At 53.6% G+C, this 55,389-nt stretch carries 60 protein-coding genes and 1 tRNA gene; 53 read left to right on the forward strand and 8 right to left on the reverse strand.

Annotation, left to right across the window (positions count from 1 at the left end; genetic code table 11):
- The coding region (gene dinB / locus JIN87_RS13195) for a DNA polymerase IV (RefSeq protein ID WP_200356041.1) at positions 1-1,063 on the reverse strand (1,063 nt) is incomplete at its 3' end.
- A gap of 246 nt (positions 1,064-1,309) precedes the next feature.
- Here dinB and JIN87_RS13200 point away from each other — a divergent pair.
- Positions 1,310-2,107: a TrmH family RNA methyltransferase gene (locus tag JIN87_RS13200; protein WP_378924011.1), complete on the forward strand. Its 798-nt coding sequence runs from the start codon at positions 1,310-1,312 to the stop codon at positions 2,105-2,107.
- Positions 2,108-2,146: 39 nt separating this feature from the next.
- Positions 2,147-2,515, forward strand: coding sequence for a thioredoxin fold domain-containing protein (locus JIN87_RS13205; RefSeq protein ID WP_200356043.1), 369 nt, complete (start codon positions 2,147-2,149; stop codon positions 2,513-2,515).
- Positions 2,516-2,669: 154 nt separating this feature from the next.
- Here the strand turns inward: JIN87_RS13205 and JIN87_RS13210 are convergent, their stop codons facing one another.
- The gene (locus JIN87_RS13210; protein ID WP_200356044.1) at positions 2,670-4,574 is read right to left on the reverse strand and encodes an HDOD domain-containing protein; all 1,905 of its coding nucleotides are present in this window, start codon (positions 4,572-4,574) and stop codon (positions 2,670-2,672) included.
- A gap of 179 nt (positions 4,575-4,753) precedes the next feature.
- On the opposite strand from JIN87_RS13210, the gene JIN87_RS13215 reads away from it, so the two are divergent.
- Positions 4,754-5,551, forward strand: a complete 798-nt coding sequence (locus JIN87_RS13215; RefSeq protein WP_200356045.1) for a class I SAM-dependent methyltransferase — start codon at positions 4,754-4,756, stop codon at positions 5,549-5,551.
- Positions 5,552-5,777: 226 nt separating this feature from the next.
- Here JIN87_RS13215 and JIN87_RS28795 read toward each other — a convergent pair whose 3' ends face one another.
- The gene (locus tag JIN87_RS28795) at positions 5,778-6,182 is read right to left on the reverse strand and encodes a prepilin-type N-terminal cleavage/methylation domain-containing protein (protein WP_200356046.1); all 405 of its coding nucleotides are present in this window, start codon (positions 6,180-6,182) and stop codon (positions 5,778-5,780) included.
- A 206-nt stretch (positions 6,183-6,388) separates the two neighbouring features.
- On the opposite strand from JIN87_RS28795, the gene JIN87_RS13225 reads away from it, so the two are divergent.
- Positions 6,389-7,546 carry a DUF481 domain-containing protein gene (locus JIN87_RS13225; protein ID WP_200356047.1) on the forward strand — a complete coding sequence of 386 codons (1,158 nt, stop codon included), beginning with the start codon at positions 6,389-6,391 and terminating at the stop codon, positions 7,544-7,546.
- A 46-nt stretch (positions 7,547-7,592) separates the two neighbouring features.
- Here JIN87_RS13225 and rsfS read toward each other — a convergent pair whose 3' ends face one another.
- From rsfS to JIN87_RS13240, 3 genes are read right to left on the reverse strand one after another with little or no spacing between them, the layout of a single operon-like run.
- A complete protein-coding gene (gene rsfS / locus JIN87_RS13230; protein WP_200356048.1) occupies positions 7,593-7,973 on the reverse strand; it encodes a ribosome silencing factor in 381 nt (126 codons plus the stop codon).
- Positions 7,974-7,985: 12 nt separating this feature from the next.
- Positions 7,986-8,573, reverse strand: a complete 588-nt coding sequence (gene nadD, locus JIN87_RS13235) for a nicotinate-nucleotide adenylyltransferase (RefSeq protein WP_200356049.1) — start codon at positions 8,571-8,573, stop codon at positions 7,986-7,988.
- Positions 8,574-8,631: 58 nt separating this feature from the next.
- Positions 8,632-9,669 carry a sigma-70 family RNA polymerase sigma factor gene (locus JIN87_RS13240; RefSeq protein WP_200356050.1) on the reverse strand — a complete coding sequence of 346 codons (1,038 nt, stop codon included), beginning with the start codon at positions 9,667-9,669 and terminating at the stop codon, positions 8,632-8,634.
- Between the two features lie 146 nt (positions 9,670-9,815).
- On the opposite strand from JIN87_RS13240, the gene JIN87_RS13245 reads away from it, so the two are divergent.
- From JIN87_RS13245 to JIN87_RS13470, 46 genes are all read left to right on the forward strand, one after another.
- Positions 9,816-9,902: transfer RNA gene (locus tag JIN87_RS13245), tRNA-Leu, on the forward strand.
- Between the two features lie 282 nt (positions 9,903-10,184).
- Positions 10,185-11,033: an ABC transporter ATP-binding protein gene (locus JIN87_RS13250; RefSeq protein WP_200356051.1), complete on the forward strand. Its 849-nt coding sequence runs from the start codon at positions 10,185-10,187 to the stop codon at positions 11,031-11,033.
- On the forward strand, positions 11,030-11,845 hold the full coding sequence (locus JIN87_RS13255) for an ATP-binding cassette domain-containing protein (protein WP_200356052.1): 816 nt from the start codon (positions 11,030-11,032) through the stop codon (positions 11,843-11,845). Before JIN87_RS13250 ends, JIN87_RS13255 begins: the two co-directional genes overlap by 4 nt.
- Positions 11,846-11,908: 63 nt before the next feature.
- Positions 11,909-15,379 carry a PPi-type phosphoenolpyruvate carboxykinase family protein gene (locus tag JIN87_RS13260; protein ID WP_200356053.1) on the forward strand — a complete coding sequence of 1,157 codons (3,471 nt, stop codon included), beginning with the start codon at positions 11,909-11,911 and terminating at the stop codon, positions 15,377-15,379.
- A gap of 439 nt (positions 15,380-15,818) precedes the next feature.
- Entirely contained in the window at positions 15,819-16,433 is a 615-nt protein-coding gene (locus JIN87_RS13265; RefSeq protein ID WP_200356054.1) for a DUF2760 domain-containing protein, read from the forward strand.
- A 72-nt stretch (positions 16,434-16,505) separates the two neighbouring features.
- Complete coding sequence (locus JIN87_RS13270) at positions 16,506-18,344, forward strand: Hsp70 family protein (RefSeq protein WP_200356055.1); 1,839 nt, start codon at positions 16,506-16,508, stop codon at positions 18,342-18,344.
- Positions 18,345-18,440: 96 nt separating this feature from the next.
- On the forward strand, positions 18,441-21,089 hold the full coding sequence (locus JIN87_RS13275) for a hsp70 family protein (RefSeq protein WP_200356056.1): 2,649 nt from the start codon (positions 18,441-18,443) through the stop codon (positions 21,087-21,089).
- Positions 21,090-21,387: 298 nt separating this feature from the next.
- Positions 21,388-21,762, forward strand: coding sequence for a 30S ribosomal protein S12 (gene rpsL, locus JIN87_RS13280; RefSeq protein WP_200356057.1), 375 nt, complete (start codon positions 21,388-21,390; stop codon positions 21,760-21,762).
- 19 nt (positions 21,763-21,781) lie between these two features.
- Positions 21,782-22,255, forward strand: a complete 474-nt coding sequence (gene rpsG / locus JIN87_RS13285; RefSeq protein ID WP_200356058.1) for a 30S ribosomal protein S7 — start codon at positions 21,782-21,784, stop codon at positions 22,253-22,255.
- Positions 22,256-22,296: 41 nt separating this feature from the next.
- Positions 22,297-24,438 carry an elongation factor G gene (gene fusA, locus JIN87_RS13290; protein ID WP_234033408.1) on the forward strand — a complete coding sequence of 714 codons (2,142 nt, stop codon included), beginning with the start codon at positions 22,297-22,299 and terminating at the stop codon, positions 24,436-24,438.
- Between the two features lie 30 nt (positions 24,439-24,468).
- Entirely contained in the window at positions 24,469-24,777 is a 309-nt protein-coding gene (gene rpsJ, locus JIN87_RS13295; RefSeq protein WP_040898353.1) for a 30S ribosomal protein S10, read from the forward strand.
- A gap of 107 nt (positions 24,778-24,884) precedes the next feature.
- Positions 24,885-25,523: a 50S ribosomal protein L3 gene (gene rplC / locus JIN87_RS13300; RefSeq protein WP_200356059.1), complete on the forward strand. Its 639-nt coding sequence runs from the start codon at positions 24,885-24,887 to the stop codon at positions 25,521-25,523.
- A gap of 18 nt (positions 25,524-25,541) precedes the next feature.
- Positions 25,542-26,177 (forward strand): 50S ribosomal protein L4, encoded by a 636-nt coding sequence (rplD, locus tag JIN87_RS13305; protein ID WP_200356060.1) that lies wholly within the window; start codon positions 25,542-25,544, stop codon positions 26,175-26,177.
- Positions 26,174-26,464: a 50S ribosomal protein L23 gene (gene rplW, locus JIN87_RS13310; RefSeq protein ID WP_200356061.1), complete on the forward strand. Its 291-nt coding sequence runs from the start codon at positions 26,174-26,176 to the stop codon at positions 26,462-26,464. Before rplD ends, rplW begins: the two co-directional genes overlap by 4 nt.
- Before the next feature lie 20 nt (positions 26,465-26,484).
- Positions 26,485-27,342, forward strand: a complete 858-nt coding sequence (gene rplB, locus JIN87_RS13315; protein WP_200356062.1) for a 50S ribosomal protein L2 — start codon at positions 26,485-26,487, stop codon at positions 27,340-27,342.
- A gap of 17 nt (positions 27,343-27,359) precedes the next feature.
- Positions 27,360-27,626 (forward strand): 30S ribosomal protein S19, encoded by a 267-nt coding sequence (rpsS, locus tag JIN87_RS13320; protein WP_200356063.1) that lies wholly within the window; start codon positions 27,360-27,362, stop codon positions 27,624-27,626.
- A 20-nt stretch (positions 27,627-27,646) separates the two neighbouring features.
- The gene (gene rplV / locus JIN87_RS13325) at positions 27,647-27,982 is read left to right on the forward strand and encodes a 50S ribosomal protein L22 (RefSeq protein ID WP_200356064.1); all 336 of its coding nucleotides are present in this window, start codon (positions 27,647-27,649) and stop codon (positions 27,980-27,982) included.
- Positions 27,983-27,996: 14 nt separating this feature from the next.
- Complete coding sequence (gene rpsC, locus JIN87_RS13330) at positions 27,997-28,620, forward strand: 30S ribosomal protein S3 (protein ID WP_200356065.1); 624 nt, start codon at positions 27,997-27,999, stop codon at positions 28,618-28,620.
- A gap of 19 nt (positions 28,621-28,639) precedes the next feature.
- Positions 28,640-29,059: a 50S ribosomal protein L16 gene (gene rplP / locus JIN87_RS13335; protein ID WP_200356066.1), complete on the forward strand. Its 420-nt coding sequence runs from the start codon at positions 28,640-28,642 to the stop codon at positions 29,057-29,059.
- Positions 29,060-29,080: 21 nt separating this feature from the next.
- The gene (gene rpmC / locus JIN87_RS13340) at positions 29,081-29,287 is read left to right on the forward strand and encodes a 50S ribosomal protein L29 (RefSeq protein ID WP_200356067.1); all 207 of its coding nucleotides are present in this window, start codon (positions 29,081-29,083) and stop codon (positions 29,285-29,287) included.
- Between the two features lie 19 nt (positions 29,288-29,306).
- Positions 29,307-29,630, forward strand: a complete 324-nt coding sequence (gene rpsQ / locus JIN87_RS13345; RefSeq protein ID WP_200356068.1) for a 30S ribosomal protein S17 — start codon at positions 29,307-29,309, stop codon at positions 29,628-29,630.
- 21 nt (positions 29,631-29,651) lie between these two features.
- On the forward strand, positions 29,652-30,017 hold the full coding sequence (rplN, locus tag JIN87_RS13350; protein ID WP_200356069.1) for a 50S ribosomal protein L14: 366 nt from the start codon (positions 29,652-29,654) through the stop codon (positions 30,015-30,017).
- A gap of 1 nt (position 30,018) precedes the next feature.
- On the forward strand, positions 30,019-30,267 hold the full coding sequence (gene rplX, locus JIN87_RS13355; protein ID WP_200356070.1) for a 50S ribosomal protein L24: 249 nt from the start codon (positions 30,019-30,021) through the stop codon (positions 30,265-30,267).
- Positions 30,268-30,345: 78 nt separating this feature from the next.
- Positions 30,346-30,924, forward strand: coding sequence for a 50S ribosomal protein L5 (gene rplE, locus JIN87_RS13360; RefSeq protein ID WP_200356071.1), 579 nt, complete (start codon positions 30,346-30,348; stop codon positions 30,922-30,924).
- Between the two features lie 13 nt (positions 30,925-30,937).
- Positions 30,938-31,243 carry a 30S ribosomal protein S14 gene (rpsN, locus tag JIN87_RS13365; protein WP_200356072.1) on the forward strand — a complete coding sequence of 102 codons (306 nt, stop codon included), beginning with the start codon at positions 30,938-30,940 and terminating at the stop codon, positions 31,241-31,243.
- A 116-nt stretch (positions 31,244-31,359) separates the two neighbouring features.
- On the forward strand, positions 31,360-31,755 hold the full coding sequence (gene rpsH / locus JIN87_RS13370; RefSeq protein WP_200356073.1) for a 30S ribosomal protein S8: 396 nt from the start codon (positions 31,360-31,362) through the stop codon (positions 31,753-31,755).
- Between the two features lie 15 nt (positions 31,756-31,770).
- On the forward strand, positions 31,771-32,304 hold the full coding sequence (gene rplF / locus JIN87_RS13375) for a 50S ribosomal protein L6 (RefSeq protein ID WP_200356074.1): 534 nt from the start codon (positions 31,771-31,773) through the stop codon (positions 32,302-32,304).
- A gap of 48 nt (positions 32,305-32,352) precedes the next feature.
- Positions 32,353-32,715 carry a 50S ribosomal protein L18 gene (rplR, locus tag JIN87_RS13380; RefSeq protein ID WP_200356075.1) on the forward strand — a complete coding sequence of 121 codons (363 nt, stop codon included), beginning with the start codon at positions 32,353-32,355 and terminating at the stop codon, positions 32,713-32,715.
- A 178-nt stretch (positions 32,716-32,893) separates the two neighbouring features.
- A complete protein-coding gene (rpsE, locus tag JIN87_RS13385; protein WP_325176386.1) occupies positions 32,894-33,340 on the forward strand; it encodes a 30S ribosomal protein S5 in 447 nt (148 codons plus the stop codon).
- Positions 33,341-33,368: 28 nt separating this feature from the next.
- The gene (gene rplO / locus JIN87_RS13390) at positions 33,369-33,821 is read left to right on the forward strand and encodes a 50S ribosomal protein L15 (protein ID WP_200356076.1); all 453 of its coding nucleotides are present in this window, start codon (positions 33,369-33,371) and stop codon (positions 33,819-33,821) included.
- A 34-nt stretch (positions 33,822-33,855) separates the two neighbouring features.
- Positions 33,856-35,358 carry a preprotein translocase subunit SecY gene (gene secY, locus JIN87_RS13395; RefSeq protein ID WP_200356077.1) on the forward strand — a complete coding sequence of 501 codons (1,503 nt, stop codon included), beginning with the start codon at positions 33,856-33,858 and terminating at the stop codon, positions 35,356-35,358.
- 172 nt (positions 35,359-35,530) lie between these two features.
- The gene (gene rpsM / locus JIN87_RS13400) at positions 35,531-35,902 is read left to right on the forward strand and encodes a 30S ribosomal protein S13 (protein WP_200356078.1); all 372 of its coding nucleotides are present in this window, start codon (positions 35,531-35,533) and stop codon (positions 35,900-35,902) included.
- A gap of 18 nt (positions 35,903-35,920) precedes the next feature.
- Entirely contained in the window at positions 35,921-36,457 is a 537-nt protein-coding gene (rpsK, locus tag JIN87_RS13405) for a 30S ribosomal protein S11 (RefSeq protein WP_200356079.1), read from the forward strand.
- Between the two features lie 42 nt (positions 36,458-36,499).
- Positions 36,500-37,111, forward strand: a complete 612-nt coding sequence (gene rpsD / locus JIN87_RS13410; RefSeq protein ID WP_200356080.1) for a 30S ribosomal protein S4 — start codon at positions 36,500-36,502, stop codon at positions 37,109-37,111.
- A gap of 74 nt (positions 37,112-37,185) precedes the next feature.
- Positions 37,186-38,187, forward strand: a complete 1,002-nt coding sequence (locus tag JIN87_RS13415; protein ID WP_200356081.1) for a DNA-directed RNA polymerase subunit alpha — start codon at positions 37,186-37,188, stop codon at positions 38,185-38,187.
- 26 nt (positions 38,188-38,213) lie between these two features.
- A complete protein-coding gene (gene rplQ / locus JIN87_RS13420; RefSeq protein ID WP_200356082.1) occupies positions 38,214-38,726 on the forward strand; it encodes a 50S ribosomal protein L17 in 513 nt (170 codons plus the stop codon).
- A 92-nt stretch (positions 38,727-38,818) separates the two neighbouring features.
- The gene (locus JIN87_RS13425; RefSeq protein ID WP_200356083.1) at positions 38,819-39,052 is read left to right on the forward strand and encodes a hypothetical protein; all 234 of its coding nucleotides are present in this window, start codon (positions 38,819-38,821) and stop codon (positions 39,050-39,052) included.
- Between the two features lie 67 nt (positions 39,053-39,119).
- A complete protein-coding gene (gene guaA / locus JIN87_RS13430) occupies positions 39,120-40,661 on the forward strand; it encodes a glutamine-hydrolyzing GMP synthase (RefSeq protein WP_200356084.1) in 1,542 nt (513 codons plus the stop codon).
- 85 nt (positions 40,662-40,746) lie between these two features.
- The gene (locus JIN87_RS13435) at positions 40,747-41,526 is read left to right on the forward strand and encodes a hypothetical protein (protein WP_200356085.1); all 780 of its coding nucleotides are present in this window, start codon (positions 40,747-40,749) and stop codon (positions 41,524-41,526) included.
- Between the two features lie 93 nt (positions 41,527-41,619).
- Positions 41,620-42,915: a histidinol dehydrogenase gene (gene hisD / locus JIN87_RS13440; RefSeq protein ID WP_200356086.1), complete on the forward strand. Its 1,296-nt coding sequence runs from the start codon at positions 41,620-41,622 to the stop codon at positions 42,913-42,915.
- A 5-nt stretch (positions 42,916-42,920) separates the two neighbouring features.
- The gene (gene hisC / locus JIN87_RS13445; protein WP_200356087.1) at positions 42,921-44,006 is read left to right on the forward strand and encodes a histidinol-phosphate transaminase; all 1,086 of its coding nucleotides are present in this window, start codon (positions 42,921-42,923) and stop codon (positions 44,004-44,006) included.
- The gene (gene hisB, locus JIN87_RS13450; RefSeq protein WP_200356088.1) at positions 43,988-44,584 is read left to right on the forward strand and encodes an imidazoleglycerol-phosphate dehydratase HisB; all 597 of its coding nucleotides are present in this window, start codon (positions 43,988-43,990) and stop codon (positions 44,582-44,584) included. Before hisC ends, hisB begins: the two co-directional genes overlap by 19 nt.
- A 30-nt stretch (positions 44,585-44,614) precedes the next feature.
- Complete coding sequence (gene hisH / locus JIN87_RS13455; RefSeq protein ID WP_200356089.1) at positions 44,615-45,235, forward strand: imidazole glycerol phosphate synthase subunit HisH; 621 nt, start codon at positions 44,615-44,617, stop codon at positions 45,233-45,235.
- 167 nt (positions 45,236-45,402) lie between these two features.
- Positions 45,403-46,701 (forward strand): citrate synthase, encoded by a 1,299-nt coding sequence (locus tag JIN87_RS13460; RefSeq protein ID WP_200356090.1) that lies wholly within the window; start codon positions 45,403-45,405, stop codon positions 46,699-46,701.
- 427 nt (positions 46,702-47,128) lie between these two features.
- Complete coding sequence (locus JIN87_RS13465; RefSeq protein WP_200356091.1) at positions 47,129-49,042, forward strand: DUF4914 family protein; 1,914 nt, start codon at positions 47,129-47,131, stop codon at positions 49,040-49,042.
- A 370-nt stretch (positions 49,043-49,412) separates the two neighbouring features.
- Positions 49,413-50,090: a hypothetical protein gene (locus tag JIN87_RS13470; protein ID WP_200356092.1), complete on the forward strand. Its 678-nt coding sequence runs from the start codon at positions 49,413-49,415 to the stop codon at positions 50,088-50,090.
- A gap of 48 nt (positions 50,091-50,138) precedes the next feature.
- On the opposite strand, the gene JIN87_RS13475 is transcribed toward JIN87_RS13470, so the two are convergent.
- The gene (locus JIN87_RS13475; RefSeq protein WP_200356093.1) at positions 50,139-50,864 is read right to left on the reverse strand and encodes a VC0807 family protein; all 726 of its coding nucleotides are present in this window, start codon (positions 50,862-50,864) and stop codon (positions 50,139-50,141) included.
- 61 nt (positions 50,865-50,925) lie between these two features.
- On the opposite strand from JIN87_RS13475, the gene JIN87_RS13480 reads away from it, so the two are divergent.
- From JIN87_RS13480 to JIN87_RS13490, 3 genes are all read left to right on the forward strand, one after another.
- Positions 50,926-51,687 carry a pyridoxine 5'-phosphate synthase gene (locus JIN87_RS13480; protein WP_200356094.1) on the forward strand — a complete coding sequence of 254 codons (762 nt, stop codon included), beginning with the start codon at positions 50,926-50,928 and terminating at the stop codon, positions 51,685-51,687.
- 12 nt (positions 51,688-51,699) lie between these two features.
- Positions 51,700-52,107, forward strand: a complete 408-nt coding sequence (gene acpS / locus JIN87_RS13485) for a holo-ACP synthase (RefSeq protein ID WP_200356095.1) — start codon at positions 51,700-51,702, stop codon at positions 52,105-52,107.
- A gap of 116 nt (positions 52,108-52,223) precedes the next feature.
- Entirely contained in the window at positions 52,224-53,747 is a 1,524-nt protein-coding gene (locus JIN87_RS13490) for an NAD(P)H-hydrate dehydratase (protein ID WP_200356096.1), read from the forward strand.
- A gap of 19 nt (positions 53,748-53,766) precedes the next feature.
- On the opposite strand, the gene JIN87_RS13495 is transcribed toward JIN87_RS13490, so the two are convergent.
- Complete coding sequence (locus JIN87_RS13495) at positions 53,767-55,317, reverse strand: hypothetical protein (protein WP_200356097.1); 1,551 nt, start codon at positions 55,315-55,317, stop codon at positions 53,767-53,769.
- Positions 55,318-55,389 lie beyond the last annotated feature (72 nt).

A 55,389-nucleotide genomic window follows, 5' to 3' on the forward strand; every position in this document is an offset into this window, starting at 1 on the left:
GGGGCCAGTCGAATTCGAGTTGCTGGAGGTTGCGGGTTTGGGCTTCGGGATCGAGGAAGCGGACGCCTAGTCCGAGGAGGCGGATGGGGTCTGAGCGGCGTTGGTAGGACTCGGCGAGCAGGTCTTGGAAACTATCGAGCTTGAAGGGGAGGCCGCTGCGTTCGATGGAGCTGCGGGTGAAGTCGGAGTACTTGCATTTGACGAAGAGCTTGCTGATGGGGCGGTCGCTTTTGAAACGGGCGAGGTCTCCGGTGAGTTCGTGGAAGATCTCGGCTGCGTGCTCTTGGCGCTCTTCGATTGAAGTGAGGTCGGTGGCGTAGGTGCGTTCGCAGCTCATCGACTTTCGTATTCGGTTCGATACTACTGGACGAAAATCGATGCCGCGGCTGAGCTCGTAGAGTTCGGTGCCGAATTTTCCGAAATGTTGTTGTAGCTCCAGCTTTTGTTTTGCCTGGATGTCGCCGCAGGTGTGGATGTCGAAGGATGCAAGGCGGGCGGCGGATTTTTTGCCGACTCCCCAGATCTTGGATACGGGGAGATCTTTCATGAAGTCGTTGATCTGGTCCGGCTTTACTTCGAACTGGCCATTTGGTTTGCGCCAGTCGCTGGCTATCTTGGCGAGCATCTTGTTGGGGGCGATGCCTGCGGATGCGGTGAGCCCGGTGGTGTGGCGGATGCGACGGCGGATTTCTTTGGCGATGGCTGACGCGGGGCGGTTGTGGTGGCTGACGTCGAGGTAGGCTTCGTCGAGGGAAAGGGGTTCGATGAGGTCGGTGTAGTCGTTGAAGATTTCGCGGATTCGCTGGCTCTCGTGTTTGTAGACCGCGGAGCGTACGGGCATGACGATGAGGTGGGGGCAGCGTTGCTTGGCCTGGAAGGTGGGCATGGCGGAGTGGATGCCGAACTCGCGTGCCTTGTAGTTGCAGGTGGTGAGCACTCCGCGTCGACTGCTGCGACCGCCGACTGCGACGGGTTCGCCTCGGAGCTCGGGGTGGTCGCGCACCTCGATGGCTGCGTAGAAGCAGTCCATGTCGATGTGGATAATTTTTCGAGACGGACTCATGAATCGATGCCTTCAGGTACTCGCTGCATTTCGGCTGAAAATTCGTTTGCCCGCTTTACCGTACCTTCCCAAGCGCAGCTCAAGTCGCAGCCCGAATTTTGAGCTCGAAGTTAAGCTGCGTCTTTTTCGACCGCGATTCATGAGACCGACTCTGTTTGGATGGTGGGTTATAGGGGAAGTTATGAAGTATTTGGAAGGAAGTGCGAAAGGTTGCCCTTTGTGAAATTTATGGCTCTTAGTTTGGGAATGTCGCTGGCTTTATCGAAGACGAAACTCTCTTACTTTCGAAAATTTCTGCAGAAAAAAATGCGGGAACAGGAGGGGCTATTTTTTATCGAGGGTTGGCATCTTCTGGATGAAGCGATGAAGAGCGGGCGTCGACTGCAGGCGTTGATCTTTGATCCGGAGGCTCGTCGAGAGGCGTCGGAGGCGGCTGTCTTGGAGGAGGCTTCTCGGCTGGCTGATGAGGTCTTTGAAGGGACAGGGGGGCAGCTTGCTCAGCTGTCGGACACGAAGGCGTCCCAAGGGGTGATGGCTTTGGTCGAGCGAGCGAGTTGCGGACTCGATGATTTGCTGGAGAAGCTTCCTTTGTCCGGGGAGGTGCGGCTTGTTTTGTTGGACGAGCTGGGAGATCCGGGGAATTGCGGGGCGATTGTGCGAGCGTGCGACTGGTTTGGGTTGGATGGGGTTGTCTTTGGGAAAGGCTGCGCGGAGCTGGAGAACGGCAAGACGGTTCGTTCGACGATGGGGGGGCTTTTTCATTTGCCGGTGGCGGTTGGCGCGGATTTGTCCGATACGGTGGGGCGACTGCGGGAGTTGGGAGTTGGGGTGTTTACGACGGAGTTGGATGAGACGGCTCGGTCGTTGAGCGAATTCGAGTTTCCGGAGCGTTGCGCGATCGTGATCGGGAACGAGGCGCGTGGGGTGTCGGAGGAGGTTTCCCGGATGGCGGATGGGAAGTTGTTTGCTCCTCGGTTTGGCAAGGGCGAGTCGCTGAATGCTGCGTCTGCGGCATCGGTGTTTTTGGCGAAGTGGCGGATTTAGGATTGTTGTTTTCTAGGTGGCGCTTTGGATGGGCCGCTTATGGAATGGATTTCTGATATTGATGAGGCTTTGGCGAAACGTGGCGCTGAAGGAAAGCGACTTCTTGCAATCTTCAAAGGCAATGGCGACTGGTGCAAATGGTGCAACGCGTTGGACGAAGTTCTCAAGGAGAGTGACGCCTTGGAAAAGTATTTGGAATCTGAGGACATTCTTGGAGCGAAGATTTTGATCGCTCGCAAGTCGGAGGATGAGACTGGAGTGCGTGAGCGTTTTGGCATCACGGGAATTCCGTTTCTGGTTTTCTACTCCGCGGAAGGCGATGTGGAGGGTACGACTGAGTTCATCGACGACGGCGATGCTTCGAGCTACGTGAAGTGGATCGAGAGTGTCGATTCGAGCGCGTTTTAGTTGCCCCGCTAGCTAGAGAATTTGAAAAGCCCGGACCTTTGAGAGGTTCGGGCTTTGTTTTTGTTTTTATGCGTGGCGCTTCGAGCTAGCGACCTTAGATGGATGGATGATCCTGCAATGGTGACGCGGGCTATAGCACGGCGCTACGGTAGAGCTAGTTGAGCTTGATGGATCGGATGGTCTTCTCGTGTTGGACGACGATGTGGCTTTTTTCGATGCGGATGATTCTTGCTCCGCTGACGGTGTCGCCGACTTTTCGAATTTTTCCGTTGATGCTGGCGAGGGGGCGATCGGCGTTGTAGAAAATGCCAGCGAGCTCGATGTTCGGGAAGGCGTCTTTGGTATCGGGAAGCTTTGGTTTGGGGAGTGGTTTGGGAGCGGCGGGCTCGGGTAGCTCCTCGGTTGGCTCAGGCGTTTTGACTTCTGCTGTCGTGACAGGCGGCTCTTCTTTCGTTTCGGGTTCCGGTGGGCTTGGTTGCTCTTGGGAGGCGAAGATTTCGTTTAGGGCGTCTTCGGTGCGGTTCATCCCGGAGAGCTCCTTTGCCTTCTCGATGCTTGCTGCTAGGTTCGACTCTTGTGGTGACGGTTCGTCGTTGATGATTTCTTGTTCCGCTTGAGGTTCGATCGTATTCAAGGCGTAGATACCGAAGCCAGCGAGGGCGATGCATGCCGCGAGCGCGACGAGAGGCGTTTTGCTCTTGGGTCTCTCGGGAGCCTTGTAGGGTGTTTCGGTGGCGTTGCTGGATGCAGCCTTTGCTGGAGCGGCCTCTGCTTCTTTGGCTTCTGTTGACTCCGCGGCAGGGGCGTTTTCGGTATTAGGCGAGGGTTCGTTGGATTTAAGGCTGAGTCCGGATTTGCTTTTGGAGGTGGGCTTTTTGCCCGAGGAAACTGCGAGCCATGTGTCCCAGGAGTCGGCCTTTCCGAGGTCGGCGAGGAACTCTTCGTTTGCGGTTGCTCCTGGATGCTCCGGATTTTGGCGCTGGTGGACGATGGCGTTTGCGATGTGTACCGCGGCGAGGGCGGAGAAGCTTTTGCCAAAAGAGTTGATGGGCTCGTGGTGGAGGGCGACGGCCTCGGTGAGGTTGGCTGGCATGCCCCAACGGGCGAGCAGGTAAGCTCCTGTTTCGGCGTGGTTGCAGCCGATGATTTGGTCTTCGGCTTCACGGAGGGAAATTGACTGGTCGCTGGCGAGCTTGCGGGCTTCCTCGAATTGTTCGGGGACGGAGTTGAGCAGCACGAGTTTTCCGATGTCGTGCATGAGGCCGGCGGAGTAGGCTTCTTCGGCCGCTTTGTTGCTGCTGTTTTCGTGAGCTGAAATGCGGCGGGCTGCAACTGCCACGGACATGCTGTGGTGCCAAAGCTGGTCGGTAATGGCTCTGTGCTCAGGGGAGGTCCCCATTTTGTTGAAAACCTGGATCGCGAGGACGAGGTTTTTGACGCAGTTGGTGCCTAGGATGTTAACGGCTTGGGAGATGTCGGAAATCTTCTCGTCGTAGCCGTAGTAGGAAGAGTTTACGGTTTGGAGAATTTTTGCGGATATGGCTAGATCGCCTGCTATGGCGTTTGCGATATCTTCGGCGGAGGACTCTTTGGAGTTTAGGACGTTGACGACCTTCAGGTAAATGGAAGGCACGCTGGGGAATTCGCCCATTTTAGCGACGATCTCTTTTATGCGATCGTTGCCGAGCCAGCTGTCGATGGCGACGCAGCGTTGGATTTCGCTGATGAGTCGGTTGGCAGGGCAGGGGCTTGGGAGGTATTGGAAGGAGGATCCGAAGGTGCTCTCGAGCTTGGGCTTATCTGCTTCGGTGGCGGTGATGAAGAGCTGGGCGTCGGGGGCGATGTCCTCGAAGTTGGTGAGGATCTCTGCTCCGTGGCCGTCGTTTGCGGAGAGGGCGGCGATCACGACGTCGGGTTTGTGCTCGCGTGCGGCGGCGAGTCCTTGGTCGGCGGACTGGATACAGTCGAGGGTCCAGGTCGAGGACTTGGGGGCGAGGGCTTCTTGGTAGGCGGCGAGGGCCTTAGGGTCTTCGTCGATGATGAGGATTCGAGTCGTCATGGGGAAGAATCTGGTGGAGTTGCTTGAGCAAGAGTTGGTTGAGCCAGGAGCGGCTTGTTCTGGTTTTGAACGGTTTGATTTCAGCGAGCTTGAGAAAGGGGCTTCTATTTGGCTTTGACTGGAGTCTAGTACTCAGGCGTGAGGGGTGATTTTCGAAAAATGGGTTTGGAATTGGTGAGTTGGCTTCCAGCGTGTTCGTGATGTCGGGCGTTTATCAGTACGAAGGGTTAGAGGCGGAGCTTTATGACAGCTTGGACGAGCTGAGCGATTTTGAGGACTTGGATTTTTTCAAGTGGTTTGTGGATGCGGTTCCTGGACCTGTGCTGGACTTGGGGTGTGGCACGGGGCGTTTGTTGTTTCCGCTTGTTGAAAGTGGATACGAGGTGACGGGGCTTGATGGCTCTCAGGCGATGTTGGATCTTTGCGCTCGTCGTTTAGAGGGCGAGGGGCTTGAGGCGGAACTCGTGAAGGGGGACATGCGGGCCTTTGATTTGGGGGAGGGCAGGTTTGGCTCTATCTTGATTCCAGGATTTAGCATCCAGATGCTGCTGGAGGATGACGAACTTTCCGACTGCTTGGCTTGTTGCAGAAAGCATCTCGCGGAAGGCGGGCAATTGATCGTGCCGACTCACATGCCTTGGGAAATGATTTGGGATGGGCGAAGCGAGAGCCCGCTTGAGGAGCGCAAGTCGGTTGAGTTGAAAGGGGGCGCTATTCGTTTGGTGGCGTATCAGGGGTGGCAGCTTGATGCGACGGCGCAGCGCTTGAGGCTTTTCAATCGGTACGAGAGGAGGGATCGCTCCGGAGCGTTGCTAGCCAGTGAGGAAAAGGAGATGACGATCCGCTGGCACTTGCCGCATGACATGATGCAGTTGCTCGGGGAGGCGGGATTCGGGGATGTGTCGGTGTACGGGGATTTTTGTTTCGAGCCTCCGGAGGCGGAGAGTGATTCGATCGTGTATTTGGCGAGGTGTTAGGGGCTGTATTTGCTCCGTTGATACTGATCGGGATGAAAAGAATGCGGCGTGCCGGGGTGCTCTGCGGCTTCGGCTCTTGCGATGCGGCGTTGACGGCGTTGACGGCGAGCGTCGACCCTACAAATAATTTCAAACAGCATCTTCGCCGCTATTTAGCGATAAACAAAAAAAAGGCCATGCTGGAAACCAGCACGACCTTGCGGAAATTTAACTAACTCGGTTAAGCTTAGGTAGATGGAGCTGCCTTAGACTCGAACTGACCTTCAGCTGTGAACGTGTAAACGTCGTCGAGCTGTGGGTGAGTCATGGTGAAGTCACCATTGATAGTGAGGTTAGCATTGCCGATCGTGTAGCCCTTGCCGATTTGGCGAACGTACTCTTCGAGCTCTGTGCCGAGTGTACCGTCAGAAGTGTCGTAACCGTGAGCGATTGTTGTCACGTTGTTCTCGAGCATGTACTGCTGTGCTGCAGAAGCGAGCTGACGAGCGTCATTGTAGAGAGCAGATTGACGAGAGTCAGTACGAACCTTCTGGAAGGCTGGGATAGCCATCGCAGCCAAGAGGCCGATGATGACAACAACGATCATGATTTCGACGAGTGTAAAACCCTTCTTTGATGTGTTCTTACGCATAATGTATTTTTCCTAAGTTTGATGTTCTATGATGAATATGGATACGAACACATTGGAAAACGGCCGGTCTGAAAGGGCTCTTTAACACTTTGGCTTCCTTTGGAGTGAAATTTTGGAACAAGTTCTGTGTTTACGTTTTTTTTAGAAATAACCCGTTGTGTTTTTGTGTAAGTCACGCTCCCAATAGAGCCTACAGCCTATTTCTCATGAGTAAGTTTTTCGTATCCATTTTCCTAATTCACTTATCGCTCGCTTTAGCGTGGGCGGAAGGGGAGGAAATCCAGGTGATTCTCGACAATGGAGATCGGCTAACGGGGGAACTTATTTCTCAGAACGAGAGCGAGATTCGCATGAGGGTCGGGTACTTGGGGGAGGTGACTTTGCCTCGTGCTCGCGTGGAAACGTTGGAGCGACTCGGGGGCGTTGTAGCGAAGAACGATGCGGAGCCAAAGCCAGAAGCCTCTCCTAATATTAAAGAAGGGGAGGACGAGAAGAAGGCGGTGGTAGCCGAAGGCGGCGCTCAAAAGACGGAAAAGCAGGCGCCGGCCAAGCCGGCACCTCAGAAGGTGGCTCCGGAGAAGGTGCTTGCGGCCAAGGGAAAGCAGGCTGTCGAAAAGGGGGAGCCGAAGAAAGGCGAGGCGGCGGAGCAAGCTCCTGAGGAGAAGAAGCGAAAGGGTGTCGCTGGCTGGCTAGCGAAGTTGGAGGACGGGCTCGACGTGATGCCGAAGTGGAAGAAGAACATGCAGTTTGGGTACAACTCGGCGAGTGGGCGGAAGGACTTTTCCACGCTGAACTATCGCTTGGACATGTCGCGTAAGTACGAGAAGAGCCGGTTGAACTTTAATGCCGACTACGCCTACGGGGATTCCGATGGTTCGACGAATCTGGACAAGTATTCGGTCAAGTTTCGTTGGCGGAAGGACATTTCGCCGGGAGCGTTCTATGAGTCGCAGTCGATTTATTCCGCGGACCAGATCAAATCGATCTTCTCGAATTTCGAGCAGAAGCTGGGTTTGGGAACGCGTTTTCTGGATTCGAAGACGACGGTGTTGTCTGCCGGTTTGGGCGCGAGCGGTCGTTGGCGTGAGCTGAAAAAGGGCCGGGATAGCGATTCGCTGGTGAGCGTTTTCCAGGATTGGGACTACAAGCTTTCCGAGAAGGTGAGACTGAAGCAGGACTTCAAGTTCGCGATGCCGCTGGATGACACGGAGGAGTACGAAATCGACTTTGCCGCGTCGTTGCGGACCGACGTGACGGACGCGATCAATTTGTCGCTACGCTTCCAGTTTGGATATGACAATTCTCTGCCGGAAGATAGCAAGGAAGACCGCCGCTTGATTAGCGCGCTCGGCTATAAGTTCTAATTGGGAGCTGTTGCGATCGGCAAGTGGGCTTGATCGCTGGAAAGCGTTAGCTTCCGAGCAGCTTTTCGACGTCGACAGGTATGGCGTCCTTCCAGAGCGCTTCGAGCTTGTAGGTTTCGCGTGTCTCTTCTGAGAAGAGGTGGATCATGATATCGAACGCGTCTACGACGGCCCATCCGCTGAAGTCGCCTTCGTCCACGCCGATTATTTTTACGTTGTGGTCCTTGAGCGCTTTATCGAGTTCGCGGCGTAGGGCCTTGAGGTGAGGCTCGGCGAGTCCGGATGCCAGCACGAGGTAGTTCGTGATGGTGGAGGTTTCGCGCACGTCGAGGGCGACCAGATTCTCCGCCTTGGCGTCGTCCAAGGTCTTGCAGCAAAGGGCGAGTAGCTCTTCGCCTTTCAGTTCTTCTTTTGATTCGGTGCTCATGCGTGTGGTCCTCTAAAGGTAGAGATTTTCGGCCTTGATGTAAGCAAAGACATTCGCTGGCAAGAAGTACTTGGCGGATTGTCCGCTTTTGAGGCGCTCTCGGATTTCGGTGGAGCTGATGTCGAGCTGGCGAAGTTTTCCTCTTTTTATGCGAGTATGGGATGGGAGTTCGGGGGAGGCGGTGCTCTTGAAGCCGGGGCGTTCGAAGGCGATGAAGGTGACTTGCTCGGAGAGTTTTTCGATGTCTCTCCATAGGTGTAGTTGAGCTATTTGGTCTGCGCCTAAGATCCAATGGAGGTCTGCGTCGGGGAAGTCTTGCTTGAGTGTCGCGGCGGTGCGGACGGAATAGCTGGTTGACTCGAAGCGGTAGTCTGCGTCTGAAGCCAGAAAGCGAGGTTCCTCCTCAGTTGCCTTTTCTACCATCTGCATGCGTTGAGCAGGGGAGGCGTCGGGCGACTTGGACTTGAGTGGGGCTTGGAAGGCGGGAACGAAGAGGACGCGATCGAGGCTGAACTGCTCGCAAGCGTCGAGGGCGATGATTAGGTGCCCGTTGTGGATCGGGTCGAAACTCCCGCCGATGATACCGATCTTTTGACTCACGGTGGGAAGGAGGTTGGGGTGGGCAGGACTTGTCAATAGCAGGTTGAGGGGGAGGGGGCTAGGCCTTCTCAAGTCCGATTGGCGCGAGCAACTCTCTTAATCTCTGCAGGGCTCGTTTCTCTCGCTGGAAAACTTGTTGGCGGGAGATTCCGGTTTGTTGGGCGACTTGAGCGAGGGAAAGCGGGGCGGAGCTGTCGCCTAGTCCGAAGCGGTGTTGGATTACCTCGCGTTGTTTCTCGGTGAGTTCGGAAAGAGCGCTCGTGATGGCGTCGCATTCGTCGCTGATTGTGGCGAGGTGGTTGGGGTGGCTTGCGGAACGGGTGTGGGGTTCTGGACTGGCGTCCGCTGGTGGTGAGGGTTGATCCAGCCGGATCGTCTTGGACTGGGTTGCGTGTGTGAGGTTCGGGTTTGGGGTGTCGGAACGAAGCGTTTTTGAAATTTCGTTGATGGGGGCCGTCACTGGGAACTGTTCCCGCATGAGGAAGTTTTTGACTCGCCGCTCGACCCAATGGCGAGCGTAAGAAGCGAAGTTTTCCTCGGGGTCGATCCTGTCGATCGCGTCTAGGAGGGCCAGTCGAGCTTCTTGGAGAGCATCTTCCTGCAGGCTGGATTGGCTGCAGATCCGGGCGACGCATCGGGCGGGTAAGCTGTAGTGGTGGGCGAAAAGCTCGTTTTGCGAAGACTTGTACTGCTCGTAGCGAGCGCTTAGTCGGAGGCGTACAGAGGAGCAGAACTGCTCCCATCGCTTGTCGCCAAGTCGGTTCAGAGAGGGATTGGGCGAGTGGGAGGTGTAGCCGCAGAGGCGAGCGAGGCGATTGGTTTCTGCGTAGCCGAGGGTGGGAGGTGAACTTGCGATTAGGTGGCGGATGACTTGGTATTTCCGCTCGATCGGGAGGCTTCTGAGGGCTGTGGCCTGAGAAACGCCTTGCCTGCCTGCTGCGATGTCGAAATGGGCGAGAGAGTGGACGATGGCTGTTTGCCAGGTGGGTAGAGCCAGAGTCCAGTCGAGGGCGGAGCGAAAGCGAGCGATACTCAATGCGTCTTTGACTGAGGCAGTATCTTGCTGACGGACGGTGTCTGGGATTGATTCTTTCACTCGGGGGAGAAGGGGCTGAGGTAAGGTCGCGCGGTTCGGGGCTTCAATCAAGGGCTCTCTCCCCGAAGAGGTCGTGAAAAATAGCTCAGCCTAAGCTTGTTTTCCTGCGGCAAGTCTGCTGCATTTCCGAACTTTCCCTTTCGCATGCCCTGGTGGCGGAATTGGTAGACGCAGCGGACTTAAAATCCGCTGTCCGCAAGGACGTGTGGGTTCGAGTCCCACCCTGGGCACCACTCTTTGAATTGAGAGATAGGAATGCAGAATGGTGAAGTTTGCGAAAGCGGGGTTCGATGGAGCGAAGGGGAGATGGGACGCCGCGGACTGTTTTAGCGAGCGAAAGTTGGAGCGGGGGCGCAGAGGCCGTCTGTTTGGCGGAATTATTGTAAAAACGGTCCTCGGATCAGGCGATTTGTAACGCAGATATTGCTATGAATCTATTAAATACAAAGTTGTATGTAATTTTTGCTCTTTTCCACTTGTTGTCTGTTCCTCCCTTTGCAGGATGAGCGGCGACAATGCTGCTTGAAGTAAAAGATCTGAAAATCCGCTTCAATAGCCGCCACTCTAAAGTGCAGGCGGTTAAGGGGATTTCCTTTTCTTTGGATCGCGGAAAGACTTTGGCAATCGTGGGGGAAAGTGGAAGTGGCAAGAGCGTCACTTCGATGTCGCTTTCTCGTCTTTTGCCGCCGCCTCCCAAGTGTGAAGTGGAAGGCGCTGCTTATCTTGACGGCGTCGATTTGTTTGGATTGAGCGAACGGGAGCTGCGCAAGGTGCGGGGCAAGCGAATCGCCTATGTTTTTCAGGAGCCTTCTACCTCGCTGAATCCGTATTTCACGGTTGGGGCTCAGATAGAAGAGGCTCTTAAGTTTCACCGCGATGACGTTTCCGACCTGAAAGCTGAAACGGTGGAGCTGTTGAAGAAGGTTGGAATTCGGGATGCGGAAAAGCGTTACGGCGATTATCCGCACCAGATGAGCGGAGGCATGAAGCAGCGTGTGGTGATCGCCATGGCTTTGGCTTGCCAGCCGGACATTCTCGTGGCGGACGAACCGACTACCGCTTTGGATGTGACGATCGAGGCTCAAATTATGGAGCTGCTGCAGGAGTTGCGAGAGCGCGAGGGGATGGCGATCATTTTGATTACCCATAATTTCGGGATCGTGGATGGTTTCGCGGATGAGGTGGCGGTTATGTATCGGGGCAACATCGTGGAGCATGGCGAGACGGAGAAAGTGCTTTCCGCGCCGCAGCATGAATACACGAAGGCGTTGATCCGTTGCATTCCGTTGCTGGGGATGAAGAGGGAGCGTTTGCCGGTGGTGGATTATGCCGCGATAGCGGAAGAAGAGGAGGCGGCTTCGTGAGTGGAGAGTCTCCATTGCTCCGTGTTTCCAACCTGGACGTGAGCTACCCGACGAGCTCTGGTGGAATCTTCAAGGGTCCTGGTAAGTTTCGGGCGGTGAAAGGGGCTAGCTTTTCTGTGAAAAGAGGGCAGACTGTCGGTCTCGTGGGCGAAAGCGGTAGCGGTAAGAGCACTATCGGAAAGGCGATTCTGAAGCTGATCCCATCCGAGTCCGGAAAGATTGAATACGACGGGACGGAGATTACTTCTCTAAGCGAAGGTGAGTTTCTTCCGTTTCGGAAGCGTATTCAGACCATTTTTCAAGACCCTTACGCTTCGCTCAATCCACGCCTCACGGTGGGGGCGATCGTAGCGGAGCCGTTGGTTGTTCATGAGCCCTCTTTGAGCAGGGGGGACCGGGATGCCCGGGTGGCTGAGCTGCTTGAGAAGGTCGGTTTGCCGAGCGATGCGATGCGGCGTTATCCGCACCAGTTTAGCGGAGGGCAACGTCAGCGGATTGGCATTGCTCGAGCTTTGAGTTCTCGTCCGGAGTTTATCATTTGCGACGAATGCGTGAGCGCCCTCGATGTGAGTGTGCAGGCCCAGATCGTGAACCTTCTGCAAGACCTGCAGGACGAGTATGGAATTACCTATCTTTTTATCGCCCACGATCTAGCGGTCGTTGAGCATATGAGCCACGAGGTCGTGGTCATGCAAAATGGCGAAATAGTGGAGCAGGGGACTGCTGAAGAAATTTATCGTGACCCAAAAACTGAATACGCCCGAAGGCTCTTAGCTGCCGTTCCGACGATGCCTAGCATTCAGACGGTTTAGGAGTTTAGAGTGTAAGCTTGGAGAAAGCACTGACAGGCCGAAATAAAGCGAAAGTATAAGAAAATGGATACGCAAAGTACCGACCTAAAGACCCAAATCGGATTCGACCCGGAGACGGGTAAGAATTGTTACGACGAGAGCTCGCTTACCGAGTATCTTAACATAAAGCTGCGCTCGCGAGGGTTGCCGATTTATGGAGATGAAAGTGAGTTTCCGTTCCTCAAAATGGGGAATTCTCTCCTCAAGAGCGTGCAGGAAAAGAACCGGCTTCTAAAGCAGCATCTTTGCCCTGCGGACCAACGTATCCAGAAATACCTCGAGGATTTGTTCGAGCCTCTCGGCGCGGAGGAGCGACTCTGGTTGCCGTCTGAGACATTGATCATCGAACGCCATGGCATGGCGCGTGCCTTGTCGATCCCACCGAATGTAGACAAGTTCGAGTCGGACATCGTTAGCTCGTTCCGCACGAAGCAAGGTATCCTCAACAACCCGAAGAGCGACCGACGTACGACGAAGGGCGTTTTCCACGTCGCAGAAGGTGGTCTGCCGATCGCTGCCGATAAGAAGCAGGTGCCGCTTGTTGCGTTCAAGGGCTTGCTTGCGAAGGCGTTGACGCCGCCAGACAGCCTGCTCGAGCTGCCGTTTACCGCGGCTCAAGAGGAGAAGGCGCGTACGTTCGTTTCGCTTCTGCTACGTCCGCTTGTGCAGCCTGCGGTTGCGGGGGTGACTGAAGAGAAGCGTATGGAAGTTCGCTTTTTTGCTCCTGGCAACATGACCAGTAACCTCGACTTCGTTGAGTCGATCTTCGGCAATGCCGGTGATCCGTTCTTGGCGGAAAACGATGCTGGTTTGGATGTGAAAAACTGGTCGGGCCACACCGGCTGCGTTATTCTTGCTCCACACCTGATTTACACGAAGAAGAAGGACCTCGGCCTTCCACACATTTCTGAAGCGACCGAGCGTCAGAAGCGTGATGGCATGTGTTGGGAGAAGGACGATGAGCTCTACAACGATGGGGGTGCGTTCAAGATCACTTCTCGTGATTCTCGTGGTGTCGTCGTTACGCTGATCGCTGACAACTACTACGGTTACTGCAAGAAGGAGGTTAAGACTCAGATCTCTTACGCTTCCAATCTCTACGGTAACGTTGAGGAAGAGCACGCTGGTGGCGCGCTCGCGTTTGCGAGTTACGATCTGGGTGAGGACTTCCATCTCAGCAAGTACACGCTCACAGTCGATCACACTTATGACGAGGCGGTTAAGGCGCTTGGTGAGTCTGTAGATTTCAAGCCGGAAGGTTACGCAATCGATAAGAAGTATTCAGATATCTTCTACGTTCCGGAAGGTTCTCGCTTCACGCTAACTGATCAGAAGATTTCTTGGGTTCTTGCGGGAGTCGAGCACGAGCTCAAGATCCAGCCGGACAACACTTACATTCTCCCGTCTGGTTATAAGGTGGAAATGACGCAGCCGATGGCGGGGCGTCGTTGGAGACTGCTCGGGACAAGCGCTGTCGGCACCTATTGCCACAAGCCTTGTACGGTATCAGGTGGCGGTAAGTCTGAAATTTCGAAGTCGCTGACTGATGCGATCGTAGCAGGTCCAGTATTCACTGCGGATCTCAAGAAGGATTTCGATATTGTAGAGGAGATTGTCAGCAAGAACTACGGGGCTCGCTACAAGGATGCGTCATTGAACCGCAAGGACACGCGTCCGCTCCTCAGCACTGACCGTTCTCTTGGTTCTGTAATCAAGTTGCTCTCGCCATCTCCTGCTTACACGGACGAGTACAACGAGTGGCTCGACAGTATTCCTGGATACGTCATCGACATCGTTCTCGTTGTTAAGCGTTTCTATAAGGATGACTGGGGCACGGGTTGGCGTGACCGCTTTAGCGTGGATATCGTGAATGGCCGCCCAGGTAACGAGCTCAAGTATCGCGATCAGAAGCTGATTTCTCAGTACCTCCGTGTTGGATTTGCGGAAGATGGTTCATGGCGCGTGTTCAGCCTTCGTAAGGACTTCTATCCTGCGTCCAAGATTCAGACTGAAGATGACATCTCTTCTGCTGTGGTTGTGCCGGCTGAGCATTTGGACGGTCTCGATCGTGGCGCGAAAGGCTATCGCTCGCTCAAGTTCATCCAGAACTGTGAGTACCGTCTCTTCCAGCGTCCGGACGAAGCGATCCACCGTGGTTACGATAAGACTACGGAAAAGGATTTTTCCGGGAACGGTTTGTTCTTCTCGAACTATGAGCCGCTCACTCGCGACTATTCGAATGAGATGGTTAAGGACGCGATTCGTTTCGGTCAGTTCACGCAGGGCATGCAGGACTGTATCCTCGACTTCAATGCTGCGGGGAAGCCGGACTACGTGATCTCTTCTTCCAATCCGCGTTTGGTTGATGGAGTTCCGACTAAGAATCCACGTTACCTGCAAAACCGCCTCGATCTCGAAGACGAGCGCAGCGTTTACGTGGCGAATGTGGGAGCGGCTCTTTACCGTCGTCTCGCTCCTGGCACGAAGCCTCACTTCCCGGTTAACTGTGTTCTTCCTGGCCGCCGTAACAACGGTCCGTCGGAAGGTATCCGCGCGTTGGCTCCGTTTGGACCTGTTCACTACCAAGAGCTGCCAGAGGCCTTTATGGACTTCATCGCTAGCTTGACTGGTAAGTCTCCATCCACAACCGGAGCAGGTTCGGAGGGAGCTCTGACAAAGGGCCCATTCAATGCTCTGCTTCCTATCGTGGACATGAATCAGGCTCTGGTTTCGTATATCGTTACTGGATACGAGTGCTTCATTTCTTCTGCAGGTTGCGTTGGTCCGAACTTCCGTTGCGACCACGACATCAGCTTGCTGATTCCTGAGATCTGGTGTCGTATGAAGCCGGACGAGCGTCGTGCAGCGTACATGATTGAAAAGGGGTACCTTGAGCCGTGTAAGGATTTTGAATACGAAGGCGAAACCATCGAGGCGTCTCGTCTTGGCTACCGTATCACCAGCGAGTTTGTTCAAGCGTTTGGTGGTCGTGTATTCTCGAACCCGCGCTCCGTGTTCCCGGAAGACATCCTTCGTCCGGAACAGCAGGACATGGCGATCTACGTTGACGCCATTAAGAACATCGTTGAGACGCAGCGTCGTATCGCGCTCAACTACTTCGATGATGGTTCGATCGATGATGCGTGTCCTCCGCTCAAGGCGCTTCTCCACATCATGGCGCACGGCGAGTACGAAGGCATGACTTATCACGATCCGGAATTTCGTAAGCTTTTCTCTTATGAAGAGATGGTTAAGAGCGACTGGTACAAGGCGCGTCTCGATGCGAAGCAGAAGGTCGACGTTTCTCTCTGGGAACGCCACCAAGCTTACCTTGACAGCTATCTCTCTCAAGAGCTCAACGAGGGCATGGGCGATCGAATCGAGGAGGAACGTCTGCGTGGTGCGATCGCGCGTCGTCTCGAGACTTTCCGCTCAGAAGAGTACCGCAAGAATCTCGACGGCTGTATTGGCGTCGATCCGAGCGTGTATAAATAAGAGCTAGCTACTTCTGTCTTTTTCTCTTTCGAGCGTCAGATCTGCGGATCTGGCGCTTTTTTGTTGCTGAAGGAGGGTTGGCATGAGGTTGGCGCTGCCCATGCTAATTGGGAGTTGGTTTTGACAACTCTAAACCCACGAATCCGATGAATGAAATTGTGCAATGGCTCGTTGGTAATCCATCGCTTGCCTTGGTCTCTTCCTATGCCTGTTGCGGAATGGCTGTTCTCCTTGGTTCATCAAGGAAGCGTAAGCTGCGACGCTCTGGATGAGGTCGATCAGACTGAAACCGAAAACGACGCCAGGCCTTCGGGCCTGGTGTTTTGGTCTGAGGGGCTTGCTTTTCAGTTGGACACTGGGCTTGATCGTCCTCAATAGCGGTTTCGGTTTTAGAGTGGTGCTTTGGCCGCTCTACTGGGAATTTCAAAAGGACTTTATTATGAAAACGAAGGCTCTAGTCGCCGGAATTCTGATCGCGATCCTCAACGGACTGATGTTCGTGGAGTCGCTCTCCGTGTTTAACGTTTACTTCGTCTCTGGGGCGATTGCGCTTGCTCTGTGGTTAGTGCTCAAGGCAGTGACTGCGGGAGAGGTCCCGAAGGCTGAAGAGGAGGCTGTTGTTCCTCCGACTCCGGAGCCGATCGCTCCACCGCCTGCCCCCAAGAATGCCGCCGAGGCTGAGGTGGTTGCTGTCTTGGCGTCTTTACAAAACAAGGGCCGCTTGGTCGATTTCTTGATGGATGACATCAGCAAGTACAGCGATGCCCAGGTGGGAGGTGCGGCCCGTGTCGTGCACCAAGGCTGCAAGGCTGCATTCTCAGAAATGTTCACAGTTGAGCCTGTCGCGACTGAAGCCGAGGGGGCTAAGGTAACTGTGCCGGTTGATGCAGGAGAAATGTACCGTTTGTCCGGTTCGATCAAAGACGATGGACCGCATAGTGGCACGCTCGTCCATAAGGGCTGGAAGGCGAGCAAGGTGAACTTGCCGCGCGTGATCAAGAATGAGGACGGGCAACTGCCTGCAATTGCTCCGGCTCAGGTGGAAGTGAAGTAGGGAATTGGGATACGGTATCCTGTTAATCGCGTGACAAGCACGCTCCCACATAGGGGGAAATGTCTTTGGGAAATGGAAAAGAAATTTGTACTGGGGATCGATCTCGGGACGAGCAATAGTGCGGTGACGCTGTGCAATCTCGAGAGTGGTGAGAGTCGAACCGTTGATGTGACGCAGATATTAGCTCCGAATCAGATTGGAGAACGGAGCTCTTTGCCGTCGGCATTGTATCTACCAAATGGGGACGAGTTTTCTGTAGAGGCGATCAAGTTGCCTTGGGATGAAGGAGGTTCTCGTGTTGTCGGTATTTTTGCTCGAGAGCATGGTGCTCAGGTTCCGGATCGTTTGGTGACTTCGGCGAAGTCGTGGCTTTCGAATCCGCACGTGGACCCACAGTCTGCAGTTCTTCCGTGGAACTCGGAAATTGAGAGCGGTAAATTGTCGGCGGTTGAAGCGTCGCGACTCTACCTTGAGCACATCAAGCAAGGCGTCTTGTATGCCGCGCGAATGGAAGGGCGTGAATGGAATCTCGACGAAGCCCAGATCGTGCTCACTGTGCCGGCTTCCTTTGATGAGGTAGCTCGCAAGCTGACTTCAGATGCTGCCTTGGCAGCTGGATTGCCTGAGCCCGTCTTGCTTGAGGAGCCGCAAGCCGCGTTCTATGCGTGGACAGATCGAGTCGGCTCGGAGTGGCGTAAGCAGGTGCAGGCGGGCGATGTGATTCTCGTTTGTGATGTCGGCGGCGGTACAGCTGATTTCAGCCTGATCGCGGTCAGTGAGCAGGACGGGAATTTGGCGGTGGAGCGTATCAGCGTGGGTGAGCACATCTTGCTGGGGGGTGATAACATGGACCTTGCTCTCGCTTACACTCTGCAAGCTCAGCTTGAAGACGAGGGAACCGAGATCGACGACTGGCAGTTTCTCGCATTGATTCATACAGCAAGTCAGGCGAAGGCGAAGCTCTTTGAGGATGCGGGTTTGAGTGAGTTGCCGATTGCGATCCCGTCACGCGGATCGAGTTTGTTCGCGGGAACGGTATCCACTGTTCTGGCACGCGAGACTTTAGAAGGTGTGGTTATTGACGGTTTCTTCGCTTTGACGGGAGCGGACGAGATGCCGGAAGAGGAGGGCGGTGCGGCCCTGCAGGAGTTTGGTTTGCCGTACGCTTCCGATGCTGTGGTAAGTAAGCACTTGGCGCGTTTCCTCGCTCGTAGTTTGCAGAACGTTAAGACGAGCGAGTCTTTGTCAGCTCTGATTGGCGATCAGGCGAGTGCTTTGGAGGGCAGTTTGCTCAAACCGACTGCGGTGCTTTTCAATGGAGGTGTCTTCAAAGCGGATGCTATTCGAGCACGCGTGCTAGAGTTGCTAGCGTCTTGGTGTGGAGATGCTCCTCGAGAGTTGGAAGGTTTTCAGCCAGACTTGGCCGTTTCTAAAGGGGCGGCAAGTTATGGTCGCAATCGTGTTACAGGGCAGGGGATCCGAATTCGTGCGGGTTCGGCTCGATCTTACTACCTTGGTCTAGAATCTTCGCGTCCAGCAGTGCCTGGTTTTAAGCCACCGATCAAAGCTGTTTGTGTGGTGCCCCAGGGAATGGAAGAGGGGAGCTCGCATCTGTTGGAAGGTCGTTCTTTTGGTTTGGTGACAGGCAAGCGGGCGGTGTTCCGTTTCTTCGCATCGGAGATCCGGAGCGGCGACAAACCGGGCGACTTGGTGAACAAGGCCGACAAGGTTTTGGAAGAGACCAGCAAGTTGGAAATCACTTTGCCTCCGATGGATGAATTCCCGGAAGGGCAGCCAATTCCCGTTGTATTGAATTCCGTCGTAACCGAGTTGGGGAATTTGGAGCTTTGGATGCAGCACGTTGATTCCGAGCAGAAGTGGAAGGTCGAGTTCCAGGTGAGAATGGAATGATTTTCTGCCCACTAAGGACACGAAGGATCACTAAGTTTTTGAGTTCTAAACTCTTCGTGTAACTTCGTGATCTTCGTGGGCGAATAAAAGTTCTAGATGAACCCTAGGTATAGTATTGGTATTGATCTTGGCACTACGAATTGTGCTTTGTCGTTTCTCGAGCTTGGGAAGGATGATGCTCAGTCGCAGGTTTTGCCGATTCCGCAGCTTGAGGAAAAGATCACTCAGGTTGAACGTGATGTGCTGCCATCGTTTCTTGCTTGGAATGGTGTAGGGGATTGGACTGCGGGGCTCTTTGCTCGAAATCGATCGAGAGAAACGCCGGATGCAGTGATTCATTCTGCAAAGTCTTGGCTTTGTCATCACTCTGTGAGCCCGGAGGCGTCGATCCTGCCTTGGAAGTCGAAGCTCGTTCCGGATGCGGAAAAACTGTCACCGATTGAAGTATCGGCTCGCCTGCTCGATTTTCTGAAGCGTGTTTGGGATCAGCGTTTTTCGGAGGAGGCTCCGTTTGTTGATCAAGTGGTGACGATTACTGTGCCGGCCTCGTTTGACGCTGCGGCTCAAGCGGCAACCTTGGAGGCCGCGAAGCAGGCGGACTATCCGACTGAAGTTCGGCTTTTGGAGGAACCGCAGGCTGCGTTTTACCGTTGGCTAGATGGAGCTGATTCAAAGAGGGACGGTCTGAAGAAAGGTGAGCGTATCCTTGTTGTGGATATCGGAGGCGGCACTTCGGATTTCAGTTTGTTTCAGGTTGGAGATGTTGAGGATGACCGCCCTCGGATTGAGCGGGTCGCCGTCAGCGATCATTTGCTTCTCGGCGGCGACAACATCGATCTAGCTCTCGCGCATGCGTTGGAATCTGAGCTTTCGCCCAATGGCGAGGAGTTGAGTGTTGATCAGTGGGGGCATTTGATAAGCCGTGCTCGAGAGCTAAAGGAAGCGTGTTTGAGCGAGGGGGCTGGGGATGATAATCAGCTCTCGGTTTCCCTTCCCAGTCGCGGCTCGGGCTTGCTTGCGGGAACGCTATCGACCGAAGTTTCCTCTCAACTCGTTAAGGCAATGATTCTCGAGGGATTCTTTCCGGAGTGTTCGGCAGGCAGCAAAGCTGAGAAAGCGGAGGGTGGTCTCCTTGAGTGGGGCTTGCCGTACGCTGTCGATTGTGCGGTGACTCGGCATTTAGCCGAGTTCCTTGGAGCGGATGCTCGTGTCGATCGTGTACTCTTCAATGGGGGAAGCTTGTCGGCTCCGCTGATTCGAGAGCGATTATTGGAGCAACTTGCGGCATGGCAGGGGGATGAAGCCCCGGCGGTTTTAGAGAATGAGGAAACCTATTTGGCTGTTGCTCGTGGAGCTGCTCGTTTCGGCGAGATTTCGCAACGGGGTAAACGGCAGATTGATGCCGGAGCTGCCCGGGCAATCTTTTTGGAAGTCGAAGGTTCTGCATCGGGAGATGCTCGAGCTGTTTGTGTCCTGCCAAAGGGAGCCCAGCCGGGGGAACGATTTGATGTTGGGATCGAAGGATTGAGTTTGCGGGTTAATCAGCGGGTGGCGTTCAACGCGTTTCATGCTGAGGATTCGAACGAGTCACCAGCGGGATCGTTCTGCAGTTCGATGGGGAAGCGTGTTCTTCCTGCTTTGGAGGCGACGATCGAGTCGGAAGGTCGAGACTCTGTACCAGTTCGTCTCGTAGCAGGCGTGAACGAAGTCGGGCTATTGTCGGTGGCCTGTGAGGCGTTGGAAAGCGACGAAAGCTGGCCGCTGGAATTTAGTCTTCGAGCTGAGTCGACGGAAGCGAACGCGGGTGTGGCTGAAGTGCTGGAGGTGGATTCGGTTAAACTGGCTAAGGTAGCAAGAGCCTTGAAAGGAGGACTTTCGGTGCGTGATCCAAAAGCCTCTCGTGTCTTCTCCGATATGGAGCGAGCGGCTGGGGCTAAGAAGCACGAATGGGAAATCGCTTTTTGCCGTGCTTTGACTGCTGAACTGCTGGAGTTGGAGAGTGTCTCCTCGAGAGGTGACTCTGTTGCGGAGGGATGGCTGCAGCTCGCTGGTTATTTGATGCGTCCTGGTTTTGGAGTCGCTGGCGACGAGGATCTTCGAGCTCGCTTATTTCGAGTGGTCGAAAACCTCGAGTCCCGCCCTGCAAAAGTGGAGGTGCAGCGTTTGATCTTTTTGCGTCGCGTCGTGGCTGGTTGTTCTGAGGGGGAGCAGAGTCGGATTTTTGATGAGGAATTCGAGGTCCTTGCGAAGACCAAGCGGGGGAGGTCAGAGAGAATCCGATTGTTAGGGATGCTGGAGAAGGTCGATCTGGAGAGAAAGAACCTGCTCTTTGAGGAATTGATGAGTCGATTGGATTCGGCCCTCGGTGGCGAAGGTGATGTCGGCGCGGTGCTAGCTGGTTTGGCAGGCCTATTGAATCGAGTTCCCTTTAATGCAGGCGAAGACCGAGTGATGTCTCCTGATTGTGTTGCGTCTCTATATAATAGAGTAGCCAAGTTGGATTGGAAAGAGAGTCGCTACGCGGAACTGGTTTCCTTGTTCCTGAGAGCGGCGAGGGTGGTGGACGATCGATCTCTGAATGTGCCCTCGCGACTTGGGCGTAAGATCGTTGGTAAGCTAGAAAAGTCGGGGGTCGCTTCAACGCGCTTGTTGCCCTTGCAAGATTTCGTTCCGGTAAGCCGCGAAGAGAAGGCGAAGAGTTTTGGTGAAGCTTTGCCGCCGGGCTTGTTGATCGAGGGGGCTTGAGACGCGATTTTCTAGGGAGTTCACCTGTCTTGTTACGCTTGAGCGTCATTTTTCTGCTTTCAGGCGACTATTGTGCTTGATGAGCGGCCAGTGGCGCCCCAAACCGGTCGTCCTTCAAAATTTCCCGCTACATAGGGAGGCCCCTCACGAGCGTCCCGCCCAGTATAATTCGCAGGAAAAAAGCAGATTCAGCCGGTGAACGGGCTGCGTCTGCTTTTTGATCTATTTTCGGTGAGAAAAAACTTGCCGAAGTACCTTCAAACGATACGTTCACGCTCTTTTCTCAAAATTTCACACCATGCCTACAATTAACCAGTTAGTCCGATTGGGCCGTAAAGTGATCAAGGCGAAGTCCAAGTCACGTGCCCTCGAAGCAAACCCATTCCGTCGCGGTGTGTGCGTACAAGTCATGACGCGTACGCCTAAAAAGCCGAACTCCGCTATCCGTAAGGTAGCAAAGGTGCGTTTGACCAATGGTTACGAAGTGATCGCTTACATTCCTGACGAAGGGCACAACCTCCAGGAGCACAGCATCGTTCTCGTGCGTGGTGGTCGTGTTAAGGACCTTCCAGGTGTTCGTTACCACATCGTCCGTGGTACTCTCGATGCTCAAGGCGTTGAAAAGCGTCGTCGCAGCCGTTCCAAGTACGGTGTGAAGCGTCCTAAGAAGTAATCTCTAATTTTATAAGACAATGTCACGTCGCAGAAGAGCTACTAAAAGACCAGCAAAGCCAGACGCACGCTACGGCAGCGTTCTCGTAGGTCGCCTCGTTAATACCGTCATGCGTGATGGTAAGAAGACCGTTGCTGAGCGCATCGTCTACTCCGCTTTCGAAAAGGTTGCCGAAAAGCTCGGCAAGGGTGATCCAATTGATCTCCTTCTTGGTGCACTCGAAAACGCACGTCCTCGCCTTGAGGTGAAGAGCCGTCGTGTTGGTGGTGCAACTTACCAAGTGCCAGTCGAGATTTCTTACGACCGCCAGGAGTCACTCGCTTTCCGCTGGATCGTTAATGCAGCTGCTGCACGTCGTGGTCTTCCAATGAAGGAAGCTCTCGCAGCTGAGATCGTTGACGCGTACAACAACACTGGTACTTGCGTTAAGAAGAAGGAAGATACTCACAAGATGGCTCAGTCTAACCGAGCCTTTGCTCACCTCCGCTGGTAGTTTAACCGGCCCCGCAGCTTTGCCTGTTTTGTTCTTTGTAAATGTCAGTTTCTCTCACAGCCCATTCGCCAAAAAACGGCGCCGACAGACCGGTGCCGATGGAATGGACGCGTAATATCGGCATCGCTGCCCATATCGACGCGGGGAAGACGACAACTACAGAGCGCATTCTTTATTATACAGGCGTAGTTCACAAGGTAGGCGAAGTTCATGACGGAAACGCCGTCACGGACTTCATGGAACAGGAGCGCGAGCGAGGTATTACAATTACCTCGGCCGCGATTTCTTGTAATTGGAAGGCGAGTTTTGGGCCTTTCGAAGGAGTGGACCATTTGGTCAACATCATCGACACTCCGGGTCACGTTGACTTTACTGCGGAAGTGGAGCGTTCCCTTCGCGTTCTCGATGGGGCAGTTGCCGTTTTCTGTGCAGTTGCTGGCGTACAGCCTCAGTCTGAAACTGTCTGGCGTCAGGCTGACAAGTACAACGTTCCTCGCATTGCGTTCATTAATAAAATGGACCGCGTGGGAGCTGACTTCCAAGCCGCTGTGGCGGACATGCGTGAGAAGTTGGGTGCCAACGCCCATCCGCTGTTCCTCAACATTGGCGCTGAAGAAGACTTCAAGGGAATGGTCGATCTCGTGCAGAACAAAGCGTTCTTGTTCGACGAGTCTGACGTGATGGGAGTCAAAACCATCCCGACCGAAATTCCAGCCGACATCGCGGACGAGGCAGCTAGCCTTCGCGAATCCCTGATCGAGGCAGTCGCTGATTTCGATGATGAGCTCGCAGAAGCTTACCTTAGCGGAGAGGAAATTTCCGCAAGCCAGCTCATCATCGCAATCCGACAAGCCACTATCGCCCTCAAGTTCGTTGGTGTGATCCCAGGATCCGCTTTCAAGAACAAGGGGGTTCAAAGTGTGCTCGATGCGGTTGTTAACTACCTCCCAAGTCCGCTCGACCTTCCAGCGACAGAAGCTCACGCTTCTGACGAATCGGAAGTCGCAATCGAAGCGGACGACGCTGCTAAGTCAGCAGCTCTCGCGTTCAAGCTCTGGAGCGACCCATATGTTGGTAAGCTCGTCTTTGTTCGCGTTTATGCGGGTACGATCAAGAAGGGTGATATGCTCTTCAATACACGTACTGGTAAAGGTGAGCGCGTTAGCCGTATTCTTCAGATGAAGGCAGATAGCCGTGAGGATCTCGAAGAGGTTCGCTCTGGCGATATCTGTGCTCTCGTCGGTATTAAGAATGTGGCGACAGGCGATACGCTCGTGCCAAAGGGCTACGACGTTTCTCTCATTCCTCCAAGTTTCCCAGAGCCGGTCATCTCTATGACCATCGAGCCGAAGACTTCTGCCGACCAAGAAAAGTTGGCTTCCGGTCTCGCTCGTCTCTCTGAAGAAGATCCTACGTTCGTTGTTAGCTCCAATCCTGAGACGGGGCAGACCATCATCTCTGGAATGGGTGAGCTTCACCTCGAGATCATTCGCGACCGTTTGTTTCGTGAATTCAAGGTCAGCGCTCGTTCTGGTGAGCCGCAAATCGCTTACCGTGAAACCATCACTGCTTCTGCTCGTGCGGAAGGTAAGTTCGTTCGCCAAACTGGCGGCAAGGGTCAGTACGGTCACGCGGTTATCGAAATCGAGCCACAAGAACTGGGGAAGGGGATCGAGATCATCGACGAAACAGTTGGCGGTTCTATTCCCAAGGAGTTCATCAAGCCAACTATGGACGGTATCCGCGAAGCGACTCTCAATGGTGTCGTCGCGAGTTACCCAGTTATCGATATCAAGGTTCGCATCGTCGATGGTTCGTTCCACGAAGTCGATTCCTCCGAAACCTCTTTTAAGATGGCTGGCATCTTCGCTCTTAAGGAAGCGATGAAGGAAGCCTCTCCTGTACTCCTCGAGCCAGTAATGAAGGTCGAGGTGGTTACACCAAACGAATTCCAAGGCGATGTGGTCGGAGACCTCAATCGTCGCCGCGGCCAGATCCAAAATTTGGAGACAAAGGGTGATCTGGGTTACATCTACGCAAGCGTCCCTCTCAAGACCATGTTTGGTTATGCGACTGACGTTCGCTCTCTCTCCAAAGGCCGTGCCAGCTACACCATGGAGTGGTCTAACTACGAAGTTGTTGCTCCGAAACAACTCGAAGAACTTCTCAACCAAAGTTGGTAAGTGCCAACGTAACTTTCTACCGAAACTAACATGACAGGACAAAAAATCCGCATCAGACTTCAAGGTTTTGACTATCGAGTAATCGATCAGTCCGCGTCAGAAATCGTGGATACAGCTAAGCGTTCCGGAGCTCGCGTTTCCGGCCCTGTACCCCTTCCGACACGTATCGAGAAGATATCCGTTAACCGTTCTCCGCACGTGGACAAGAAGTCCATGGAGCAGTTTGAGATTCGTACGCACAAGCGCCTTCTCGACATCATCGAGCCAACTGCGCAGACAGTGGACGAGCTCAAGAAGCTCAACCTACCATCCGGCGTAGACATTAGCATCAACGTATAACCAACCCGGATACTAAATATACAGACTTTCGATCGGCATCCTGTCGGTCGCTAATGTGGGTCTAATAAAAACGAAGGCATAAAGTCTTCACCTACCTCTTAGAAATCATGAACTATACGCTATTAGGCAAAAAGCTGGGGATGACCCAGGTTTATGGCAGCGACAACCAAGTTGTTCCTGTCACCGTACTGCAAGCAGGTCCCTGCCCAGTACTACAAGTTAAGACTGTCGAGTCTGATGGATACAATGCCATCCAGATCGGATTCGACTCAAAGAAGGACAAGAACGCTAGCAAGGCTGCTCTCGGGCACGCTAAGAAGCATGGCGTCGCTCACGCACCACGCGTGATCAAGGAAGTCCGCAGCACCGAAGCTATCGACGCCGCTCCAGGTGATATCTTGGATGTATCGAAGTTCGAAGTTGGCAAGAAGGTCGACATCATCGGCAAGACCAAGGGTAAAGGTTTCGCTGGTGTTATGAAGCGTTTCAACACCAAGGGTGGTCCTGCTTCTCACGGTTCGATGTTCCACCGCCGCATCGGTTCTATCGGTCTCTGCCAATGGCCAGGCCACGTATTCAAGAACCAGAAGATGCCAGGTCACATGGGCGCGAAGCAGCGCACAATCCAAAATCTCGAGATCGTCTCCATCGACGCCGAGAAGAACCTAATCTTGGTAAAGGGTGGTATCCCGGGCGCAAATGGCGACACCGTACTCATCCGCTCCCAGATCAAGACCAAGAAATAGGAAAGGAACTGATCGACCATGAAAACTAAACTTTTCAATAACGACGGCAGCGCAAACGGCGAAACTGAAGTAGATGGACTCCCCGTCTTCGAAGGTGACAAGGGTTTGCAGGCAGTTAAGGAAGTAGTCGTAGCTCAGGCGGCAAACGCTCGCCAAGGCAGCGCAAACACAAAGACTCGCGGCGAAGTTCGTGGCGGTGGCAAAAAGCCATGGCGTCAAAAGGGTACTGGCCGCGCTCGCGCTGGTTCCACTCGTTCCCCGATCTGGGTTGGCGGTGGCGTCGTGTTTGGCCCACGTCCTCGCGACTACTCCAAGAAGATCAACAAGAAGGTTAAGTCTCTCGCATTTGGCCGCGCTCTTTTCGACCGCGTATCCGACGAGTCACTCGTAGTTGTTGATTCCCTCGATATCTCACCTGCCAAGACTAAGGTTGGCGAAGCCCTCGTTCGTGGCATCGCTCCTAAGGGCAAGGTTCTCGTCATCGACAAGGTGCTCAGCGACACATCAGTTCTCGCTCTGCGCAACCTCGCTGGCGTCGATCTCGAAGAGGCACCGCTCGTAAGCGTAACTGACCTCTGCCAGTTCAAGACAATCATCGTAACACGTGCCGGTCTCGAAGTTCTCGTCGAGCGCGCGAAAGGAGGCTCGAAATGATTCAGCCAGATAAGATCATCAAAAACGTACTCTTGACCGAGAAGACAAACATCCAGTCTTCAGAACTCGGACAGTACACATTCGAAGTGTTCGCGAGCTCTACTAAGGATAGCATCAAGGCTGCTGTTGAGAAGCAGTTCGAGGTGTCCGTGACTCGCGTCAACGTCATCAATCAGATCGGCAAGCCACGTCGCAACCGCAAGACTGGCAAGACCTCTCGTGGTTCCGGTCTCAAGAAAGCGATCATCACTCTCAAGCAGGGTGACGCGATCGACTTCACAGCCTAAACGAAGGAGACCACACGAAAATGGCTATCAAAAGTTTTAATCCAGTCACTCCGACACAGCGTTTCGCTGCCATCCAAGTTAAGGATGTGGCAAACAAGCGTCCGGAAAAGTCGCTCACTGAGTCCAAGAGTAAGGACGCAGCAGGTCGCAACTGCTACGGTCGCATCACGATGCGTCGTCGCGGCGGTGGCCACAAGAAGCTCTACCGTATTATAGACTTCAAGCGTAACAAGTTCGACATCCCTGCGAAGGTACAAGCGATCGAGTACGATCCAAACCGTAGTGCCTACATCGCTCTCGTAGCGTACGCAGATGGCGAAAAGCGTTACATTATCGCACCATCCGGCCTGAAGGCTGGCGACAGCGTTCTCGCTTCTCAGAAGCAGATCGAGTTCGACACGGGTAACGCGATGCCGCTCGAGTTCATCCCGCCAAGTACCAAGATCCACGCGGTTGAGCTTCTTCCAGGCAAGGGCGCGCAGATCGCTCGCGCTGCTGGTAACGCAGTAGAGCTCATCGGTATCGATGGTGATTCCGCTCAGATCAAGATGCCAAGCGGTGAAATCCGCCTCGTATCCAAGAAGTGCATGGCGACTATCGGTGTTGTCGGCAACGCTGAGAAGAAGAACGTCGTTATCGGTAAGGCAGGTCGTAGCCGCTGGCTCGGCAAGCGTCCACGCGTTCGTGGTGTTGTCATGAACCCGGTCGATCACCCCAATGGTGGTGGTGAAGCGAAGTCCAAGGGTGGTGGCGGTCGCCAGATGCTCGTGTCCCCATGGGGTCAGTTGGCGAAGGGCTTCCCAACCCGTCGCAAGTCGAAGACAAGTAACAGCCTCATCCTCGTCCGTCGTAACGGACGGAAGATGAAAAACAGATAAACGAGGAGTAAGTCAAAATGGCTCGTTCAGTTAAAAAAGGATTTTTCGTAGACCCCAGCCTCGATAAGAAGGTGGCAGCAGCTCAGGCGGCAAACGATCGCAAGCCGATCCAGACCTGGTCACGTCGCTCGACTATCACACCGGATTTCGTGGGTCTGAATATTAACGTTCACAACGGCAAGATGTTCATTCCTGTCCACGTGACTGAAAACATGGTGGGCCACAAGCTCGGCGAGTTCTCGCAGACTCGTACGTTCAAGGCTCACGGTGGTGGTAAGAAGTAACGCGAGGAGCACGATAAGCAATGGAAGTACAAGCACGTACAAAATACGCTCGTATGTCACCTAAGAAGGTGATCGAGGTCGCTCGCACGATTCGCGGCAAGAACGCTAACGCAGCTCTCGAGTTGCTCAAGTTCATCCCCCGCAAGTCTGCGTTCCTTCTCTCCAAGACACTGCAGTCGGCAATCGCTAACGCGGAAAACAACCACGACCTTTCTGGCGACTCTCTCGTCGTCCAGTCAGCAACTGTTGAGCAAGGCCCTGCGCTTAAGCGTTTCAAGGCTGCTGCTCGTGGTGGGGTTGCAAAACGCAAGAAGCGTATGTCTCACATCCGCATCGTACTGTCTGATAACGCCTAAGGAAATTACGCAAAATGGGTCAAAAAACACATCCGATCGGATTCCGTCTCGCTGTTAACCGCAACTGGCAGTCTCGCTGGTTCGCTCGCAAGAACGATTTTGCGGACACGCTTCACGAGGATTACATCATCCGCGAGAAGCTCATGGAAAAGCTCAAGTTCGCTAGTGTGCCACGCATCTTCATCGAGCGTGCTTCTGCTCGCGTTCGCGTTAAGATCTTCACTGCTCGCCCAGGTATCGTCATCGGACGTAAGGGCCAGGAGATCGAGAAGATCAAGGACGAGCTTTCCAAGGCAACTGGTAAGGAGATCCTCCTCGACATCCAGGAAGTTAAGAAGCCTGAGCTCGACGCAACTCTCGTAGCCGAGAACGTTGCTCTCCAGCTCGAGCGTCGTATCGCATTCCGTCGCGCCATGAAGAAGGCTGTCCAGATGGCCATGTCTCTCGGCGCGAACGGTATCAAGATTCAAGTAGGTGGTCGTCTCGGCGGCGCGGACATCGCTCGTACGGAAGTACAGCGTCAGGGTTCCGTACCTCTCCACACGCTCCGTGAAGACATCGACTACGGCACTGCGGAAGCCCGTACCGTTTACGGTATCATCGGCATCAAGTGCTGGGTATTCAACAAGGAAGACTAAGCCGAAAGGGTAACAAGCCATGCCTCCATTAACACCATCTCGTACCAAGTACCGTAAGGTAATGAAGGGTCGCCTCCGCGGAAACGCGAAGGGTGGCGACACTATCGCTTTCGGTGATTTCGCAATCCAAGCCCTCGAGCGCGGTCATTTCACTGGTCGTCAAATCGAAGCTTCTCGTGTTGCTATCACGCGTCACATGAAGCGTAAGGGTAAGCTCTGGATCCGCGTTTTCCCTCACAAGCCAATCACAAAGAAGCCACTCGAAACTCGTATGGGTAAGGGTAAGGGACCAGTCGACCACTACGTGGCGGCAGTCAAGCCAGGTCACATCCTCTTCGAGCTCGCAGGTGTACCCCTCGCGGTCGCTCGTCAGGCGATGTCTCTTGCTGACGCGAAGATCCCATTCCGCACTCGTTTCATCGAACGTGATCGCGACTAAACCGGAAAGGACTGAAAGAAAATGAAGACAAAAGACATTAAGGAACTTTCCGTTGCTGAGATCGAAAAGAAACTTCGCGACACTCGCGAGCAGCTCCTCGACCTCAAGCTCCAGAAGCAAACCGGTCAGGTTGAGAAGACGCACGAGATCACTGCCAAGCGCAAGCTGATCGCTCGTCTCGAAACCATCCGCAACGAGAAGATCGCTGCAGAGAAGAAGTCCGCCTAACCCATAAGATTATCAGGCAATGGAAAATTCACGTAACAAGAGAAAAGACCTAACCGGCGTAGTTACCAGCATCTCGGGCGACAAGTCCATCAAGGTGACTTACAGCTACAAGAAGGCTCACCCTCGCTACCGTAAGGTTATCAATCGTAAGACCGTCGTTCACGTACACGACGAGGAAAACACAGCACGTCTTGGCGACAAGGTAGAGATCATGGAAACACGCCCTCTCAGCCGCCTCAAGCGCTGGCGCCTCGTTCAAGTGCTCGAGCGCGCTCCAATGCTCGGCAAGAAGACTCTCGCCGAAGTTGAAGCAGAACAAGCTGCTGAGGAAGCGGAAGCATAAAGTAGGGAAGGGCAAGTAACCATGATTCAACTACGTTCATCTCTCCAGATCGCGGACAACACTGGCGCAAAGCGTGCCTGCATGATCCGCCGTCTCGGTCAAAACAAGAAGACTGCCGATGTTGGCGACGTAATCGTCGTGAACATCAAGGAAGCGAGCGTCGACTCTTCTGTAAAGAAGGGCTCCGTCGTTAAGGCTGTTGTAGTTCGCACAAAGGCTCCTATCCGCCGCAAGGACGGAAGCTACCTTCGTTTCGACTCCAACGCTATCGTTATCCTCGACAACAATGGCAACCCGAAGGGCACTCGTATCTTCGGGCCTGTCGCTCGCGAACTTCGCGGTAAGAAGTTCATGAAGATTGTATCACTAGCACCGGAGGTACTCTAAGATGGCCAAGGCACACATTAAGAAGGGCGAGGAAGTTGTAGTACTCGCCGGTAAGGAAAAAGGTAAGCGCGGCAAGGTTCTGCAGATTCTTCCTGCTAAGAACCGTGCGATCGTTGAAGGCTTGATGATGATCAAGCGTCACGAGAAGAAGTCTGAGGAGAAGCCAGAAGGCGCCATCGTAGAACGCGAAGGTTCCATCCACGTTTCCAACCTCATGTCCGCTGAAAAGTGGGACGCGAAAAAAGCCTAAATACACTTAACACTAACTGTCTAAATTAGACACGAGAACCAAGATGTCCGGGCCGGAAATCCGGACACGTTAAAACCAATGAGCTCTCAAAACACTCCAGCACTCAAGAAGCACTACCAAGATGTAGTGATCCCAGGGCTTAAGAAGTCCGGTAACTACAAGAACGACATGCAGCTTCCTCAGATCGAGAAGGTTGTTATGAACATCGGCGTAAACGCTTCTGCAGATAAGTCCGTACTCGAAGAGGCGGTTAAGAACCTCAGCAACATCGCAGGTCAAGCAGCGGTTCGCACTTACGCTCGCAAGAGCATCGCGAACTTCAAGCTCCGCGAAGGTATGCCAATCGGTTGTAAGGTCACTCTCCGTGGCAACCGCATGTGGGACTTCCTCTACCGTCTTCTCGCGGTAGGTCTTCCTTCAATCCGTGACTTCCGCGGCGTTCATTCCCGTTTCGACGGCAATGGCAACTACAGCCTCGGCATCACTGACATCACTATCTTCCCAGAAATCCAGACCGACTCTCTCAAGTACCAGTCCGGTCTCGAGTTCACCATCGTAACGACTGCTTCTAGCAACGACGAAGGTAAGGAATTGCTCACGCTTCTCGGAATGCCTTTCCGTAAGCAAGAGAAGAAGGAAGAAGAAACCGCAGCTTAATTTACTTTAGAACATGGCAAAAAAATCAGCTATCGCACGTAACAAGAAGCGCGAACGCATGGTCGCTCGCTACGCTGAAAAGCGTGCTAACCTAAAGGCCATCATGGCGAATCCGGAGTCTACGGACGAGGAGTTCTACGAAGCACAGCGCAAGCTCTGCAAGTTGCCACGCAACTCTTCTCCAATCCGCATCAAGAACCGTTGTAACGTTACTGGACGTCCTCGCGCTTACATCCGCCGCTACGGACTTTCTCGTCTCACTTTCCGCGAGCTCGCTCTCGAAGGTAAGATCCCAGGCGTCACCAAGTCTTCCTGGTAAACAATATTGGGCGTTGACGATCTGGGAAATCACGATCAAATCGTCCGCTTTTCCAAAAAATTACATCTAGGGCCGCGAGTTTTGGATATCGCGCGGCCCATTAACCAAAATAAAGTATGCACACTGATCCAATCAGCGACTTCTTAACGCGCATTCGTAACGCGTCTTCTGCCGGCAAGGCTGAGACGGTTGCGCCGCACTCAAAGCTAAAGGCTGCGATCGCCAAGATCCTTCTCGACGAAGGTTTCGTAAGCGAAGTCAAGGACGGCACGGACGACAAGGGTCACAAGACTCTCGTAGTAGGTCTCAAGTACGTCGATGGCGAAGCTTCAATCAACGGCATCGAGCGTGTTTCCAAGCCAGGTCTTCGCCTCTACGCGAAGAGCACTGAGATACCTCGCGTTCTCAACGGCCTCGGTATCTGCATCCTCACTACACCAAAGGGTGTTATGAAGGACCGCGATGCACGCCGCAACAAGCTCGGCGGTGAGCTCATCTGTAACGTTTGGTAAGAAAGGAACTACGAGATGAGCAGAATCGGTAAATTACCAGTCGCTATCCCAGACGGCGTAAAGGTCGACGTTAACGGAACTACCGTTAAGGTTGAAGGCCCAAAGGGTAAGCTCGAAAAGACTTTCAACAAAGCGGTAGCTATTACAGTTGAGGACGGCCAGATCAAGGTTAGCCCTGCTGAAAGCACTCGCTTCGCCAATGCCATGTACGGCACAGCTCGTTCCATCATCAATGGCATGGTGGGTGGCGTCGTTAAGGAATACCAGAAGGAGCTCGAGATCTCCGGTGTTGGTTTCCAGGCGGCTCTCAAGGGCAAGGTGCTTAACCTCAAGCTCGGCTACTCCCACGACTGTAACTACGACATCCCAGAAGGTGTTAAGATCGCGGTTGAAGGTGGCACGAAGCTCACGGTTACAGGTATCGACAAGCACATGGTCGGTCAGGCAGCTGCTTCCATTAAGAAGTTCGCGCCAATCGAGCCATACAAGGGCAAGGGCGTTCGCATTATCGGCGAGCACGTAATCCGCAAGGAGGGCAAGTCAGTCTAAGCCAAGGCTTAGGTTTTGATCCTCAAACTCAGAAAGAAGAGTTAACAGATGAAAATTCAGAAGAAAAACGAGCTCGTGCAAAAGCGCCGCTGGCGCGTACGCAAGAAGGTTATCGGCACACCAGAGCGCCCACGCCTCAGCCTCCACCTCAGCAACAAGCACATCTACGCTCAGGCGATCAACGACGAGTCAGGTACAACCCTCGCTTTCGTTTCCTCGCTCGGCAAGGACGTGCGCTCCCAGAACCTCAAAGCCAATCTCGAAGGCGCTGCCGCTCTCGGCAAGCTCTTCGGCGAGAAGGCCAAGGAAGCTGGTGTCAGCAAGGTTGTTTTCGACCGTAACGGACGCAAGTACCATGGTTGCGTCAAAACATTCGCAGATGCCGCTCGCGAGGCCGGCCTAGACTTCTAATTGCCCTATGATGACTTCACAACAAAACGCAGGTGGCCAACAAGGTGGAAACCGTGGCCCAGGTGGTAACAGAGGCCAAGGTGGCAATCGTGGTCCTGGTGGCAACCGTGGTCCTGGTGGCCGTGGTCAAGGTCGCGGTGGAAATCGCGGTCAGCGCGAAGAGCGCGAAGACGATGGTATCTCCGAAAAGGTAGTATTCATCAACCGTTGCGCGAAGGTCGTAAAGGGTGGTCGTCGTTTCAGCTTTTCCGCTCTCGTAGTCGCTGGTGACCAAGCAGGTCAGGTAGGCGTAGGTTACGGTAAGGCGAACGAAGTACCGGAAGCGATCCGCAAGGGCACTGAGCAAGCTCGCAAGCAACTCGAGCCAGTTAAGCTTAAGGGTGACACGATCCCACACGAAGTGATCGGGGAGTTCGATGGCGGTAAGGTTCTCCTCCGTCCAGCGACGACTGGTACTGGTATCATTGCTGGTGGTGGTGTTCGTGCCGTGCTCGAAGCAGCAGGTGTTCAGAACGTTCTTACCAAGTCGCTCGGTTCTAACAATCCGAACGCTATCGTTTTGGCCACACTCGACGGCCTTAAGAAGCTCAAGACCTACGAAGACTACAAGCGTCTCCGCGGTTAATCTAAACCTTTAAAAGGAAAGCCTCACAATGAGACTCCATAATCTATCTAATGTTAAGGGTGCTACCCACCGTCGCAAGCGCGTCGGTAATGGTGAAGGCAACGGCCATGGTAAAACCTGTGGTCGTGGCGGTAAGGGCCAGACTGCACGTTCCGGTGGCGGTATCCGCATCGGTTTCGAAGGTGGTCAGATGCCAATCTTCCGTCGTTTGCCGATCCGTGGCTTCAACAACAAGAACTTCCGCGTCGAGTACGAATCCGTCAATGTTGGCGAACTCGAGAAGCTCGACGACTCCGTAACTGAGGTTGATCGCGATGCGCTCGCGGTTGCTGGCCTTGTTCGTTTGAACGACAAGCCGCTCAAGATCCTCGGCGAAGGCGAACTCACCAAGGCGCTCAAGATCAAGGCTGACAAGTTCAGCGGCTCCGCTAAGGAGAAGATCGAGAAGGCTGGCGGCGAGGCGATCGTAGCCGAAGCGTAATCTGATCCTGACCCCCGACTCATAACATTAAGGCATGCTATCTGCGTTTACCAACTGTCTGAAGATTCCAGAGCTACGTCAGAAGATCTTTCTGATGCTCTCTCTTCTCTTTATCGCCCGTATCGGCGCGAACATCCCGCTTCCTGGCTTGGACATGCAGCCGTTGCAGGACTACTTCGCGGATCAAACCGCTTCGGGTGGCGGCAGCTTGGTCGGACTCTACAACATGTTTACTGGCGGCGCGTTCCTGCGTGGTGCGGTATTCGCGTTGGGTATCATGCCTTACATCTCTGCTTCCATTATCTTCCAGTTGATGGGGGCGGTTTTTCCGGCTCTCGCTCGTCTGCAGCAAGAAGGGGAGGCGGGGCGTCAAAAGATCTCCCAGTACACTCGCTACGCTACCGTCATTATCTGTGCGGTTCAGGCGGTTCTCTTGATTCTCGGTCTGCAGAACCCTGGAACCCTGTTTCCTGGGTTCTCCGGTGACCAATACGGTCAGATCGTAATCGTAGATAAGTTCTGGTTCCTGATTGCATCCACCGTTTTCCTCACCGCGGGTACTGTCCTGCTAATGTGGATTGGTGAGCAGATCACGAAGCTTGGTATCGGAAACGGTATCTCAATCCTTATTACGATCGGTATCATCTCCGACTTGCCAGGCGCAGCTAAGGCGACTTACGACCTGTTCTTTGGTCCAGTAGGCGTTAAGAAGCTCGTTTTCGGTCACGGTATCTTGATGGCGGCGCTTCTGATTCTGGTTACTGCTGGTTTGGTCGCGGTCATTCAGGCTGTGCGTAAGATTCCGGTTCAGTACGCAAAGCGGGTGGTCGGCCGTAAGGTTTACGGCGGTCAAAGCTCGTTCATGCCGCTCAAGGTCAACTACGCGGGTGTTATGCCAGTCATTTTCGCTTCTGCTTTGTTGTCCTTCCCGCAGCAGATCATCTCTCAAATCGGTGCCGCCCTCGAGCTGCCATGGCTTGTTGACGCAGCTAACTTCCTCGTTCGCGGAAGCACCACCTATTATGTGGTGTTCGGTTTGATGATCCTGTTTTTCAGCTACTTCTGGGTATCCGTGATGTTCCGTCCGATCCAGATCGCTGATGACCTCAAGAAGTACGGTGGATACGTTCCAGGTGTTCGTCCGGGACAGCCAACGGCTAAGTTCCTCGATTTCGTCATGACTCGCCTCACGCTTGCCGGCGCGATCTTCCTGACTGTTATCACTGTCTTCCCGGACGTTCTGCTCTTCCTCTATGATATTCCGATGCGTGTCGCTATTTTCTTTGGCGGTACTGGAATGCTCATCACGGTTGGTGTCGCTCTCGACACAATGAAGCAGATCGAAACGCACCTGCTCCAACGTCACTACGACGGCTTCCTGAAGAAAGGGCGTATCCGTGGTCGCAAGAACGCTGGAGCTGAAGCTGCGCTCGGCGGCGCGACTGAACTGAAGAATGTCGGTGCTCTTTATATGGCAGTGGCGATTATCTTCCTCGTAGGCCTCGCGGCTTATTTCATTCAAATTTATACAAATTAAACTTTACTTTCGAGGCGCGAAGGCTCATCTCCTTGCCCTTTTTCTCCACGCACTCTGCGTTTGAGTTAACTGGCCAACCTTCCCGCCGCGATAGGGCCAAATCCGAAACAACAATCCGTTTCGAAGGCACTTCTTCACAAATACTTTTTAACCAATAACTTGCTAGAACACCATGCCACGTATCCTAGGCGTTGACATTCCAGCCAACAAGAAGCTCGAGTACTCTCTCCGTTACATTTATGGTATCGGACCAACTCGCTCTAAGCGCATCCTCGCAGAAACCGGTATCGATCCAGATATGCGTGCGAAGGAACTGAACGAAGAGCAGATCAATGCGATCATGAGCAAGATTCAAGAGCTCCAATTCATCGTCGAAGGTGACCTTCGCCGTGAGTTGACAGCTAACATGAAGCGTCTCCAGGCGATCAACTGCTACCGTGGTCTACGCCACCGTCGTGGTCTGCCAGTTCGTGGTCAGCGTACTAAGACAAACGCTCGTACTCGCAAGGGTAAGCTCAAGACCGTCGGAGCCCTCCGCAAATAACAATAGGAGTATTACGTCATGTCTGAAGAAAACGTAAAAGCTGAAGAAGAAGAAGCAAAGGACGTCGCTGCAGAAGGTGCAGAGGCAGCAGAAGCTCCTGAAGAAAAGGAAGAGCTTATTGGCGGCGTTAAGAAGCAGCCAACCGCTCAAGATCTCCTCAAGGAAGAGATCGGCGACCTTAAGATTCGCAAGGCGAAGGGTAGCAAGAATATCACTACCGGTATCGCTAAGGTAAGCGCGACTTTCAACAACACCATCGTCACTATCACTGACCTTAAGGGTAACACTATCTCTTGGGCGAGTGCTGGTAAGATGAACTTCCGCGGTTCTCGTAAGTCCACAGCTTACGCCGCTCAGATCGTTACGCAGAACGCTGCTAAGGCAGCTATGGCGCACGGTCTTAAGGAAGTGTTGATCGAAGTGAAGGGACCTGGAATGGGCCGCGATTCCGCGATCCGCGCATTCCAAACTCTTGGTCTCGAGATCTCTTCGATCACCGATACGACACCAATTCCTCACAACGGCTGCCGTCCTCCTAAGCGTCGTCGCGTCTAGTTCGCGTTCGCTTCAACCTCGAAATTTCAAATCTAAGAAGTCATGGCTCGTTATACCGGTCCTACTACCAAGATCAGCAGACGTTTCGGTCAGCCAATTTTCGGCTCCAACAAGTCTCTCGAAAAGCGTAACTATCCACCTGGCCAGCACGGACCACGTCTCCGTCGCAAGCAATCCGAGTACTCTATCGGTCTCGGCGAGAAGCAAAAGCTTCGCTTCATGTACGGCCTCATGGAGAAGCAGTTCCGCCGCACTTTCGACAAGGCGAAGAACACTCGTGGCGTAACAGGTACCATCTTCCTGCAGCTCCTCGAAACCCGTCTCGACAGCATCGTTTACAACCTCGGTTTCACCAAGACTCGTAAGGCTGCTCGTCAGTTCGTTAACCACGGTCACATCTGCGTGAACGGCCAGAAGGTAGATATCCCTAGCTTCCAGGTTAAGGTTGGCGACGAGATCGAAGTTCGCAACAGCACTTCTTCCCGCCAGCTCGCTACACGTAACATGGAAGCAAACCGCCTCCGCAATGTGCCGGACTGGATGACTCGCACCGACGAAGCTTTCCGTGGCGTCGTTAACCGCGAGCCAACTCGCGAAGAGCTCGAGCCAAGCATCAACGAGCAGCTAATCGTTGAGTTCTACAGCCGCTTCTAATCGCGATTGTATCTGTTATTACTTTTTCACTCCGACCAACTAATTTTAAGCCCATCCGAAGACCATAACGCAACATGCCGAAACGTATTGGAAAGTTCGAACTACCAAACCGCCTTGTTAAAGTAGAAGAGGGTTCCTCTTCCACTTACGCGATGTTCCATGCTGAACCTTTTGAGGCAGGGTATGGTCACACGATTGGTAATTCGCTACGCCGCGTCCTCCTCAGTTCGATTGAGGGCGCTGCTATTGCTTCGGTGAAGATCGAAGGAGTTAGCCACGAGTTTCAGAGTGTAGACGGTATCGTTGAAGATATCACCGACATCGTCCTCAACCTGAAGAAGGTTCTCCTCGTCTGCCACAAGCGCGAAGGTGTTAGGTTGATGATCAACACAAACCGTGCCGGTGCGATCACCGCTGCGGACATCCAGCCAGATTCCAACGTCGAAGTTGTGAATCCTGATCAGATCATCTGCACCCTCGACCGCGAAATGCCATTCACGGCTGAGCTCGAAGTTAAGGTTGGTCGTGGTTACTGCCCAGGCGACGAAAACAAGGACGAGGAAGATCCGATCGGCGTTATCGCTATCGATTCTCTCTTCTCCCCAGTTAGCCTGGTTAAGTACGCTGTTGAGGCGACCCGTGTTGGTCAAATCACAGACTACGACAAGCTCATCCTCGAAGTTTGGACCGACGGTCGTATCACTCCGGACGACGCTCTCAAGCAGGCCGGCGCGATCCTCAAGCACCACCTCGACGTGTTCGACAACGTATCCGACGAGAACTACGAGTTCGAAGACGAAGGTGGCGAAGTAAGCGAAGAGCAGAACAAGCTCCGCAAGCTCCTCAACATGAGCGTTAACGAAATCGAACTCTCCGTTCGTGCCGCTAACTGCTTGAACAACGCGAACATCACCACCGTTGGTGAACTCGCGATGAAGAGCGAGCAAGAGATGCTCAAGTACCGTAACTTCGGTAAGAAGTCCCTCAACGAAATCAAAGACAAGCTCGAGTCCCTCGGTCTCTCGCTTGGTATGAAATTTGACGAACGCCTCCTCGATTCCAAGAAGGAGCTCTAAACGCAAAACTATCACCGTAGACCGCCATGCGTCACCGCAAGCACAGCAATTCACTCGGCGTCAAGAAGGAGCACCGTGAAGCTCTCCTCGCCAATCTTTCAACAGCCCTCATCCAGCACGGCCGTATCAAGACCACCCTCAAGAAGGCGAAGGCTCTTCGTCCATTCGTAGAGAAGGTCATCACGCTCGCCAAGAAGGGATCTCTGCACGACCGTCGTATCGCAATTTCACGCGTTCGCGACGTAGATGCGGTACACGATCTTTTCGACGACAAGGTTGAGCAGTTCAAGGACCGCAATGGTGGATACACTCGTATCTACAAGCTCGGTACACGTCGTGGCGACGCTGCGGAAATGGCTCTTATCGAGCTGATCGACGCGGACGACGAAGGCTACGGCAAGAAGAGCAAGGCCAAGGCGAAGAAGGCTGAAAAGCCAGCTGCTGAAGAGGAAGCTCCAGTAGCAGAAGCAGAGGCGGAAGCTCCTGCGGAAGAAGCTCCCGAAGCTGAAGAGTCAAAGCAGGAAGAAGAAGCCAAGTAAGGCCGACTCCACGCTCTGAACTTCTACTTTTTCTGAGAATGCGTTCTTCCGCGAAGAACGCATTTTCGCGTTTTTAAAACCAAGCCAATTTCGTGCATCCCTTTACCTGGTTTCTCATTCTCTACACTGGCTCCGCTTTACTTCTGATAGCGGGAGTGTGGTTCTACTACGAGAAACGGGAGAAGAGGGTGTTCGATATCCGACGTAAGCGACGCATCTTCCATTGCGTTAAGTGCGGCGAACTCTACTCAATTCGTAAGAAGGACGTTTCCGATGGGCAGCAATGCCCGAAATGCGGATACAACAACTTCGAACTCTCTTTTTAGGTCGTAGCTGCTCGTTGAATACGAGTGACAATCGACCCCTGATCCTAGTTTAATCCACACCTCCAATATGAAGCACCAGACTATAGCGGTACTCGACTTCGGATCTCAATACACTCAGGTAATTGCCCGACGCATTCGTGAGTGCAATGTGTACTCGAAGATCTACTCCTACAAAACGACTGCCAAGCAATTGCAGAAAGACGGAGTGATCGGAGTGATTCTTTCTGGCGGACCATCCAGCGTGCTCGCTCCCAAGTCACCCAAGGCAGACAAGAAGATCTTTCAAATGGGTGTGCCGGTACTCGGTATTTGCTACGGCGTACAGTTGATCGCTCATCTGCTTGACGGTAAGGTCGAGAAGAGTAACGAACGCGAGTACGGCCACGGTATTCTCAACGTCCGCAAAAAGGGGAGCTTGTTCAAAGGCTTGCCAAAGAAGCTTCGCGTGTGGAATTCGCATGGCGATCGTCTCGCAAAGATGCCATCCGGATTCGAAGCAATTGCTTCGACTGAAAACTCCGACTACGCCGCGATCGCGGATGAAAAGCGTAAGATTTTCGGTATCCAGTTTCACCCGGAAGTGGACCACTCTGAAGGGGGTATCAACATCCTAGAGAACTTCCTCCGTAAGATCTGCGGTTGCACAGGAGACTGGTCGATGGCCGACCTCGCTCGCGAATCGATCGAGAAGATCCGCAAGATTGTGGGCAAGGACCGTGTCCTCCTCGGTCTCAGCGGTGGTGTTGATTCTTCAGTGGCAGCGGCGCTCATCCACAAAGCGATTGGTCGCCAGCTGACCTGTGTATTCGTAGACAATGGACTGCTCCGTTTGCATGAACGCGAACTCGTCGTCGATCTCTACAAGCGCAACTTCAACATGGACGTGCGGGTTGCACGTGCTGGATCGAAGTTCCTCACAGCCTTGAAGGGCGTAACCGATCCTGAGCGTAAGCGTAAGATCATCGGCAAGACCTTCGTTAAGGTTTTCCAGGACTCTCTGAAGCGTATTGGCGATGCCAAGTTCCTCGCTCAGGGCACGCTTTACCCAGACGTCATCGAGAGTATTTCTATCGACGGCAACCCAGCTGCTACGATCAAGAGCCACCACAACGTAGGCGGCCTCCCGAAGAGCATGAAGTTCGAACTTCTCGAGCCGCTTCGCGAACTCTTCAAGGATGAGGTCCGTGCTCTGGGTACGGCGCTTGGTTTGCCTAAGGAAGTCGTTTGGCGTCAGCCATTCCCAGGACCAGGTCTCGGCGTTCGCGTTCTTGGCGAAATCAACAAGCGCAATCTCGACATCCTTCGTAAAGCGGACGCGATTCTCCACGAGGAGATGATGGAGTCCGAGCTCTACTACAAGGTATGGCAGTCCTTCTGTGTATTCCTTCCAGTTCGCACGGTTGGAGTTATGGGAGATGAGCGTACCTACGACAATGTTATCGCGCTCCGCATCGTTGAGAGTAAGGACGCCATGACTGCTGACTGGTCACGTGTGCCATACGAAGTGCTCCAGAAGGTATCTACTCGTATCATCAATGAGGTGAAGGGCGTGAATCGTGTCGTCTACGATCTCAGTTCCAAGCCTCCTGGTACCATTGAGTGGGAATAGCGTATTCGCTTCCTAATTACTTTTCGGGCGGAGCGAGTAATCTCGCTCCGCTCTTTTCGAATTTAGAACCCAAGCCCAAAAATCTATGAAACCCTTTTCCTTCCGATCCTTAATCTTACTTGCAGTCCTATCGATTGCTGGACCTCTATCGTTTGCTCAGGATGAGTCCGCACAGCCGGAACTGTCCGATGAGGAGAGAGCTGCTAAGGCGAAAGAAACCGTTGCGCTCGCTCGCTCGTTTCTTGGCAATCCCGATAAGTTGGATGCGATCAAGTCCATCAAGATGAAGGGGGTGCTGGTTTATGGTAGCGGGCAATCCGGTACGGTTGAATCTGTATTCAAATCTCCGAACTACCATCAGTTCATTTCTGTGATCGGAGGTAATCGTGAAACGTCCACTTTGAATCGTTCCGAAGCTTGGCGTAAACTGGAGAACCTTCAAGCTCCTGGCGCCTATCAGCTAACATTTTACGAACCGGATGATATCCGCCACCTCGAGGCTACCGTCATCGATACGCTGAGCTTTCTAGAGACGCCAGCTACCAGAAATGGCCGTATCGAATATCTTGGGATGAGCGAGATCGCTGGCCAGGAGGCGATCATGCTCCTGTACGTTCATAACAACCGCATCTGGTTTCGCCGTTATATCCACCCAGAGACGGGACAGGTTCTCCACATGGTAAACGATAAGGGCGTTATCTTTTCCTACGAAGGTACTATCGAAGTAGATGGAGTGAAATTCCCTGAAAAGACGATTGTTCGAGTGGTCACTCAGTTTGGTGAGCAAACGATGGAAATTTCGTATTCCGACATAAGCTTGAACGAGGAAGTCGACACTGATCGTTTCCGCGTTCCTCAAGGATAAACAGCGCTGTCCCGGGATCGGTAGAACCCGGCCGCAGGGACCGACAAAAACTCTTTGCCATGCGTAAACGCGCATAGCAGAACCATAATTAACATGGCAGACTTGGCCTACAGTTCACGAACCTTTTGGGATAAGCTCTCCGCTTTCTGCAAATCAGCTGAGGTACCTCAGTCGATTGTAGACGCGGCGTCTTCTGTGCTCGGAGAAGTCCGCGAGCATGGTGACGCTGGTGTAGCGAAGGCTCTCAAGCGCATCGACAAGGTGTCGCTCTCCCCAGATGCGTTCAGCATCAGCCGCGACGAAATGAAAGCGGCGGTTCGACGTCTCCCGAAGGGGGATGTCCAAGCGATCAAAGATTCGGTCGCTTCCGTAACTGAGTTCCATAAGCACGCTCTACCAAAGTCCTGGACTGCCAAAAATGCTCACGGAGCGACCATTGGCGAACGCTTTTACCCGCTCGAGAGAGTAGGGCTCTACATCCCGCGTAATCTTGTTTCGACAGTGGTCATGACGGCTGCGCTCGCGAAGCTCGCTGGCGTAAAGGAAATCGTAGCCTTCACTCCCTGCGGTCCTGACGGCAAGGTGAACGATGGCTGTCTTGCTGCAATGTACCTTTCGGGTGTGACTGAAGCCTACCGTTTCGGCGGTATCATGGCAATCGGCGCTGCAGCCTACGGGACGGAAACCATCAAGCCAGTCCTCAAGGTCTACGGACCGGGCAACGCCTTTGTGGTTGAAGCCAAGCGTCAGGTGTTTGGCACGATTGGTGTGGATTTGCTTCCAGGTCCGAGCGAGTTGCTCGTGATCGCGGATGATCATGCAGATGCTGATTTCGTTGCCTCCGATTTGCTCGCGCAGGCGGAGCACGGTTCTGGGCGTGAAAAGATTTTCCTCGTCAGTCTTTCCAAGGAAAAGACGAAGGCGATTCGAGCCGCGATTCGCGAGCAGATGAAGTCACTTCCGCGCAAGGACGCGATCAAGGCAGTCCTGAAGGATGGTTTCTTCTCAGTTGTCGTTAAGGATTACGATGAAGCAGCTGCGGTTGCGAACTTCGTGGCTCCTGAGCACATGGAGCTGGAAGTCGATCCGAAGCAGTTCAACAAGCTGATCAAGTCGATCACCACCGCAGGCGCGATCATGCAAGGCGCGTGGTCGGCGACAGCGCTCGGTGACTTCGTTGCTGGACCAAGCCACGAGTTGCCAACTGGACGCTCAGGCCGCCACTTCAGTGGTTTGCAGATCAGTGACTTCATGCGTCGCTCCAGCCTCGTTCGCTATTCCAAGTCCGCTCTTAAAAAGGCGGCGGGTACGGTTGAGGCCTTCGCTCGTATGGAAGGCTTGGAAGCGCACGGCCGGTCTGTGAGCTCCCGCTTGGAGAAGGAGGGCTGAGTTCGATGAATTCACCTTCTGAATACGCACTTCCTCACATCCAGAAACTTCACGGATACACGCCCGGCTTCCAGCCGAGTGGCGATGGTTGGGTAAAGATCAATACCAACGAAAGCCCGTATCCTCCGAGTCCTGCGGTCGCTGAGGCGGTTTGCCAGGCGGCCAACGATTCACTTCGCCTTTATCCAAACGCGAAGGCGATCCCTTTGCGTGAAGAGGCGGCGAAGCTGCATGGCTTGAAGGCAGAGCAAGTTATCTTCGGAAATGGCTCCGACGATATCTTGAATCTGCTCGTTCGTGCGTTCGCAAATGAGAAGTCAGCCGGTTACCTTATGCCGAGCTATTCGCTGTATCCTGTACTCTGTGGTATTCAGGACTCGGGTACGGTAGAGGTGCCGTTTGACCGGTCGATGGAGCTTCCGTTTGAGGCACTGGAGAATCTTGATGCGAATATACTCTTCATCACTTCGCCGAATGCTCCGACGGGTGTTGGTTTCTCGAATGAAGATCTCGCACGCGTGATAGCGTCGTTTGATGGAATCGTGGTGGTAGACGAAGCCTACGGCGACTTCGCCGATGAGAACGCAGTCGAACTGCTCGCGAAGTACAAGAACCTGGTGGTGACGCGCACGTTCTCCAAGTCCTATGGCTTGGCAGGGATTCGTCTTGGTTACGCCATGGCCGATGCTGAGATTATCGACATTCTCGATCGAGTCCGCGATAGCTACAACGTCAACCGACTCACGCAAGCGGCTGGATTGGCGGCGTTGAAGGATCAGGCTTATCTTAAGGAAGTCGTCGGCAAGATGAAGTCCACCCGCGACCGCTGCCTAGCTGAATGGGAGAGCCTTGGCTGGTTCTGCTATCCATCTGCTGCCAACTTCCTGTTTGTTGAACCGAAGAATGGAGCAGGGGAGTCCGGTAGCGAAGTGGCCGAGTCGCTCTTCGAGTTTTTCAAAGCGAACAAGATCCTTGTCCGTTATTTCCCGTCCAGCCCCTTGACTGACAGCTTCCTGCGAATCAGTGTGGGCGACGACGATCAAATGCTCTACGTGAGCGAAACTATCCAAAAATGGCTGAAGAACGCATAGCATCCCTCAAACGCACGACGAAGGAAACTTCGATCGAGGCGGAGCTTAAAATCGATGGAACCGGTATTGCCAACGTTGATACAGGCATTCCGTTCTTCGACCACATGCTGACACTCTTCGCGGGACATGGTCTTTTCGATCTGACCGTTAAGGCGGAAGGCGATATCGATGTAGACTATCACCACACGGTTGAGGATGTGGGAATCGTTCTTGGAGATCTTTTCAAGCAAGCCCTTGGCGACAAGGCTGGGATTACTCGCTATGGTTTCTTCATCCTTCCGATGGACGAGTGTTTGACGCGCGTAGCTATCGATCTCGGCAATCGTCCCTTCCTTCAGTACAATGTTGTTTCGCCCACGAACTACGTGCGGGATTTCAATATTATCCTGATAAAGGAATTCTGTCGTGCGTTTTCGAATACGCTAGGGTCGAACCTACACATCGAACTCGAGTACGGGGAAGAGCCGCATCACATAGTGGAAAGCATCTTCAAGTGCATGGCTCGTGCGATCGACGCCGCTTCGCAAGTAGACCCTCGTATGGAAGGCCGCCTTCCATCGACGAAGGGAATGTTGTAACTTGTAGCTGGAAACGCGAAAGGTTTTAGGATGAGCAAAGATATTGCGGTCATCAATTACGGCATGGGCAATCTACGCAGCGTGGAGAACGCGTTGGCGAAGATTGGTGCTAAGCCACGTATCGTAGAGACTCCGGAAGAAGTAGGGGAGGCTGAGGGCTTGATCCTGCCTGGTGTCGGAGCTTTGCGTGACTGTGTCGACGGACTTAAGTCTGTGAAGTTTGACGACTTCATCCACGGCTGGGTGAAAGAGGAGCGTCCGTTCATGGGCGTTTGCCTTGGTTTGCAGGCTCTCTTCGATCACTCGGAAGAGGATGATGTGACAGGTCTTGGCGTATTGCCTGGCCAAGTGGTTCGTTTCAAGTCGCGCCCCGGTTTGACCATTCCTCACATGGGATGGAATCACGCGAAGCTCGTTCAAGAAGGCTCGCCGTACTGGTCCGAACTCGATCCGAGCAAGGATCGTTTCTACTTCGTGCACAGCTACCACATCGCACCGGAGGATCCATCGATTGCTCTTACAACTACAGACTACGATGGTGAGTTTGTAAGTTCGGTAGCGACCGGCTCTTTGATGGCGAGTCAGTTTCACCCTGAGAAAAGTCAGGCAAAGGGACTGCAGCTCTACGCTAACTTTGTGGCTCAATGTTAAGGATTAGCCCTGCTGCGCTAACAGTGTAGGTCGGCTAATACTTTGCGATCCGCGAGCTCACCCTTTACAAGGGTGGTAAGGAGGGCTAATTAGTTCGGTTTCTTCGGATTAGGATTACCTGATTCGATAGTTACGCCTAGATTCCATTAACTGATTTACGCCTGAACATGAGCAAAGAGGCCCTTCTCAAACTTGAGGACAAAGAGCTCTCGTTCCCGATTATTGAGGGAACCGAGAATGAAAAAGCGATCGATCTGCGCACATTGCGTGCCCAGACCGGATATATCACCTTTGATGAGGGGTTTGGCAATACTGGTTCATGCCAAAGTGAAATTACATTCATCAATGGTGAGAAGGGGATCCTTCGCTACCGTGGTTACCCGATCGAGCAGATCGCCGAGAAGTCGACCTTCATCGACTCTGCTCATTTGATCATCTACGGTGAGCTCCCGACCGAAGAGCAGCGTACTCGCTTCCTCGTCGACCTGATTAAGACCTGCAACATCGACACTCGCATGGTTCGTCAGTTCGAAGCGTTCCCGCCTTCAGCTCATCCGATGTCCATCCTTACTTCAATGATGGGCTCCTTGAGCAGCTACTATCCAGAGCTTTCGACCAACGACCGCGTACTCGACCTCGAGAATTTCGACCGCTCGGCGGCGTCTGCGATTTCCAAGGTCATGACAGTCGCTGCGATGTCTCACCGTATCGCGAATGGTCTGCCGATCAACTACCCGAAGAAGGATCTCACTTATGCTGAAAACTTCCTGCACCTCATGTTCTCCAGCCCGAACGATGAGTACGTGGCTCCGAAGGAAGTTTCCGAAGCTCTTGACCTGATCCTTCTGCTTCACGCTGACCACGAGCAAAACTGCTCTACCTCTACAGTTCGCATGGTTGGTTCTAGCGGTGCGAATCTCTTCGCTTCCATCACTGCTGGCGTATGTGCGCTTTGGGGACCACTCCACGGTGGCGCTAACATGGGCGTGATCAAGATGCTCGAAGCCATCCACGCGGAAGGCGACGATGGAAGCCGCTTCATCGAAGAAGCGAAGAGCGGTAACAGCGGTAAGCGTCTCATGGGCTTCGGTCACCGCGTTTATAAGAATTTCGACCCACGCGCTAAGATCATTGGTCAAGCTTGCGAGCGTCTGCTTGACGCTCTCGGCACCAAGGATCCTTGCCTCGATATCGCTCGCAACCTCGAGCAAGCAGCGCTCAACGACGAGTACTTCATCAAGCGTAACCTCTATCCAAACGTCGACTTCTATAGCGGTATCATGATGCGTGCGATCGGTATCCCTCTCGACATGTTTACTGTCATGTTCGCGATTGGTCGTATGCCAGGTTGGGTTGCTAACTGGCACGAGGTGGCGTCCCAGCCAAAGGGTAAGATCAACCGTCCGCGTCAGGTCTTCCAAGGGCCTAACGAGCGCGATCTGCCTGCTGACTATAATCAGCGCTAGTTCTGTCTGGAACGACTTTCATGGAACGGTCTCTCCCTGCGAGAGGCCGTTTTTTGTGTGCTATACAAGCGTGATGGACACGTGCCTCCCTTGGGCAACTAGGCATTCTGGATGCTCATGAGCGAACTGGATTGAGGCTCGAAGCTGGAAATTCAGTTCACGAAGTTCCTTTCTGGAGTTCCTGAACCGATTTAGCTGAAAATTTTTTCGTTTGTCGTTGGTGCTTGGTGGCGAATTGGCATGGCCTTTGGCGACTCCGAAGTGCTTGAAGAAACGTCACTTCCGGATTTCAACCCTTACGGGTATTAGAAAACGAGCAGGAAAACTGATTTAGGTATTAGATTTGTTAACCACATTCGCTTGACCTCGGGGGTTCAGCTAATACGTTCCGAATCCGTTATTAGAGAATTATATATCATTAATTCACATGAACACTGGAAGCACACCATTCACTCATCCCTTGATTAATTTCGAGCTACCTCCCGAGGTAGAGGAAATCCTGGCGGCTGCCCCTTCGGTAGTCGTTCCGGAGTCGGTTGAGGATCTCCGCAAGCTCTCCTTGTGCGACGCTGATGATCTCGGCTGGCACGAGGTTGCATACGACGTCCCAGGTCAGGGAAAAGTCGTGGAAGCGAATGTTTGCCGCGTTAGCAACGGTATCGCAGCGAACTACGTTGACCCGTACATGCGTCGTCGTGACCCCGACTGCATGGTGATCGGTGACCAACGTAAGACCGACAAGCCGAAGTATGAAGATCGTTACGGCGAGTCTTTCGATCCGCTCCGTGACGAGACCTTTGGATGGCTCAAGTCACAGCCGCTCGCGGTTTTCCCATTCAACGCCGGTATCCAAGGCAAGGGTGCGGATGCGATGGTCGTTGGTCCAGCCAATGCCGGTTTCTTCGCTCTCGGCCTCGCGCTTCTTCAAGGCATGATCGAGCCGGACAAGGTGCCGGAAGGCTTCTCTCCGAAGGCGGTTATCTACGTCGCTCCTCCTTTCCGCCATACACATTTCGAAGGCAAGCAAGTCGTGGTTCACAACCGTCTCGACGGCATGCACGAGCTCTTCAGCTACAACCTCTACCCAGGTCCGTCTGCCAAGAAGGGGATCTACGGCGTTCTCCTCACTCTCGGTGAAGAAGAGAGCTGGATCACAATGCACTGTTCTACAGTGGAGGTGGTGACTCCGTACGACAGCAGCGTTGTCATCTCTCACGAAGGTGCGAGTGGCGGCGGTAAGAGTGAGCTGCTCGAGCAAGTCCATCGTCAAGCGGATGGCTCGCTTCTCCTCGGTGAGAACATCGTCACGGGCGTTCGCCGCTCGATCAGCTTGCCGCAAGCGTGTGATCTGCATCCGATCACCGACGATATGGCGCTCTGTCACCCGACTCTCGACAAGGGTACTGGCAAGCTCGGCCTGATCGATGCGGAAGATGCATGGTTCCTCCGTGTGAACCACATCGACAAGTACGGCATCGACCCGACTCTCGAGTCTCTAACAATTCACCCGAAGGAAGATCTGCTCTTCCTCAACATCAAGGCTCAGCCAGACAGCACCGCGCTCATCTGGGAACACATTGAAGACGAGCCTGGTTCACCTTGTCCGAACCCGCGTGTGGTCGTTCCACGTGCAGCGATTCCAAACATCGTGGACGAAGAGGTTGAGGTCGATATTCGTAGCTTCGGAGTGCGCTGCCCTCCGTGTACTGCTGACAAGCCAAGCTACGGCATCATGGGCATGTTCCACGTGCTGCCGCCGTCTCTCGCTTGGTTGTGGCGCTTGGTTGCTCCACGCGGACACGCCAACCCAAGTATCGTTGATACTGGAGGCATGTCTTCTGAAGGTGTTGGTTCTTACTGGCCGTTCGCGACAGGTCGTCGTGTTGACCAAGCGAACCTCATCCTCAAGCAGATCGTCGAGACTCCTGAGGTTAGCTACATTCTTGTACCAAACCAGCACGTCGGAGCCTGGAAGGTCAGCTTCATGCCACAGTGGATTACTCGTGAGTACCTCGCACGTCGTAACGGGGCGAAGTTTAGCGAAAAGCAGGTTCAGCCATCTCGTTGCCCGCTGCTTGGCTGGAACCCAGATTCCATCATGGTCGAGTCCCGTCAGATCGGCACGCGCTTCTTCAATGTCGAGAAGCAGCCAGAAGTGGGTGTGGAAGCGTACGACAAGGGAGCTGAGATTCTCTACGATTTCTTCCGTAGCGAGCTCGCAAACTTCGACTCTCCGGACCTCGATCCACTCGGTCGCCAGATCATCGAGTGCTGCTTGCAGGGCGGAACTGTCACCGACTACGATTCACTTCTTGGAGGCGGAAGCCTCCGCAAGAAATAAGCCGTTTTCAGGCTTTCGCAAAATACGAAGCAGCTCTCCGCAAGGGGGCTGCTTTTTTATGTTTTTGCCGGACAGCTTCTGATGCAAATGCACCTACAATTACTCATTTCTTGGGGTTGGTCGTCGCCGCTGGATAGGCTTATCTTGGGAGGTGATGAGGATCGTTCTCTGTTTGTTATTCCTTTGCCCCTTCTGGTTGCTATCGAATCTGTTTTCACAAGAGGAGTTTTTGGGCGATTCAACTAGCCCCGCTCTGCCGAAATGGGGATATGCGTTTCAGGGCTACGTTCCTCATAAGACATTCAAAAAGGAAGTTTCTCCAGTGGTGGGATCGACTCGGAAAGGGCTGCTGCTTGATACCTCGAAAGGAGTGAAAAGAGTTAAGTTCGGCCAAGCTGGCGTGACCTTGGAGTCGGCTTTGCAGGTGACTCCTCACTTCGCTCAGCTTGGAGAATTTAAGGTGATCTTCGAAAACCGTGCTCAACAGCGCCGTGATGCGGCTCTTCAGAGCGCTCTGGACGCGGACATCGAGTACGCTCAAGCGAAGCTCGATCAGATGAATGCGGCGGATCCTTCGACTCCCATTTCCGGCAAGCCTGAACGCATGAGCAATGACGAGTTTAGCGCGGAGCTCGCGGACGTGAGTGACACGAGCGAAGCGCTAAGGGACAGTTTGTTTGAACGAGGAGGGCAGGTCGCTGATACGGTATTTCTATCTTTGGAGATCTTTCCCGACATGGACATGCGTGACGCTTACGCGGCAGTGATTCTTTATCACGATAGCTTCGACAAAGAAGGGAGTGTTTCGGGCCGAATCCCTATTATCAGCATCGAGAAAGTTGGCGACTTGAAGGGAGGAGCGTCGAATCCGTTATCTTTGGATCTCTCTACGAAAGAGCAGTTTATCCAGAACTTGGAATTCCAGTTCTACTTGTTCGCAAACGATGGGACTCCAGTCGCGACCAATGCGTCGAGTTCGTTGCAAGAGATCAACCAAGCGGAGAGAGAGTATATTCAAAATAAGCTCTCTAAAGGGAAGCTTCGCTAGCTAAATAGCGAAGAGATCGTCGGAGCTCTTTCTCGATCGGACGGGAGCTTACTTCTTCGTATGGTGCTCGTGGAGAAGGCCTTCGAAGTCGAGACCGGTGAGCTTCTTAAGCCCTTTGATCAAACGCCAGAGGGCGTAGACGAGGATCGCCATGGTTGGGCCAGTGATTACGACCCACGAGACCCAGGTCAGAGTGCCGATTTCGTCGTTGAAACTCTCGGTGCCGCCAGGGCTTTTGACGATCATCGAAGCAAGCACGAAGTTCAGAACAGCGCTTATCAGGAAACTGAATACGAGCAGCCAGTTGGCGACTTTGAACTGAGAGTCGAGCTCGGCCTTCTTCTCGGGCGTATCGATGTGGGAGTCGATCTTTTCGACGTCGAAAATCTGGTCGTTGAAGAGGAAGGTTTTCAGCAGCGAGTTCTTCCGCTTTGCGGTGGCTAAAACGAGGATTCCGATGACGAGTGGCATCGCTGTTTCTTTGAGGACGACCCACTTTGGTTCCGCTTCCATCAGACCAATCCCTCCGGTGAGCAGAATATTTAGGAATCCGAAGATGGAGATGATGTTGTAGTTTTTCCGCTGAACGAAGTCGTAGACGAAATAGCCGATGGGGAAGGCGAGAGCCACGACTAGCCCGAGCACGGGCCCGAGACGCTCTTCTCCGCTTAGGTTTTTGAGCACAAGGATCGGTAACGCTAGGTTACAGATCAGGTTTACTAGGAAGTTCTCTGTTTTTTTCGGCGGTGCGGCTGTTGTCGGGGCGTCGCTCATTCTTTGGAAGCTTTGATTGCGTCAGGCTGAGTGAGCCCTATACCTTGCGGAAAATTTGAATATGTCTAGTAAAAGCATCCTCCTCGGCGTCAACATCGACCATGTCGCCACTGTTCGCCAAGCTCGTTATAAGGACAGCCCTCGCACTTGCGGTGGCTTCGTGGAACCGGATCCGGTGACTCTCGCTCTGCTTTGCGAGAAGGCTGGGGCTCAGGGGATCACGGTACACCCGCGTGAAGATGCGAGGCACGTGCAGCGAGAAGACGTAAAGCGTCTCCGCCAGTGCATACAGACCCGTCTCAATATGGAGATGGCGGCGACGGACGATATGTTGGCTTTCGCTCTCGAGGTTTTGCCCGAGACGATTTGTGTTGTTCCGGAAAGCCGTGAAGAGGTGACGACTGAGGGCGGGCTCGAAGTCGCTGGGCAATTCGATCGAGTGGAGCGTATTGTGAAGTCGGCTGCTGAGGCTGGCATCGAATCGAGCCTCTTCATTGATCCGGAGTTCGATCAGATCGAAGCATCCGCCAAAGCGGGAGCGAAGTACATCGAACTGCACACGGGGGCCTATGCGAACGCTTATTACGATAAGCCTGAACGTGAAGCGGAGCTCTCACGCTTGATTGCGGGAGCGAACAAAGCGAACGAACTCGGCCTCATCGTAAACGCGGGTCACGGGATCAACTATGTGAACGTTTCTGAAGTGATCACCATTCCGCACCTGCATGAACTCAATATCGGGCACAGTATCATCAGCCGCGCTCTATTCTACGGGATGGATGAAGCGGTACGTGAAATGAAGGCCTTGATGGCTGGCGTTTAAGCTGCGACGGATATGGATGCGATTTCTCTTCCTTTTAAAGGCCCGGTGCTCGGGATCGGTGTGGACATCGTATCCGTTTCCCGGATTCGCGATTTGATCGAACGTCAAGGCGAGCGGTTTATCGAACGCGTCTATACGGATACCGAGAGGGAGTATTGCGCGAAGTTCCGCGATCCGGCGGAACGTTATGCGGCTCGCTTCGCAGCCAAAGAGGCGGTCGCTAAAGCCTTTTCGTCAGGGATCGGTGAGCAATTGAACTGGAAGTCAGTCGGAATTGTATCCGGTGAGCGAGGACAACCTGAAGTCGAGCTAGACGAAAAGGGGAAGGTGCTGCTTTATCAAGTGGGGGGCGAGAATGTGGCGATCAGTCTCTCGCATACCGATGACACTGCGATCGCCTTCGCCGCGATCATTGGGTAGGGCTCGACACGCCGGGCGAGCCGCATCGGTTCGAAATCCTGCATTGCGGTCCGCCCGGCGGTCGTACCCTAGCTTTTGAATCGCTTAAAGAGTGTGGGCTCCTATGCTCTTTCGTTATGCCCAAGCCCTTTTCTCATCCCATTCTCAGTTGCTCCGCTTCGCATGAGTGGGAGCAGGAGCTACTGAAGTCTGAAGAAGACGCGTGGCAGGCTATGCTCCGTGTGGGGGTGAAGTTGGGACGAGGGATTAGGGATTTCTATGCGATGAGCTCGTTTCCGCAATCTGGATTGCGGGTCCTTGCCTTGGTTGGGAAGGGGCATAATGGCGGGGACGCTCTGTTAGCTCTGGCGGCGCTCGCATTGGAGGAGGGGTATCTCAGGCAGGTTGATATCGTTTTGAGTTCGGAACTTGATGCTCTGAAGCCGAACACGAAGAGGGCTTTAGGATTGCTCCAGGAGCGCGCGTCGATCGTGTTTTTGCAGGCGAGCGATTTGCGAGGCACCGGCGAGGTCTTTGATATCTGCATCGATGGTTTGCTTGGCATGCAGTTTCGGCCGCCATTGCGTGAGCGGATTACGGATTTGATTGAGACTGTGAATGAGGTCTCGAAGATCCGTTTGCGAGTTGCAGTCGATCTGCCATCGGGCGTGGGGGATGAATCAGATGAAAGGGCATTTCGTGCGGATGTAACGTTTGCCACGGGGATATTCAAACAACCCCTGCTAGGCTGTAGAAACGCCGGAGTGATCCGGTATTTGGATATCGGTTTTTTCGAAAACGATCGAACTGCAGTTAATCGTGTAGTGACAGATCAAATACTCGACCCTTTGCGTGGAGTCAGGTCCGCTTTCAGCGAAAAGCGGCAGCATGGTCATCTGGCGATCTTGGCTGGTTCGCGTGGCATGCCGGGGGCCTTGGCGATGGCTGTCCGGGCCGCTTTGCAAAGTGGAGTTGGGTTGGTAACGGTGTTTGCTCCCGAATCGGTAGTGTCGCAGCTTGCTTGCACTTTGCCCGAGGCGATGTGGCGTACTTGGCCTGAAACGCCAGAGGGTGGCTTGGCCTTGGAAGGGCTTTGGCAGATCAAGTCGATCGCCGGCAAGGCGACGGCGCTTTTGGTCGGTCCAGGAATGGGCAATGAGGCGGAAACTCAAGCTCTGCTGTGCGAGGTCGGACGGTATTGGAATAAGCCGGCAGTACTCGATGCTGACGCTCTCCGGCCGGAAGTTGTAGACAGTTTCTTGGCATCCGAACTGATCCTGACGCCTCATGACGGAGAGTTTAAACGCCTCGCGAGCGTTGACGAAGTTTCCGATGCGGATGTGTTGGGCTACGCGAAAGAAAGAGGGCTTACCTTAGTCAAGAAGGGGAGCTCGACTCGAGTGTGCGATGGTGAGGCTTTGTATGTAAACCCGACGGGTAACGCGGTTCTATCTCGAGGAGGAAGTGGCGACTTGTTGGCTGGTCTGATGGCTGGCTTGCTGGCTGAGGGCAGTGGGAGCTCGACGGAGGTGGCCTGTCGCGCTGTCTACTGGCATGGGAAAGCCGCGGACTTGCTGGCGGTGAGCAAAGGGCAGGTCGCAACGCGTACTACAGACTTGTTGGATTATTTGGTTCCGGCCCTTCGGGGTGACGCAGGCTGAGTAAGGCTTGGTTAGAATCTCAGTTGTAGATCGGCTTTATCGAGCGCATTGAGTGGAGGTCTTCTCTCAGTTTGATTTGAATCGGTGTGGGAAGGTGTGGAATCGCTCGGAGGACGAGATCCTCGGCTTTTTCGAAGTTGCCGCATCGGGCGTAGTATATCGCTAAGACCTGAGTAATTCCGTAGTTTCCGGGGAATCTCTCGCTGGCGATTTCTAGGATCTCCATGTGTTTGGGTTCTGGGTACACTTCAGAGCTTAGCCAAACAGCCCCGATCCAGTAGTAGAGTTGCGGCAGGTAGATCGCTCCTGCCTGTTTTGCTCTGAAGAGTTGAGTGAGGTGTTGCAAGGTCTCCTCCTTGTTGAGCGTTCCGGTTCGGTAGGCTTTACCTTCAAGCCGGCGAGAGACCTGATTGATGGAGTGCCATAGCTGAGCTCGACTGTTTTGGTCGTCGAGAGCGAGAGCTAGGGAGAGCGTTTGTTCGGCCTCGTTTCGTCGATTGTTCTGGAATTGCCATTGTCCTTTGAGGGAGAGCAGATTTGAGGATTCCGGCCAGCGCTTCAGGTTGGTTTCGATTGTGGAAATTGACCTTTCGGAAGCTTGTACATCGAGGAGCACGCGTGACTTCAGGGTTTGGATTTCTTTGTCGGTGACTGGGTGTAGTTGAAGTTTTGGTACTGCTTGGTGATTCTCTGGAGTGAACTTTAGAGTGTAGGTACGGCCTTTGTTTAGGTACGCTTTCAGTCGGTTCTCGAGATCTGAGAAATCGATGCCGAGGTTTTCAACGAATAGGGACTCCGGAGTTTGGTTCGATCTGAGCGCTTTTTCGATAAAGGCATATACGCGTGGCTTGGGGATGTCGTGTTCTCCAAGAATCAGGTAGTGGATCAGTAGCCACGACTGCGAATAGAACGTTCCTGCATGTTCGCCCCCTCTGTATTCGCGGGATTGGTAGTTGACCGCCACAAGTTTATCCAAGGGGAGGAAACCTTCTTGCCTGAGGTAGAGAACGTTGAGATTTATCGGTTTTCCGATGGTGAGACTGTCATCTGCCTCTTGCTGGACGGTTGAGAAAAACTCAGCGAACCCTTCTTTGATCCAGAGGGGAGCGCTCTGATATTGTCGCATGAGATGATGGACGTATTCATGGACGAGCGTTTCTCGGGTTTGTTGTTCGGAGCCGATGTCGTTGATGACGGAATAGTAGCCCTCGCAATCGTTTGAAAAATAGCCGCCGAGGGTTCGACGCCTGCGTCCCGATCGGAAAGAGAACTCATCGCGAGTTTTAGCGTTGCCCGTAATTATCAGAAGTAGCTCTTCCTCTTGTTTGTCGCTTAGCTGTGGGAAGACGAACTGAAGTCCGGCTCTCGCGTTCCAAATGATTTCGAAGCTGCGTTGGATTTCCGCTTTGCGAGCGTTGCTTACGACTTTGAAAGGGCTCGCTTCAGACTGCCACCACTTGGGGGCTGATTCTAGGTCTGCCAAGGGGGAAAGAAGGATGACGCAGGCGAGAAGGGCTCTACGTTTTCGTTGGTCGAAGAGCCAATTTAAGCAGAAGAGAGGATTGAGCATAGATGGTTGTCGCGAGCAAAGATCGTGCCTGAGGATTCGATTGCGGAACTGGAATTTGCCGACCAACAGATG

It is taken from the genome of Pelagicoccus mobilis, assembly GCF_016595505.1.
GTDB classification, from domain to species: Bacteria; Verrucomicrobiota; Verrucomicrobiia; order Opitutales; family Opitutaceae; genus Pelagicoccus; species Pelagicoccus mobilis.

Excerpts from the sequence above, each read along its gene's own strand:
- rpsK (WP_200356079.1), top strand. The coding sequence starts at position 35,921 with ATGTCTGAAGAAAACGTAAAAGCTGAAGAAGAAGAAGCAAAGGACGTC.
- JIN87_RS13270 (WP_200356055.1), top strand. The coding sequence starts at position 16,506 with ATGGAAAAGAAATTTGTACTGGGGATCGATCTCGGGACGAGCAATAGT.
- hisC (WP_200356087.1), top strand. The coding sequence starts at position 42,921 with ATGAATTCACCTTCTGAATACGCACTTCCTCACATCCAGAAACTTCAC.
- JIN87_RS13265 (WP_200356054.1), top strand. The coding sequence starts at position 15,819 with ATGAAAACGAAGGCTCTAGTCGCCGGAATTCTGATCGCGATCCTCAAC.
- JIN87_RS13435 (WP_200356085.1), top strand. The coding sequence starts at position 40,747 with ATGAAACCCTTTTCCTTCCGATCCTTAATCTTACTTGCAGTCCTATCG.
- rpsD (WP_200356080.1), top strand. The coding sequence starts at position 36,500 with ATGGCTCGTTATACCGGTCCTACTACCAAGATCAGCAGACGTTTCGGT.
- rplE (WP_200356071.1), top strand. The coding sequence starts at position 30,346 with ATGAGCTCTCAAAACACTCCAGCACTCAAGAAGCACTACCAAGATGTA.
- JIN87_RS28795 (WP_200356046.1), bottom strand. The coding sequence starts at position 6,182 with ATGCGTAAGAACACATCAAAGAAGGGTTTTACACTCGTCGAAATCATG.
- hisD (WP_200356086.1), top strand. The coding sequence starts at position 41,620 with ATGGCAGACTTGGCCTACAGTTCACGAACCTTTTGGGATAAGCTCTCC.
- rpsH (WP_200356073.1), top strand. The coding sequence starts at position 31,360 with ATGCACACTGATCCAATCAGCGACTTCTTAACGCGCATTCGTAACGCG.
- rplW (WP_200356061.1), top strand. The coding sequence starts at position 26,174 with ATGATTCAGCCAGATAAGATCATCAAAAACGTACTCTTGACCGAGAAG.
- JIN87_RS13205 (WP_200356043.1), top strand. The coding sequence starts at position 2,147 with ATGGAATGGATTTCTGATATTGATGAGGCTTTGGCGAAACGTGGCGCT.
- rplC (WP_200356059.1), top strand. The coding sequence starts at position 24,885 with ATGAACTATACGCTATTAGGCAAAAAGCTGGGGATGACCCAGGTTTAT.
- rplF (WP_200356074.1), top strand. The coding sequence starts at position 31,771 with ATGAGCAGAATCGGTAAATTACCAGTCGCTATCCCAGACGGCGTAAAG.
- rpsL (WP_200356057.1), top strand. The coding sequence starts at position 21,388 with ATGCCTACAATTAACCAGTTAGTCCGATTGGGCCGTAAAGTGATCAAG.
- JIN87_RS13460 (WP_200356090.1), top strand. The coding sequence starts at position 45,403 with ATGAGCAAAGAGGCCCTTCTCAAACTTGAGGACAAAGAGCTCTCGTTC.
- JIN87_RS13480 (WP_200356094.1), top strand. The coding sequence starts at position 50,926 with ATGTCTAGTAAAAGCATCCTCCTCGGCGTCAACATCGACCATGTCGCC.
- fusA (WP_234033408.1), top strand. The coding sequence starts at position 22,297 with ATGTCAGTTTCTCTCACAGCCCATTCGCCAAAAAACGGCGCCGACAGA.
- rplP (WP_200356066.1), top strand. The coding sequence starts at position 28,640 with ATGCCTCCATTAACACCATCTCGTACCAAGTACCGTAAGGTAATGAAG.
- JIN87_RS13200 (WP_378924011.1), top strand. The coding sequence starts at position 1,310 with ATGTCGCTGGCTTTATCGAAGACGAAACTCTCTTACTTTCGAAAATTT.
- acpS (WP_200356095.1), top strand. The coding sequence starts at position 51,700 with ATGGATGCGATTTCTCTTCCTTTTAAAGGCCCGGTGCTCGGGATCGGT.
- rplB (WP_200356062.1), top strand. The coding sequence starts at position 26,485 with ATGGCTATCAAAAGTTTTAATCCAGTCACTCCGACACAGCGTTTCGCT.
- JIN87_RS13225 (WP_200356047.1), top strand. The coding sequence starts at position 6,389 with ATGAGTAAGTTTTTCGTATCCATTTTCCTAATTCACTTATCGCTCGCT.
- rplQ (WP_200356082.1), top strand. The coding sequence starts at position 38,214 with ATGCGTCACCGCAAGCACAGCAATTCACTCGGCGTCAAGAAGGAGCAC.
- rsfS (WP_200356048.1), bottom strand. The coding sequence starts at position 7,973 with ATGAGCACCGAATCAAAAGAAGAACTGAAAGGCGAAGAGCTACTCGCC.
- JIN87_RS13475 (WP_200356093.1), bottom strand. The coding sequence starts at position 50,864 with ATGAGCGACGCCCCGACAACAGCCGCACCGCCGAAAAAAACAGAGAAC.
- rplO (WP_200356076.1), top strand. The coding sequence starts at position 33,369 with ATGAGACTCCATAATCTATCTAATGTTAAGGGTGCTACCCACCGTCGC.
- rplR (WP_200356075.1), top strand. The coding sequence starts at position 32,353 with ATGAAAATTCAGAAGAAAAACGAGCTCGTGCAAAAGCGCCGCTGGCGC.
- JIN87_RS13275 (WP_200356056.1), top strand. The coding sequence starts at position 18,441 with ATGAACCCTAGGTATAGTATTGGTATTGATCTTGGCACTACGAATTGT.
- rpsG (WP_200356058.1), top strand. The coding sequence starts at position 21,782 with ATGTCACGTCGCAGAAGAGCTACTAAAAGACCAGCAAAGCCAGACGCA.
- rpsN (WP_200356072.1), top strand. The coding sequence starts at position 30,938 with ATGGCAAAAAAATCAGCTATCGCACGTAACAAGAAGCGCGAACGCATG.
- rpsJ (WP_040898353.1), top strand. The coding sequence starts at position 24,469 with ATGACAGGACAAAAAATCCGCATCAGACTTCAAGGTTTTGACTATCGA.
- JIN87_RS13250 (WP_200356051.1), top strand. The coding sequence starts at position 10,185 with ATGCTGCTTGAAGTAAAAGATCTGAAAATCCGCTTCAATAGCCGCCAC.
- rpsS (WP_200356063.1), top strand. The coding sequence starts at position 27,360 with ATGGCTCGTTCAGTTAAAAAAGGATTTTTCGTAGACCCCAGCCTCGAT.
- hisH (WP_200356089.1), top strand. The coding sequence starts at position 44,615 with ATGAGCAAAGATATTGCGGTCATCAATTACGGCATGGGCAATCTACGC.
- JIN87_RS13415 (WP_200356081.1), top strand. The coding sequence starts at position 37,186 with ATGCCGAAACGTATTGGAAAGTTCGAACTACCAAACCGCCTTGTTAAA.
- rpsM (WP_200356078.1), top strand. The coding sequence starts at position 35,531 with ATGCCACGTATCCTAGGCGTTGACATTCCAGCCAACAAGAAGCTCGAG.
- rpsC (WP_200356065.1), top strand. The coding sequence starts at position 27,997 with ATGGGTCAAAAAACACATCCGATCGGATTCCGTCTCGCTGTTAACCGC.
- rpsQ (WP_200356068.1), top strand. The coding sequence starts at position 29,307 with ATGGAAAATTCACGTAACAAGAGAAAAGACCTAACCGGCGTAGTTACC.
- rplV (WP_200356064.1), top strand. The coding sequence starts at position 27,647 with ATGGAAGTACAAGCACGTACAAAATACGCTCGTATGTCACCTAAGAAG.
- JIN87_RS13260 (WP_200356053.1), top strand. The coding sequence starts at position 11,909 with ATGGATACGCAAAGTACCGACCTAAAGACCCAAATCGGATTCGACCCG.
- JIN87_RS13490 (WP_200356096.1), top strand. The coding sequence starts at position 52,224 with ATGCCCAAGCCCTTTTCTCATCCCATTCTCAGTTGCTCCGCTTCGCAT.
- hisB (WP_200356088.1), top strand. The coding sequence starts at position 43,988 with ATGGCTGAAGAACGCATAGCATCCCTCAAACGCACGACGAAGGAAACT.
- rplX (WP_200356070.1), top strand. The coding sequence starts at position 30,019 with ATGGCCAAGGCACACATTAAGAAGGGCGAGGAAGTTGTAGTACTCGCC.
- JIN87_RS13495 (WP_200356097.1), bottom strand. The coding sequence starts at position 55,317 with ATGCTCAATCCTCTCTTCTGCTTAAATTGGCTCTTCGACCAACGAAAA.
- rplN (WP_200356069.1), top strand. The coding sequence starts at position 29,652 with ATGATTCAACTACGTTCATCTCTCCAGATCGCGGACAACACTGGCGCA.
- JIN87_RS13465 (WP_200356091.1), top strand. The coding sequence starts at position 47,129 with ATGAACACTGGAAGCACACCATTCACTCATCCCTTGATTAATTTCGAG.
- rpmC (WP_200356067.1), top strand. The coding sequence starts at position 29,081 with ATGAAGACAAAAGACATTAAGGAACTTTCCGTTGCTGAGATCGAAAAG.
- rplD (WP_200356060.1), top strand. The coding sequence starts at position 25,542 with ATGAAAACTAAACTTTTCAATAACGACGGCAGCGCAAACGGCGAAACT.
- JIN87_RS13210 (WP_200356044.1), bottom strand. The coding sequence starts at position 4,574 with ATGACGACTCGAATCCTCATCATCGACGAAGACCCTAAGGCCCTCGCC.
- guaA (WP_200356084.1), top strand. The coding sequence starts at position 39,120 with ATGAAGCACCAGACTATAGCGGTACTCGACTTCGGATCTCAATACACT.
- secY (WP_200356077.1), top strand. The coding sequence starts at position 33,856 with ATGCTATCTGCGTTTACCAACTGTCTGAAGATTCCAGAGCTACGTCAG.